Origin of the sequence: Rubripirellula amarantea, from assembly GCF_007859865.1 — a bacterium.
Lineage (GTDB): Bacteria > Planctomycetota > Planctomycetia > Pirellulales > Pirellulaceae > Rubripirellula > Rubripirellula amarantea.
Map to the genome: position 1 here is coordinate 634,387 of NZ_SJPI01000001.1, position 57,671 is coordinate 692,057.

The 57,671-nt window shown below is 53.4% G+C and carries 39 protein-coding genes (2 of these 39 only partly in view); 26 read left to right on the forward strand and 13 right to left on the reverse strand.

The window, feature by feature from the left end; genetic code table 11:
* Positions 1–568: the 5' portion of a carboxylating nicotinate-nucleotide diphosphorylase gene (gene nadC / locus Pla22_RS02375; protein WP_146513170.1), read on the reverse strand. It extends 365 nt beyond the left edge of the window; only the first 568 of its 933 coding nucleotides appear in the window; the start codon lies at positions 566–568; its stop codon lies off the left edge, out of view.
* A 121-nt stretch (positions 569–689) separates the two neighbouring features.
* Between nadC and Pla22_RS02380 the strand changes: the two genes are divergently transcribed.
* The 3 genes from Pla22_RS02380 to Pla22_RS25930 all read left to right on the forward strand — a co-directional run bounded on the left by Pla22_RS02380 (position 690) and on the right by Pla22_RS25930 (position 7,573).
* Positions 690–1,082: a ComEA family DNA-binding protein gene (locus Pla22_RS02380; RefSeq protein ID WP_146513171.1), complete on the forward strand. Its 393-nt coding sequence runs from the start codon at positions 690–692 to the stop codon at positions 1,080–1,082.
* Between the two features lie 157 nt (positions 1,083–1,239).
* The gene (uvrB, locus tag Pla22_RS02385; protein ID WP_146513172.1) at positions 1,240–3,351 is read left to right on the forward strand and encodes an excinuclease ABC subunit UvrB; all 2,112 of its coding nucleotides are present in this window, start codon (positions 1,240–1,242) and stop codon (positions 3,349–3,351) included.
* Positions 3,352–6,520: 3,169 nt separating this feature from the next.
* Entirely contained in the window at positions 6,521–7,573 is a 1,053-nt protein-coding gene (locus Pla22_RS25930; protein WP_390620254.1) for a dockerin type I domain-containing protein, read from the forward strand.
* A 312-nt stretch (positions 7,574–7,885) separates the two neighbouring features.
* On the opposite strand, the gene Pla22_RS02395 is transcribed toward Pla22_RS25930, so the two are convergent.
* The gene (locus Pla22_RS02395) at positions 7,886–9,313 is read right to left on the reverse strand and encodes an MFS transporter (RefSeq protein WP_146513174.1); all 1,428 of its coding nucleotides are present in this window, start codon (positions 9,311–9,313) and stop codon (positions 7,886–7,888) included.
* 101 nt (positions 9,314–9,414) lie between these two features.
* Positions 9,415–10,041, reverse strand: a complete 627-nt coding sequence (locus tag Pla22_RS02400) for a DUF456 domain-containing protein (protein WP_146513175.1) — start codon at positions 10,039–10,041, stop codon at positions 9,415–9,417.
* 311 nt (positions 10,042–10,352) lie between these two features.
* Here Pla22_RS02400 and Pla22_RS02405 point away from each other — a divergent pair, with 311 nt between their 5' ends.
* A complete protein-coding gene (locus tag Pla22_RS02405; RefSeq protein ID WP_146513176.1) occupies positions 10,353–10,958 on the forward strand; it encodes an HNH endonuclease in 606 nt (201 codons plus the stop codon).
* A 176-nt stretch (positions 10,959–11,134) separates the two neighbouring features.
* Here Pla22_RS02405 and Pla22_RS02410 read toward each other — a convergent pair whose 3' ends face one another.
* Positions 11,135–11,419: a 4Fe-4S dicluster domain-containing protein gene (locus Pla22_RS02410; protein ID WP_146513177.1), complete on the reverse strand. Its 285-nt coding sequence runs from the start codon at positions 11,417–11,419 to the stop codon at positions 11,135–11,137.
* 349 nt (positions 11,420–11,768) lie between these two features.
* On the opposite strand from Pla22_RS02410, the gene Pla22_RS02415 reads away from it, so the two are divergent.
* Together Pla22_RS02415 and Pla22_RS02420 are read left to right on the forward strand one after the other, a co-directional pair.
* Positions 11,769–12,956, forward strand: a complete 1,188-nt coding sequence (locus tag Pla22_RS02415) for a class I SAM-dependent rRNA methyltransferase (protein ID WP_146513178.1) — start codon at positions 11,769–11,771, stop codon at positions 12,954–12,956.
* A gap of 144 nt (positions 12,957–13,100) precedes the next feature.
* Positions 13,101–13,766 (forward strand): FHA domain-containing protein, encoded by a 666-nt coding sequence (locus Pla22_RS02420; protein WP_146513179.1) that lies wholly within the window; start codon positions 13,101–13,103, stop codon positions 13,764–13,766.
* Between the two features lie 121 nt (positions 13,767–13,887).
* On the opposite strand, the gene xerD is transcribed toward Pla22_RS02420, so the two are convergent.
* Positions 13,888–14,841 (reverse strand): site-specific tyrosine recombinase XerD, encoded by a 954-nt coding sequence (xerD, locus tag Pla22_RS02425; RefSeq protein ID WP_146513180.1) that lies wholly within the window; start codon positions 14,839–14,841, stop codon positions 13,888–13,890.
* 200 nt (positions 14,842–15,041) lie between these two features.
* On the opposite strand from xerD, the gene galE reads away from it, so the two are divergent.
* Positions 15,042–16,025, forward strand: a complete 984-nt coding sequence (gene galE / locus Pla22_RS02430) for a UDP-glucose 4-epimerase GalE (protein ID WP_146513181.1) — start codon at positions 15,042–15,044, stop codon at positions 16,023–16,025.
* Between the two features lie 78 nt (positions 16,026–16,103).
* Here galE and Pla22_RS02435 read toward each other — a convergent pair whose 3' ends face one another.
* Complete coding sequence (locus Pla22_RS02435) at positions 16,104–17,000, reverse strand: bifunctional 5,10-methylenetetrahydrofolate dehydrogenase/5,10-methenyltetrahydrofolate cyclohydrolase (RefSeq protein ID WP_146513182.1); 897 nt, start codon at positions 16,998–17,000, stop codon at positions 16,104–16,106.
* Positions 17,001–17,175: 175 nt separating this feature from the next.
* On the opposite strand from Pla22_RS02435, the gene Pla22_RS02440 reads away from it, so the two are divergent.
* A complete protein-coding gene (locus Pla22_RS02440; RefSeq protein WP_146513183.1) occupies positions 17,176–18,915 on the forward strand; it encodes an NADPH-dependent assimilatory sulfite reductase hemoprotein subunit in 1,740 nt (579 codons plus the stop codon).
* A 154-nt stretch (positions 18,916–19,069) separates the two neighbouring features.
* On the opposite strand, the gene Pla22_RS02445 is transcribed toward Pla22_RS02440, so the two are convergent.
* Positions 19,070–19,267 carry a putative motility protein gene (locus Pla22_RS02445; protein WP_146513184.1) on the reverse strand — a complete coding sequence of 66 codons (198 nt, stop codon included), beginning with the start codon at positions 19,265–19,267 and terminating at the stop codon, positions 19,070–19,072.
* Positions 19,268–19,673: 406 nt separating this feature from the next.
* On the opposite strand from Pla22_RS02445, the gene Pla22_RS02450 reads away from it, so the two are divergent.
* The 3 genes from Pla22_RS02450 (at position 19,674) to Pla22_RS02460 (ending at position 29,590) form a co-directional block, all read left to right on the forward strand.
* A complete protein-coding gene (locus Pla22_RS02450) occupies positions 19,674–21,074 on the forward strand; it encodes a sulfatase-like hydrolase/transferase (protein WP_165440488.1) in 1,401 nt (466 codons plus the stop codon).
* 300 nt (positions 21,075–21,374) lie between these two features.
* A complete protein-coding gene (locus tag Pla22_RS02455) occupies positions 21,375–22,442 on the forward strand; it encodes a TIGR03032 family protein (protein ID WP_146513186.1) in 1,068 nt (355 codons plus the stop codon).
* Between the two features lie 155 nt (positions 22,443–22,597).
* Entirely contained in the window at positions 22,598–29,590 is a 6,993-nt protein-coding gene (locus Pla22_RS02460; protein ID WP_146513187.1) for a PKD domain-containing protein, read from the forward strand.
* A gap of 234 nt (positions 29,591–29,824) precedes the next feature.
* Here the strand turns inward: Pla22_RS02460 and Pla22_RS02465 are convergent, their stop codons facing one another.
* Entirely contained in the window at positions 29,825–30,889 is a 1,065-nt protein-coding gene (locus Pla22_RS02465) for a beta-ketoacyl-ACP synthase III (protein ID WP_242631752.1), read from the reverse strand.
* 131 nt (positions 30,890–31,020) lie between these two features.
* On the opposite strand from Pla22_RS02465, the gene Pla22_RS02470 reads away from it, so the two are divergent.
* Positions 31,021–32,097: a S26 family signal peptidase gene (locus Pla22_RS02470; RefSeq protein WP_146513188.1), complete on the forward strand. Its 1,077-nt coding sequence runs from the start codon at positions 31,021–31,023 to the stop codon at positions 32,095–32,097.
* Here the strand turns inward: Pla22_RS02470 and Pla22_RS02475 are convergent.
* Positions 32,078–33,574, reverse strand: coding sequence for a CoA-acylating methylmalonate-semialdehyde dehydrogenase (locus Pla22_RS02475; protein ID WP_146515185.1), 1,497 nt, complete (start codon positions 33,572–33,574; stop codon positions 32,078–32,080). The genes Pla22_RS02470 and Pla22_RS02475 overlap by 20 nt on opposite strands.
* A 112-nt stretch (positions 33,575–33,686) precedes the next feature.
* Between Pla22_RS02475 and Pla22_RS02480 the strand changes: the two genes are divergently transcribed.
* The 9 genes from Pla22_RS02480 to Pla22_RS02520 all read left to right on the forward strand — a co-directional run bounded on the left by Pla22_RS02480 (position 33,687) and on the right by Pla22_RS02520 (position 45,233).
* Complete coding sequence (locus Pla22_RS02480) at positions 33,687–34,559, forward strand: nitrilase-related carbon-nitrogen hydrolase (protein WP_146513189.1); 873 nt, start codon at positions 33,687–33,689, stop codon at positions 34,557–34,559.
* Between the two features lie 13 nt (positions 34,560–34,572).
* On the forward strand, positions 34,573–36,033 hold the full coding sequence (locus Pla22_RS02485; protein ID WP_146513190.1) for a uracil-xanthine permease family protein: 1,461 nt from the start codon (positions 34,573–34,575) through the stop codon (positions 36,031–36,033).
* On the forward strand, positions 36,033–37,406 hold the full coding sequence (locus tag Pla22_RS02490) for an aspartate aminotransferase family protein (RefSeq protein ID WP_146513191.1): 1,374 nt from the start codon (positions 36,033–36,035) through the stop codon (positions 37,404–37,406). Before Pla22_RS02485 ends, Pla22_RS02490 begins: the two co-directional genes overlap by 1 nt.
* A gap of 4 nt (positions 37,407–37,410) precedes the next feature.
* Positions 37,411–38,547 carry an NAD-dependent dihydropyrimidine dehydrogenase subunit PreA gene (gene preA, locus Pla22_RS02495; RefSeq protein WP_146513192.1) on the forward strand — a complete coding sequence of 379 codons (1,137 nt, stop codon included), beginning with the start codon at positions 37,411–37,413 and terminating at the stop codon, positions 38,545–38,547.
* 3 nt (positions 38,548–38,550) lie between these two features.
* Entirely contained in the window at positions 38,551–39,939 is a 1,389-nt protein-coding gene (hydA, locus tag Pla22_RS02500; protein ID WP_146513193.1) for a dihydropyrimidinase, read from the forward strand.
* Between the two features lie 41 nt (positions 39,940–39,980).
* Positions 39,981–40,616 carry a phosphoesterase gene (locus Pla22_RS02505; protein ID WP_146513194.1) on the forward strand — a complete coding sequence of 212 codons (636 nt, stop codon included), beginning with the start codon at positions 39,981–39,983 and terminating at the stop codon, positions 40,614–40,616.
* Positions 40,617–40,629: 13 nt separating this feature from the next.
* The gene (locus Pla22_RS02510; protein ID WP_146513195.1) at positions 40,630–41,781 is read left to right on the forward strand and encodes a cysteine desulfurase family protein; all 1,152 of its coding nucleotides are present in this window, start codon (positions 40,630–40,632) and stop codon (positions 41,779–41,781) included.
* Between the two features lie 194 nt (positions 41,782–41,975).
* Positions 41,976–44,087 (forward strand): hypothetical protein, encoded by a 2,112-nt coding sequence (locus Pla22_RS02515; RefSeq protein WP_146513196.1) that lies wholly within the window; start codon positions 41,976–41,978, stop codon positions 44,085–44,087.
* A 513-nt stretch (positions 44,088–44,600) separates the two neighbouring features.
* Positions 44,601–45,233: a response regulator gene (locus Pla22_RS02520; RefSeq protein ID WP_146513197.1), complete on the forward strand. Its 633-nt coding sequence runs from the start codon at positions 44,601–44,603 to the stop codon at positions 45,231–45,233.
* Between the two features lie 232 nt (positions 45,234–45,465).
* Here the strand turns inward: Pla22_RS02520 and Pla22_RS02525 are convergent, their stop codons facing one another.
* Positions 45,466–47,262 carry a 30S ribosomal protein S1 gene (locus Pla22_RS02525; RefSeq protein ID WP_146513198.1) on the reverse strand — a complete coding sequence of 599 codons (1,797 nt, stop codon included), beginning with the start codon at positions 47,260–47,262 and terminating at the stop codon, positions 45,466–45,468.
* A 590-nt stretch (positions 47,263–47,852) separates the two neighbouring features.
* Between Pla22_RS02525 and rpiB the strand changes: the two genes are divergently transcribed.
* A complete protein-coding gene (rpiB, locus tag Pla22_RS02530; protein WP_146513199.1) occupies positions 47,853–48,347 on the forward strand; it encodes a ribose 5-phosphate isomerase B in 495 nt (164 codons plus the stop codon).
* 161 nt (positions 48,348–48,508) lie between these two features.
* On the opposite strand, the gene Pla22_RS02535 is transcribed toward rpiB, so the two are convergent.
* Entirely contained in the window at positions 48,509–49,738 is a 1,230-nt protein-coding gene (locus Pla22_RS02535; RefSeq protein WP_146513200.1) for a chorismate synthase, read from the reverse strand.
* 239 nt (positions 49,739–49,977) lie between these two features.
* On the opposite strand from Pla22_RS02535, the gene Pla22_RS02540 reads away from it, so the two are divergent.
* The gene (locus Pla22_RS02540; protein WP_146513201.1) at positions 49,978–50,997 is read left to right on the forward strand and encodes an acyl-CoA desaturase; all 1,020 of its coding nucleotides are present in this window, start codon (positions 49,978–49,980) and stop codon (positions 50,995–50,997) included.
* 68 nt (positions 50,998–51,065) lie between these two features.
* On the opposite strand, the gene Pla22_RS02545 is transcribed toward Pla22_RS02540, so the two are convergent.
* Positions 51,066–52,931, reverse strand: a complete 1,866-nt coding sequence (locus Pla22_RS02545) for a sulfatase-like hydrolase/transferase (protein WP_146513202.1) — start codon at positions 52,929–52,931, stop codon at positions 51,066–51,068.
* A 223-nt stretch (positions 52,932–53,154) separates the two neighbouring features.
* On the reverse strand, positions 53,155–53,565 hold the full coding sequence (locus Pla22_RS02550; protein ID WP_165440489.1) for a hypothetical protein: 411 nt from the start codon (positions 53,563–53,565) through the stop codon (positions 53,155–53,157).
* Between the two features lie 767 nt (positions 53,566–54,332).
* Here Pla22_RS02550 and Pla22_RS02555 point away from each other — a divergent pair.
* The 3 genes from Pla22_RS02555 to Pla22_RS02565 all read left to right on the forward strand — a co-directional run.
* Positions 54,333–55,487, forward strand: coding sequence for a hypothetical protein (locus tag Pla22_RS02555; protein ID WP_146513204.1), 1,155 nt, complete (start codon positions 54,333–54,335; stop codon positions 55,485–55,487).
* A 353-nt stretch (positions 55,488–55,840) separates the two neighbouring features.
* Entirely contained in the window at positions 55,841–56,473 is a 633-nt protein-coding gene (locus tag Pla22_RS02560) for a DUF1573 domain-containing protein (protein ID WP_165440490.1), read from the forward strand.
* 39 nt (positions 56,474–56,512) lie between these two features.
* Positions 56,513–57,671: the 5' portion of an ArnT family glycosyltransferase gene (locus Pla22_RS02565; RefSeq protein WP_165440491.1), read on the forward strand. Its footprint extends 527 nt past the window's final position; 1,159 of the gene's 1,686 nt are visible here — the first part of the coding sequence; it begins with the start codon at positions 56,513–56,515; its stop codon lies beyond the right edge, outside the window.

Genomic DNA, 57,671 nt, shown 5'->3' on the forward strand with positions numbered 1-57,671 from the left:
GACCGTCCGCATTACCGGCCAAAGCCAAGTGATTGTCCTTGATCAAGAAACCATCATGCAGCCCGCTTCGGTGATTGTGCCCACCTCCACAACGCACGGCATACTTCTCGATCAGCCGCCACCCGGGAGTCGTTTTCCGAGTGTCGTACAAGCGAGACTTCGATCCTTTGATCGCGTCGACGTACCGCTGCGTCAGCGTCGCGATGCCGCACAATCGGCAAAGAATGTTTAAAATCGTTCGCTCGGCGGTCAACAAATCACGAACGTTTCCCGTGATGCTAGCAATCGCTTGACCAGGTGTGAGTACATCGCCATCACGAATGTGCGAAACGACTTCCAAATCAGCATCGAATTCATCAACGATGATGGAAACGAGATCGTTCCCCGCGCAAACCCCTGATTTTCGCGGAACAATTTGACAACCACCACGACGATCGGCATCGATCAAGCACACCGTGGTCCAGTCAACTTGATCACGTAAATCTTCGTTGATCGACAAACGAACGATCGCTCGCAGGTCATCTTCCAACTGGGGATTGATTTCCACGGGTGCGTAATCTTTGGTCATCTGAGAGCGGGCTCCATTGGACAACGGGCAACAATAAGCTGATAATCTAGCGGCATGCGATCGGGAGCTCGTGAGAGTCCTCGTCAGGCAACAATTCACACCGGAAAGGTTGACGACCAGCATGACGGAGCGAACATCGAGCGTCGAGCCTCCTTTAGTCCGCCACAACGTCCGCGTGGCAATGAGCAGCCTTGCGATGGTCGCAGTGCTGGGCTGCTTGGCAGTATTGCCGTCGAAGCCGAGCGAACCCCAGCGTCGTAAATCGACGGTCGCCACTCTGGAGATCGATGTCAACTTGGCTTCCGAGATCGAGCTATCTCTGGCTCCGGGCGTAGGCCCCGTCCTGGCTAAACGAATCGTTGCCAATCGGGAACGCGAAGGAGCCTTTCCGACGTTGCAATCGCTTTGCCGTGTCCACGGTGTCGGCCCGAAAACGCTTGACCAGATTGCAACTATCTGTGTCGTCGATCCGCCTCAAGAACCAATGCCCGACCACATTGCCGATCGTCGCTAGCGGTTCACGGATGGAACGCGTTTAGCTTACTTTCGGCAAAATGCCGCTGTATTGCAGCGATGTCGTCCCATGTCCTTACTAGGGATTCGTTGAACTAGCCAGCAACGCTAGGATTGAAGGACCGAGGTTCCCTTCCTTTGCCCGATTCAATCTGTTCATGACTGACCCATTACCATTGGCTGACTTCGACCTCCATTGCCCGTTTCAACCCGGCGGAGACCAACCTGCCGCGATTGAGGCGTTGACGCGAGGTTTCAAATCGGGACGCGAAAGTCAGGTTTTGTTGGGGGCGACGGGTACCGGCAAGACGTTTACGATGGCGAACGTGATCGCCAATCTGCGTCGGCCCGCATTGGTCCTTAGCCATAACAAGACATTGGCCGCTCAACTCTATGGTGAGTTCAAAGAGTTCTTTCCCAACAATGCCGTCCACTATTTTGTTAGCTACTACGACTACTACCAACCCGAAGCCTACATTCCACAGCGCGATGTCTACATCGAGAAAGACTCGTCGATCAATGAGGAAATTGATCGGCTTCGCTTGGCCACCACAAGCTCGCTCGTAAGTCGTCGCGACGTCGTCATCATCGCCTCGGTCAGTAGTATCTACGGACTAGGATCGCCGAAGGATTACAAAGAGCAAACGGTGGCTCTTCATCGCGGAGAGCAAACGCGGCGCGATCATTTGCTTTTGAAGCTGGTCGACATTCTTTACGAACGCAACGATATCAACTTCGAGCGAGGTAAATTCCGCGTCCGGGGAGACTCGATTGAACTATGGCCTAGCTACGAAGAATTTGCCTATCGGATTGAAATGTGGGGCGACGAGATCGAGCAAATTTCGTTGATTAAACCTGTATCAGGCGAAACGATCAAAACCACCGATCACCTTTATATCTATCCGGCTCGCCACTTTGTGATGCCAGAGAATCGAATCCAAGCGGCGATACGAGTCATCAAAGAAGAGCTCCATCAACAACTCGAAATCTTTCAGTCCCAGGGCAAACTGCTCGAAGCACAACGACTCTCCGCTCGCACTCGATTCGACCTCGAGATGATGGCCGAGGTAGGCCATTGTCCTGGCATCGAAAACTACAGCCGACCTTTGTCCGGAAAACCTCCGGGTTCGTCCCCCGACACCCTTTACGAATTCTTCCCGAAGGACTTCGTCACTTTCGTCGACGAAAGCCACGTCACCGTGCCGCAAGTTCGAGCGATGTATGCTGGCGACCGCAGTCGTAAAGAGACTCTTGTCTCGCATGGTTTCCGCTTACCAAGCGCGCTTGATAATCGGCCTTTGAAGTTTGAAGAATGGGAAAAGCGAACAGGGCAAATTTGCTTCGTCAGCGCTACGCCGAGCGACTACGAACTGGAACGAACCAGTGGCGAGGTCGTTGAACAGATCATTCGACCGACCGGCTTGCTGGATCCTGAAGTCGACGTGGTTTCGGCACGTGGCCAGGTGAATCATTTGCTTCAAGAGATTCGTATCCGTGCCGAAAAGAACGAACGGGTATTGGTAACGGCGCTAACCAAACGTTTGGCGGAAGATTTATCGACGTTCTTCCAAGAGCAAAACGTGCGATGTCGATGGTTACACAGCGAGCTCAACGCCTTCGAACGCGTGGAATTGCTGCAGGAACTTCGCGCCGGGACGTTCGATTGTCTTGTGGGAGTGAACCTGCTGAGAGAAGGCCTCGACTTGCCCGAAGTTTCGCTCGTTGCGATCCTGGATGCTGACAAGGAGGGTTTTCTGCGTAGTGAAACCAGTCTGATTCAAACCATCGGCCGGGCGGCTCGAAATGCCAATTCCAAGGTCATTCTGTATGCCGACAAGGTCACTCATTCGATGAAGATGGCGATCGATGAAACAGAACGCCGAAGGGCAATTCAACAGCGATACAACGAAGAACATGGAATCACACCGGAGACGATCATCAAATCGATTCGATCTGGCATCGAAGCCGACGCTTCAAAGCATCGCACGGCAGCCGCGGCGGCCAAGGGCGAGGCCGACGGAACCTATATCACCATCGAATATGTCGATGCTCTTGAGCGAGAAATGCTGTCCGCAGCCGAGGCGTTGGAGTTTGAACGAGCTGCATCCCTTCGCGATCGCGTGCTGCAACTCCGCGACAACATCGGCAAGCCGCTGGCCGAAGTGGAAATGACCGCTCCGAAAAGTTCTGGGCAACCGGGACGTCAAAAGCGGGGACGCAAGGGAGTGAAGTCCGGTCGATCAAAAGTACCCAGACCCAAGTCGGGATAGTCGCCATGCACTCCGTGCTCGTAACGTCGTTCGGAATTTTCGTTGCGAGCAGCGCTCGCAGACCAATAGGCTTTCAGTCCAGCGTAGACTGAAGCGACTTGCCGAGAGTCCGGGCATACTGGAGCGACGTATCAGGGGAAGGTCACAACTAAAAATGTCCTACGCGAAGCGTTGTTACTGTCGAAACATTGAAGTTGAAACTCCGAGTAACATCAATGCCACCGTACGCTCAAACTTCAGTCATTCAACCGCCTGCCAGACGCATAATGCAGCATGTTTTCCTCACTTTAGGGGATTCCTTGTTCTTTGAACAAGTAAACTGAATTGGCACCTCCGAATAGAACTCTCCGCGATCCACCACGCCTGCGCTATGAAGCCGAAGAACCGCACATTGCGGCGACCATTTTCGTTCGAGCCCCTCGAATCCCGTCATTTGTTGGCAGGTGCAGATTTTGAAGTCGCCTCGATGCTTGCCGATGCCCATGGGTTCTCGAACCCGGCTGGGGAGTTCGCTGATCTCGGCGCGAGACAAGTTTTCGCTCATGTAGATCTGCGGTTTGGCGAAGAACTTTGGGCGAGTGCGAGCGAGTCTGGCCCGGCGACGATGATCACTGACTTGTTGCCTGGCCCCGATAGTTCTGACATTAACTCCCTTGTCAGCCTCGGCAACAACTCTTATTTCACTGCCAGAACAACCAATGAAAATGGAAGCATTGAGCGAAGACTTTTTCGTTCCGACGGGACTCGCGAAGGCACGCAGGTCATATTCGACCGACCCGTTGGTTCCCAAGACTTGGCTGTCTTCCAAGATCAGATTCTGTTTACCGTTCCGAACGCTTTTCCAAACCCTCCTTCAATCTGGATCTCGGATGGAACCCGAGATGGGGCACGACAATTGACGCTCGCGAACGGATCCTTGGACGGGCAAAAAAACGGAACTCCGTTCGTGGTTGCAGAGGATAGATTTTACTTCTCCAACCGATCGAGTAACGACGACATCCTGTTCACGTCCGATGGAACACCTGAAGGCACGTCCGCTTTGGCGTTACCCGAGGGGTGGACGACGCCCTATGAACAGATTGAAACCGCGATGAAGCTTGGAGATGACCATCTACTTTTCGTACATCGTGGCTGTTGCGACTACGACATCGTAAAAGTGAATTCCGATGGCACAACGGTAGCATTCTCTCACTCATTGAATCTAGAACTCAGCTCGCGGTTTCGTTACTACCAACAGGTCGGTGGCAACCTATTCTTTTTCGACTCTGCGTCGAATCTATGGCAAACCAACGGAACCCTTGCAGGAACTCGCAAGCTAACCGGGAGCAGCGTGCTGCCTGAAAACACCACAGTGGACTGGACTTCGCTGTACTCCTCGGGCGAACAACTTGTCTTTCAACTTCGGCGAGATTTCACTCCCCGAATCGCAAGCCTAAATGTAAGAACGGGAGAACTGTTTGAGTTCGAGGACGCCAGTTTGACGATCGGCGCGACAACAACACTCAATGGAAAGTTCTATTATTCAACCGGTTTAGCGATCATCGTACTCGATTTTGAAACCGGTAAATGGACTGAGGTTGTTCGGACGGAAGCGTCTGAAGGTGTCTCGGAACTGTTCACCTTTCACGACCAAATTCTCTACCTCTCTAAAACGATAGTCTACGAACACTGGTTTGAAACTATCGGCGAACCAGTAACGCTCGTCAAAATTCTTGACCATGATGGTTCGTCGCGGACTTTAGGACAAATCCCGCGAACTCCGGACGACATACTGCGAATCCGAGTCGCCAACAATGGACAAACACTGATCGCCACGCGAGGCGCGTTCAATGTCGCTGAAGTATTCCGGTTAAATTCTCCGCATGCTCAGCTAAGTCGAGTCGCGGAAACCCAGAGCGATTCTTTCTTGGCCGAAGCAGATCGCCGTCGTTACAACTTTACGCTTCTGGATGACAAAACCTTCGCCTTTACCAGTGGGCCGAGTTCCTCGCGACAGCGAAGTGTATGGATCTCTGATGGGACCGAACTGGGAACGCGAATGGTTTTCTCACTCGACCAGATGCCCAGTGGCACGCGACCCAATTCAGGGGCCTCCATTGATGATGTCTATGCGATCAACGGCAAGGTGGTGTTCTCGACCAATTTGTTGGATGAGGACTCCACCTATTCGTACAGCAGATGGCTGTGGGTGGCCGACGGAAAAAATACACCTCGTGCGATATATCGTCCCGGTGATGGATACGGATACCTTTTCGATATTCTAGGAAGCGTCAATGATCGCTTAGTGTTTGTGACGCAAAGCATAGTTGATCCTCGACGGCAGACCGTTTGGGCCACGAATGCTAAAACCCATGGCATCGAATCGCTATTGGAGGACGTAGAGGTCGCCTCTCGCATCGACTCGCTCGACGTACAGGAGGACCGATCAGTCGTTGCAGATGAACGATTGTTCTTTCGAGTCGCTCAGAAGAGGCCCTTAGTTAACACTCAAATTCGTGACACGGCTAACGACGCATTAGAAGACGATCGTTTGTGGTTTCAATCCGATGACCCGAGTCTCTACGAAACTGATGGCACCGGCCTGGGAACACGAAAAGTCGCCAAGCCATTTGATCTCTGCTCGGAGTTCTGCCGCCCAGATGTCGAGGTACAAGCTGGCGTTGCCCGGATTCACTTTGAGTCTAAACCAAGCCTAGCGATGCTACCTGGATCGATCGATTTTGTTTCCATTCCAGATCAGATTGGCGTAAACTTCGAGTTCGTCGGACGGTTGGGGGATTCTTTTATCGCGACCGATCACACTCAACTCGTAGCCTGGAATGCCGTTCAAGATTCTGTCGAGCTGCTTTATGCATCGGACAGCTATATTAGCGGCATGTTGGTTTCGGGAGAAAAACTATTCTTCATAGACCACCACGGCGAACGCCAACTCTATGTCTCCGATGGCACCACCGACGGAACTGCGGTATCCGAATTTTCGATTCCAAGCGGGCAGCTCGCCATTGGCATCCATGCTGCGGGAGCAAGTCAGGTTGTGGTCCAATTCGATGATGAAGTATGGATCACTGATGGTAAGCTTCTGAATTCCGAGTTGCTCGGTGTCGTTAAAAGGGCACCTCCATTCATTTATGACAATGGATTTGACACTCGTGTCTTCGCTTCCGACGTGATGTATCGAGGCGTCTTGCTTCCTCGCGGTGTCTCGCGATACCAAACGGACGATTCGACTTCTCTTGTGAGCCTAAGTGGCGACGAATCCGGCGTTGAGTTGCAAACCGACAATGAGATTGCCTCCGTTTGGACCGACTCGGTGGCGGAACTGGTCACAGGAGAGCAAGTTGACCTTGTGTCGATCGACATCGACGCGCTAGCCAAGAGCCCCACCCGGCTGTTGAATCTTGAGTTGGGCCCCGATGCAACACTGCGACTCCACAACGGCAATGGAACTACTGTAGTCGTCTCGAATCAGAAGGATCGCCTGTTTCTTCAGTTCGCTGGTATCGAGATCGATGTCAAGTTTACAGGTCGTCTAAACCTGATCGACGAACTGGGAACGTCTAGACGTCGAATCTTGGCAGCAATTGGCGATGACGAATTGCGATTCTCATTCTATGAAAATCAACATGTTCTTTCGCTCAGTCATGATGACACGACCGTTCGCATCACCTTACCAGAACCGGCTGACTTCACCGACAATGAGCTGCGGATCGATTTGCTTGCTGGTACCGATGAAGTCTTGATCGACGACACGTTTCGCCTGGCAAATCTCAGTCAATCACTCAGTATTGAAATTCATGACGACATCAACGGCAGCGACCAAGTCGCGTTGACGCTTCCCACCGAATACCGCATCAGCAAGTATGGAGGCACTCTGTATTTCAGCGATCCTTCGAGTCAACGACTAAGCTTGCGACTTTCGATCGCGAACAATGAATATCAAAATCCGCAGAATCGTTTTGACGTTAATCTCGATGGCGAAGTCTCAAGCCTCGACGCCCTCAACATTGTCAACGCACTTGCCCATCAATCGTTTGGCTTCACGATCGCGTCATCTTCGACAATGCCAGATGTTTCTGGCGATGGAAAGCTATCAGCGATAGATGCATTGCAGGTGATCAATCGGATTCGGCAAGAGAGAATCACGCTGCCTATCGATGATGAGATTTTTGGGGAAGACGAGGATTTTCATCCACATCAGGACCAAATTACAACTTTGTTCTAGCGACTATAGGATCGCCTATGATTGCTTCATAATCGCCCGCGTCTAGGTTGAGAATTGATTGGTCAAAGGAGAATGACAGTCTTCGATTGCTCCTCAACCGAAACGTCTCCAACTCAACGACGATCGACAATTCTTATCCTTTTCGCATTCGTATCGCCGAAAATCAATAGCGTGCGAGTGGGCTTCTCCGAGAATCTCGGGAAACGCTTCGCGTAGGACGATAGCCGCAGGTGCTTCAGAAACGCCGAAACCGGACGCAGCTTGCGCCGCCGGCTCATAGATTCCGGTAGCCGCAGTTTGTTGCAACTCGTTCTACGCCGCGCGACCTTTGCGTTTGAGTTCTTTTTTGAGGCGTCGGCGTTCGGCTTTGCTCATCGAATCCCAGTCGATGTCGTCCCCGCCTTCTGAGTCGTCGTTGGCGGACTCGTTCTTAGCCGGTTTGAAATCGGGTGCGTCCTCGGATGATTCGTCGTCAGACTGCGATTTTCGATTGAGGAAACCTCCCAATCCGAAGCGGCGTTTCTTGGCAGGGGCTTCGTCAGACTCTTTTGTATCAGACTCTTCTTCGACTGCTGCGGCTTGATTCAGTGCTTCCGTTTCTGACTCTTCCGAGGCTGCTTTGTTTCGGCCACGCAGTCCGAGACCGAACCGACGTTTGCGAGCTGGCTCTGGTTCGTCTTCCTGCTCAGCTTCGGGTGTCGAGTCCTCGACTGGTTCTTCAGCTACGACGTCAGCCTTCTTTTCGCGACGCCACCAGCGAGACTTGGGTTCCGACTCGTCCAGGGCCTCGGGTTCATCATCTGGTTCAACTTCGTCGCCCTCGAGTGCATCCTCGTCACGACGCAGGACGTTGAAACGCAACCCAGAAAGTCGTTCCTTGAGGGTCGGACTGTCTTCAATTTCACAAACCTCACGGTACAGCAAACGCAGATACCGTCCGAGCGAAAGCACCAACGCTGTCGATCCGATGAGGGGTGCAGAGGCGACTAGCGACCAGCGAAACGGGGAGTTAGTTTCGATGATGTTCCAGCCGGCGGCTTCCGGAACTGCAAAGACGGCGACCGCTGCCAACATCGCAACCAGCGACCATCGCGAACGATAAATCTCGGCAACCAATCGTAGTGCAAGAACTGCGGCTCCGACGGAAACGACGAGACGAACCCAATCGGCACCCGAGAGTGCGACTCGCTTGCCGAATATCAAATCCAGACAAGCTCCCAACCACTCGGTTAATGATAAAGCGGTTCCCACGCTACAGATCGCCGTCGCGAGCAAGACCGTTCGCCACAAACGATAGCGCCCGAGGTAGTCGTCGAGACGGTAGCGGCGCAGTTGATACGTCAGCAACGAAATGCCAGCGGCGGCGGCAAACAGAATGCTCTGATACCAATTGCCAAAGCTATCGGTTCGATCGAGACGGAAGACTCGTGAGATATCAGGAGCGTAGACCAATTTGGGCCAGGTAACCGCTAGGTAGTTGAGCAGGCAAAGCAGTAGCGTCATGCCAGCGATGCTTGATGCAACGATCGAAAAGGTACGGTTATGAACCGGCACTAACGAAAACCAACGCCCATTGATGCGACGTTGAACTCGTTCGCCGTACGCCGCGGTCGGCCGCCTTGCTTCACGAAGTCGCTCAACCTCACGCCGGCTTGCCGCCGTGGAGGTTTCGCCTTCGGCTTGTTGAGCCGAATAGAGGACTCGTCGCCGACGATCAATCGTTCGTCGTCCTATCGCCATGAATACCGCTTGATTTGCACTGGGCCAAAATGAGAGGGATGGCTGGCGACCTTAGGAAAACTAATTCACACACGTCAATCGAAGTCGGCATTGATAGCAAACTAAAACAGCACTCCCACTACTGTGATGACGATGATCGCAAGTCCCGCCATGATTTTCCCCAGTGCACCGAAGGTGCGGCCCCAAAACGCGGCGTGTCCGATTGTCCAGCTTTCACGCCAACTCCGACCATCGGACCATTCACCGTACATCGCCCCCGCGGTGGCTCCGAGTCCGCCGAAAAGTATTGCCGCGATCACAGGTCCAATCACGGGCACGGGAATACCGACGAAGGCACCGCCAATTGCACCCACCATTGAGCCAATCATCGCGAATAGGGTCGACCGCCGGGAAGCGCCGGCCTTCTGGGCGCCCAAGGCTCCAGCAACGAGTTCGATGACTTCCCCCAGCATCGCGAAACCAAAGGCGACGCCGGTGGCGACAAAACCGATTTGCGCACGACCTTCGTCCGGCCCCAGCCATGCATAGAGTGCAATCAGGGCTACAGCGATCCAATTACCAGGCAGCGAAATCAGATTCAGGCCCCAACTGACCGTGCAAAGCAGCACCAAGGCGATCGCAAGCGATACCGTTCCGGTGGGCCCCAACCACGAAAACCACTCACCCCAATCTGGCCAAGAGATCGCAGCTGCGACCGCGTCTGCACCGGATGGGCAATCAAACTTCATCAAAGATTCTCACGGTCGGAAAGGTCAGGGAGGCGCGTTTTTTTGAGGTCGACGGTGAACCTCAGGAAGGCTGCCGGGTGTCGAGACACGCATCAAAGCGGTGCATTTCTTAGGCCAAGGATATCGTTACCCACCACTACGGATTCATCATCGGCCACAAAATCCAGATTGCCTAGTTCCGGACCCCGGTTGCCGGTCCAGGGCGGTTTCAAAGTGGCGTCACAGATATTGCCAATTCCGGTTAGAATGGATGTGCCCGCGATCTTATTTGAAGTCTATTGTCCAAAGAAGTCTGAGGGATCAACACAACCATGTCGCAGAGTGTTCTGGATACGAATGTGCTTGTGCTCAATCGCTTTTACATGGCGATTCGAGTGGTGAATGTTCGACGAGCGTTCACGTTGCTTTACCGCGATTGCGCTGAGGTCATCGGCAGCAGCGACGGCTCCTACGTGAGCTATGATTTCGAAAGCTGGTGCGAACTAAGCCAATTGACCTCGATGGAAAAGCAACCCGGCGAGGAGTACATCCAGGCGGTCAGCTTTGAATTGCAGGTGCCTCGCATTTTGCGATTAACTCGATTCGATCGCATGCCAGCCCAGACGTTGCGATTCAACCGCAAGAACTTGTTTGCTCGCGACGATCACACGTGCCAGTACTGTGGTAAGAACGAACCGACAAACAAGCTGAGTCTTGACCATGTGATTCCACGGTCGCACGGCGGACCGACGACTTGGGAAAACATCGTATGTTGTTGCCTGCGATGCAATTCGCGAAAGGGCGGTCGAACTCCCAAGCAAGCCAACATGGCGTTGTTGACCAAGCCCATCAAACCGCGATTCAATCCCACGATGATCGCCTCGGTGGACGACCCGCGTTATGAATGTTGGAAGACATTCCTACCTGCCGCTGGCTAGGTAGCAAAATTCATCTAACCCAAGCTCATTCGAAACGGCTTCGGTTTGAGTCTGAATAGATGGATAGAAATCTTGAATCGGTAGAAACGGAAAAAGGCCGGTGGAGCATATGCTTCACCGGCCCTTCGCTTCATTTGGTTTCTTAGCTGTTCGCTAGAAGCTGATTCCTAAGCGGTCTAGTTATCCGCGAGTGGCTCTTTCTTTTCGGTGATGACTTCGCATTCACCCGATTCCGATTTCTCAGCGTTGAGTTGCATGTAACTCTTCCATTCCTCAGGCAGATTGTCCTCGTGGAAAATCGCTTCGACAGGGCACTCTGGAACGCAGGCTTCGCAATCGATGCACTCTTCCGGATGGATATAGAGCATCTGGTCGCCTTCGTAGAAGCACTCTACGGGACAAACAACAACGCAATCAGTGTATTTGCAACCCGAGCAGGGTTCGGCGACGACGTGGGTCATGGTGAGGACCTTTCTGTACGGACTTCGGGAATGAAGTCAGGCTTCTTGTTGATGGTGTTAGACCTTGGTCAGTTTATCGACCTGTCTAGGTATGTTCTGAACTAGATTCTTATCGGGTTTGGCACCCGAATCGTGTTCCACCCGCTATTACTTTACGCTTCGCAGGTTAGGCCAATCAAAAAACTTAGCGTGTTTGGCGAGGTTTTCCATCCCAGCGGGATATGGCGAATGGCCAAAATGCGTCATTTTGTTGTTTGCCCACCTAATTCAACCTCTTTGCATCGGCTTTCGCGTGTCTTCCAGCGCCCCCAACTCGCCTGACTCCTCGTCTATTGAATCGTCAGACCCCATGATTCGTCCCGTTTTGCGGCTCAAACCGGGCCGTCAATTCCCGTTCTTGTCGCGTCACCCTTGGGTTCATGCTCACGCTTTGGCCGACGAAGGACGGAATTTGAACTGCGGTGACGTCGTTGACCTGATTGATCACGACGGAAATTGGGTGGCACGTGGCGTGATTAACCCCCAATCACGATTACGGGTTCGCCTTTACGGATACGACCAATCCACTGAAATAGGGCCTGATTTGTGGCGAGATCGCTTAGACCGAGCCATCGCGCGACGTCGAATCAGCGGTCCCATGAACCCGGAAGGCGCCGAGCGATTGGTGTTTAGTGAATCGGACCTGATCAGCGGCTTGATCGTTGATCGCTACGCCGATTGCCTGGGTGTGCAGTTCACTGCAGGCGGATTGCTGAAATGGAAAGATGAGATTCTCGAGCACCTCAAGACCACCCTGGGTGCTCGCGGCATCGTGGTTCGAGTTGACGAAAAAACGGCGAAGCACGAAGGCATTGATCCGCTTGAAGCCAGTCATGGCAGCGATGACTTAACCGGAACTGTCGAATACGTCCAAAACGGGTTGCGGCTGACCGTCGACCTCAGTGGCGGCCAAAAAACAGGCGGTTATCTCGACCAAAGAATCAATCAGGAAATTGCTGCGGGTTACATGCGAGGTCGTCGCGTCCTTGATATGTGCTGCTATCAGGGTGGCTTCGGCTTACCCGCCGCAGCTAAAGGTGCAGCATCGGTTTTGGGAGTCGACACAAGCGCCTCGGCACTTGCCGCCGCCGCCCAAACGGCCCAGCAGAACTCGATTGAGAACGTAACATTTGAACAGGGTGACTGCTTCGATTGGCTCAAGGACGCCGTTGAGAATGGTCAGCAATTTGATGCGGTGATTTTGGATCCGCCTCGATTTGCCGGATCTCGACACCAAGTAGACTCGGCGATGCGTGCGTATCGTCGCATCAACGCCAGCGCCATCGACTTACTCCCACCGGGCGGCATTTTGGTGACGTGCAGTTGCAGTGGTCGTGTATCACGATCGGACTTTTTGAACATGCTAATGGACGTTGGACGCCGCAGACGCCGAGACTTAGTCATGCTGGAAAACAGAGGACCAGCACCAGACCACCCGGTAGCGATATCGTGCCCTGAAAGTGATTACCTCAAGTGCGTGATCGCTGAAGTTCAGTAAACGTTCGACTTAACAAATCCCTGACGACTCAGTTGCACTTTAGACCGAACAATCGCTGACTCTTGTGGCAACGGAGTCTATACTGAGCGGCGAACGCTCGTCTCTTGTTGCTCATCTTGACTACTCGACACTTTGGAGTGCCCTATGGCGGGCGTGACCCTCAAACTACTTCACGGTGCTGACCGCGGTAAAATTTACGAAGACCTTGAGCCACCATTCACAGTGGGTCGGGAAGAAGGCAATGACATCCAGCTTAACGATGAACGCGTTAGCCGATGTCACTTCAAGGTCCAACGTGACAACGACCGACTAGTCCTAACCGACTTGGACAGCACCAATGGCACTAAGGTCAATGGAGTTGAGTGCCAACTTAAAATTCTGCGACACGGCGATTTGATCGCGGTAGGTCGCAGCTTGATGCTTGTGGGTAGCGAATCACAAATTGCCGCTAGGTTAGCGGCGATGGGAACAGAAAATCCCACGATCAGCCGAGAGATGTCATCCTCGGAAAGTTCGATTGCAATTGAGATTAGCCAAGAGCCCAAGAGCCCCATTCCCGCCGAAGTGATTCAACTTCATGAGGTGCCATCAATTCCGGATGATCTATCACCGGGACAAAAGGCGCAGCTTTGCGAGATCCTCGACTACTTGCAATCACGCCTGCATCGTTTGATCGAATCCGCTCGAACGGAAGAGAACAATCAAGAGGTCGTGCTGAAACTTTCGGCATGGCAACGCATGCTCGACACACAATCACGTCTGGCCGCCATGACACGTCAGATTGCCGATCCCGATTGGCCTAACGAATAGAAAGATACGCGTTAGGTGTCATGCAACGGGTACTTAGCGTCAAGCACCAAGTGCTAGGTCGAAGCAAGTTTTAGGACCAATCAGGTTTGTCATAGCTTCGATCCAGTTGCTGAAACCTACCTCAGGCTCGTGGGTGAAATTGCGTGTGAACCTTTTTCAGCCGTGAGTGTTCCACGTGCGTGTAGATTTGCGTGGTTTGAATACTTGCGTGTCCGAGCATCTCTTGCACGAGACGCAAGTCAGCGCCACCGGCCAGCAAGTGCGTGGCAAAACTATGACGCAGGCTGTGTGGACTAATCTTGTCATCGATACCAACCCGAGCAGCGTACATCTTCACCAATCGCCAAAGCTGAACCCGATCAATCGGTCGCCCGCTTCGCGACAAGAACAACTCTTCGGGCGGATGAGGACTCTTGGCTGCCAGTTCGCCTCGCAAGTCTTCGAGATATCGCTGTATCGCGACAATCGCACGACCGCCTAGGGGCACCATGCGTTGCTTGCCGCCTTTGCCTTCACATCTGAGGTGCTTTTGCGGCATCGAGAGATCTCTCACTCGCAACGTGCAAACCTCCGATGCACGGCACCCGGTCGCGTACAAGACTTCCAGCATTGCAACGTCACGCTGCCAATACTTGTCGTACTTCTTGGGCGACGACAAAAAGTCATTCACTTGGCGAGTGGTTAACACGCCGGGCATTCGCTGCCACATTTTCTGAGTGGCGATCAAGTCGGCCGGATTGTCGGTGACGATGCCTTCGAGTTGCAGGAACTTAAAAAACGTGCGAACCGCTACGACGTTCCGAGAGATCGACGAGGGAGCCAAGTTTTCTTCTTGTAACGTCCCGACATAGGACGAAAGATCTTGAACTTTCAGATCGGCAAGCGATCGCTGATCCACCCACGCCACGAATCGTCGCATGTCATTGCCGTAGGCCGCGATCGTGTTTGCGGCCAAGTGGCATTCGCCTCTCAAGTAGGCCAGATATTCCGTACAAAGCGTCTGCGTAGCCCGGCCGGAAGTTGCCGCTGGGCCAGCCGTCGCCAACTGCTGCAGCTTCGTAACGCGTTTGGCCATGGATAGCACCGGTAGTTGTAAGGAAGCGAACCTCAACCGCTTGATTGAGGAAGCTTTGATCGCCGTAGCGGCCGAGGAAGGCTCAAGAGGCACCCCGATTTAGAACGCCCCTTTATCCCCATCGGCATTTCCGACTACGCTTTCCTAGTACGAGCGATCAAGTTCGGGTCATCCCAGTCACTCCATTTCGATCAATTGCCATGAATGTTTTGGTTGTCGGCGGCGCCGGCTATATCGGTTCCCACGCTGTTCGCCTCCTCACCGATGCTGGACATAACGTCACCGTGTACGACAACCTTTCAAGGGGTCATGCCGCCGCGGTTCCCGAAGGCATGCTCGTTGTGGGCGAACTCGCCGATCAGGCAAAGTTGGTCCAGGTGCTGAAGGAAAAAGAAATCGAAGCGGTCATGCACTTCGCCGCCTTCGCTCTCGTGAACGAATCCGTCAACGATCCATCGCTGTACTATCGCAACAATGTCATCGCCACCATCGAGTTGCTCGACGCGATGATGGAAGCCGACGTCAAGAAGTTCGTTTTCAGCAGCACGACGGCGACCTATGGAGAGCCGGACACGATTCCGATTCCCGAAACAACTCCGCAGAAGCCCATCAACCCTTATGGCTTTACGAAACTAGTCGTCGAACAAGCGCTTGCTGATTACGCCCATGCGTACGGACTCGGTTACGCAGCACTGCGCTACTTCAATGCTGCCGGTGCCCGCCCCGATGGAACGATTGGCGAAGACCATGCTCCCGAATCCCACTTGATTCCTATTGTGTTGCAGGTCGCGTTAGGTCAACGCGATCACATCACGGTCTTCGGCGACGACTATCCAACACCCGACGGAACCTGCATTCGTGATTACATCCACATAGATGACCTAGGCGCCGCTCACTTGTTGGCGATGGAAAAGCTTGAACCTGGCAAGGGCATTTGCGTGAACCTGGGCACCGGGCGCGGAACCAGTGTTCGCGAGATCATTGATGCTTGCCGCGAAGTTACCGGCCACGAGATTCCAGAGGTAATGGGCAAACGACGCGAAGGCGATCCACCAGAACTGATCGCCGATGCTACGCTTGCCAAAGAAATGCTCGGTTGGGTGCCGAAGTACAACGATCCCAAATCGATCATTGAAACGGCTTGGAAATGGCACAAGGCTCATCCGCACGGCTACGCAAAGTAACCAAGCGCATAAGTTGAGCAGCAGACAAGTAAAGCAGTAACAACGCAGCAAAGCGTGGTGTGACCGCCGGCCTTACTACTACTGCTGCTGCAGTTTCGCCGCCATCAAGGTGTTGTGAAGCAACATCGCAATCGTCAGCGGCCCGACTCCCCCCGGCACAGGCGTGATCGCCGATGCTTTATCTTTCGCTGCGTCAAACGCCACGTCGCCGACTAGCTTATCGCCAACGCGGTTGATCCCCACATCGATCACCACCGCACCATTGGCGATCATGTCAGCGGTGATCATCTCCGGCACACCCACCGCAGCAATCAACACGTCTGCAGTTTGGCAAACTTCGGCTAGGTTCGCTGTGCGACTGTGAGCGATGGTAACGGTGGCATTTGCGACGTCTTCACCACAGGAACCGGTGCGCTGCGCCAACATCATGGCCATTGGCTTGCCAACGATATCACTACGGCCAACAACGACGACATGCTTTCCCGCGACGCTAAGCCCGGTGCGATGAAGCAATTGGACAATTCCGTGCGGAGTGCAGGGTAAAAACCGAGGCCTTCCCTGCATCAGCAGCCCCACATTGACGGGCGAAAAAGCGTCGACGTCCTTCATCGGATCGACCGTATCCAAGATCGCTCGCTCGTCGAACCCGCTTCCACCGTTGCCCTTTTTGGGCAGCGGTAGTTGGACAAGAATGCCATGGACAGCGGGGTCTTGATTGAGCGATTCAATTACCTCGACAAGTTCTGCCTGGGTGGTTTCGGCGGGTAGGCGAAGGGTCCGCCCGTCGATCCCAGCTTTCTCGCAAGCTCGACTTTTGTTTCGCACGTATACTTGGCTAGCGGGATCCTCACCCACCAAAACGGCGGTCAAACAAGGTTTCGGTCCACCTCCCGCGACAAATTCGGCGACCTGGGCTGCGACATCTTGTCGGATTTCCAGACCAATTTGTTTCCCGTCTAAAATCTTGGCTGACATTAGTTTTCTTAATCTTTCTGGTCGAGGAAACGGATCAGGTATTCAAGCGTTTTGATCGCCATAGTGACGATGGCAGGGGATCGCTATAGTTACCCAAAGAACGCATTTTGCGGAAGTCACTGAAGTAAGCCCGCCTGAATTGCGGAAACCATAATCACACAGGATTCGCGTCTCGATGTCTACCGACGCCCCCAAGCTTAGCGCCGTTGAAAAAATCAAAGAAGAAAGCAAGTTCCTTGCCGGGACCATTCCCGAGGAAATCGCTGCTGGTACCGACCACTTTAACGATGAGAATCTGCAACTGCTCAAGTTCCATGGCAGTTACCAACAAGATGACCGCGATCGTCGGATCGAAGCCAAGAAAGCTGGTATCGGAAAATACTACTCGATGATGCTGCGGTTGCGGATTCCGGGCGGACGAATTTCGTCGGACCAGTTTCTGAAGATGCTCGACATGTGCGACGAGCTCGGCAACTCGACGATGAAGATCACGACGCGTCAAACGATTCAGCTACACGGCATTCTGAAGCAAAATCTGCGTCCAACCATCAAGCGCATCAACGACATGGCTCTATCGACGCTTGCCGCTTGCGGTGACGTCAACCGGAACATCATGTGTTGCCCAGCCAAGCGGAATGATTCCGTTCACGCCGAACTCGAACGGTTGACAGATGAATTGACCGAAGCGATGGCACCGAAGACTCCTGCTTATCATCAATTGTGGTTGTCCGAAACGGACGCCGATGGCAATGTCATCAGTGATGAAAAGTACATGGTGTCCGATGGCACCCCTGCGGAAGTCATCGAACCACTGTACGGCGCGACGTACTTGCCGCGTAAGTTCAAGATGGGCCTAGCGCTTCCCGAAGACAATTGCATCGATATCTACACGCAAGACATCGGCCTGCTCGCCGTCGTCCAAGATGGAAAGATTGTCGGCTACAACGTGTTGGTCGGCGGTGGCATGGGCACTACTCCCGCCAAGAAAGACTCGTTCCCAGCACTAGCCAAACGGATGGCATTCGCGACTCCCGAACAAGTTGTCGGCGTTTGCCAAGCGGTCCTGAAAGTGCAACGCGACAATGGCAACCGCGAAGATCGCAAACTCGCTCGGATGAAGTACCTAGTTGCTAACTGGGGCATCGAGAAGTTCCGAGCCGAAGTCGAAAAGTACTTTGGCGAACCTTTGGCCGATTGCACCGATGACGATGTGCACGGCTTCGATGACCACATGGGATGGCAAGAGCAGGGCGATGGCAAATGGTCCTATGGACTGAACATCGAAAATGGTCGGCTATATGACGATGACAAAATTCAGTTTAAGGCTGGATTGCGATCAATCTGCCATCGCTTTAAGACAGAGATCCGCATGACGGGTCATCAAAGTGTCATCTTTACCGACATTGAAGATTCCGACAAAGACGAACTGATTGGACTGATTAAAGCAGCGGGCATTCCCACCACCGAAGTCACCAGCACGGTCCGACGTTGGTCGATGGCCTGTGTCGCCCTGCCAACGTGTGGACTCGCGATCACCGAATCGGAACGTCGCTTGCCGTCCATCATCGACAAGCTTGAAGAACCACTCGCAAAGCTTGGACTTAGTGGCGAACGCTTCACCATCCGAATGACGGGATGCCCCAACGGTTGCGCTCGTCCCTACAATGCCGATTTGGCGCTCGTTGGAAAAGCGAAGAACAAGTACACCGTGTTCGCGGGCGGTGGTTGGCTCGGTAACCGGCTCGCTTATGTCTACAAGGACTTGGTCCCCGACGACATTGTGGTGGACGAGATGATCGGCATTTTCTCGGCCTTCAAATCGCATCGCCAAGACGGTGAATCCGTCGGTGACTTTTGCGCCCGAGTAGGGCAAGAAGATTTAGAAGTGCTAGCCGCAGCAGCACCGCGTCCCTAATGCGTCAATGACCAATTGGGCTAACGTTCACGAATGTGGTCGAAGCACTAGAACAACGCCAAACTAGAACAACGCCAAACTAGAACAACGCCAAACTAGAACAACGCCAAACTAGAACAACGCCAAACTAGAACAATGCTTAACTAGCACAACGCTAAACCTGAACGTCCAAGTATCCTTGAGCAATCTGCTTTTGAGCTTGGACGGTGGTTTCAAGCATTTGATTGATGGCGTCGCCGGTTTGCCGTTGAGCGTCAAGCTGTTTGCCCATGACAGCGATATCGATCTTCTGATACACCGCTGCCGTCTGGGCATTGAGTGCTAGCTGAACGGGTGCTGGGATCGCGGACATACGAAACGGATCTCTTTGGAAAGGGTGTACCTTTCAAGCATTCGGTACGCTGACCAGGATTGCCAAGCAATTATCACTATTGGGGGGCGAAACCCTTGGTCCCACTCAATTTCGATACGGTTGGGCAGACTTTAACGGCAAGTTCGGGCAACCCGCCTCACTTAGTTTTCCGACAGCTCACGGCAACTCCATGGTTTTCTAAGCATCCATCGCCGTGGCGTTCATGGGAAGGAACTTAAGAATCGACAATCAGGGCAAACCAATTCTGCGGTAAACTTCTGCTTGCTTGCCGACTTGATCAAGTATGTTCAGATGCTGGTTTGAACGGCGTTATCAAGCAACGATCTTGTCCGCAAACCTCGCCGACAATGTCTCTCAACCTACCGCAAACCGATCGAATGAGGACATGAAATTACTCTTCGCAACGATGGTTCTATGCTTAACGTCGTTTGCTCTACATGCCGACGAACCTGCCAACATCGTACTGATTATTGCCGACGATCTTGGCTATGGTGAGACCGGCATGATGGCCAACCAAGAAATCCCAACACCGCACATCGATGCTCTTGCTGCCCGTGGCGTTCGTTGCACGGCGGGTTACGTCACGTCGTCGTACTGCAGTCCGTCTCGCGCAGGCATCATGACGGGGCGATACCAATCACGGTTTGGGTACGACCGCAATCCTGTTGGCAAGCAGAACTTGGACGATTCGGCAGGGCTTCCGAATGACCAAACAACTTTCGTTCGCTTGCTGGCAGATGCCGGTTACAAAACAGGATTAGTTGGCAAGTGGCACCTCGGATCGACTCAATCCAAGCGTCCAACGTCGAGAGGGTTTGGCTCGTTTTACGGATTCCTACATGAAGGTCACTTCTACGTTCCTGGACCACCATTTGAAAAAGTGTGGACTATGGTTCGCGATAAGACTCTCAAACCCGGGGAACGAGTTCGTAAGGACATGATCGTTCGTGGGAACTATGCACCGATCAGCGAGCCAGATTACAACGCCGACAATCCCGTTTATCGCGAGACCGAAACGCTTGAGCAATTTGATTACCTCACCGATGCGATCACTGACGAAGCCCTGTCTTTCATCGAAGAACATCACGACAAACCTTTTTGCTTGACGGTGGCATACAACGCCGTTCACAGTCCGATGCAAGCGAAAGCGAGTGATGTGCAAACGGTAGATCACATCAGCGATATTCAGCGTCGAATTTTTGCAGGAATGTTAGTTGCGTTGGATCGAGGCGTTGGTCGAGTTAGTGATGCGATTGAAACGCTTTCGCTCACCCGCAAAACGCTGGTGGTTTTTGTGAGCGACAACGGAGGACCTACCCAGGAACTGACTAGCAGCAACGCACCATTGCGAGGCGGCAAAGGATCGCTCTACGAAGGTGGCATTCGCGTCCCGATGTTGTGGTCCATGCCGGGTCGAATCGCCGAAGGAAAAACCGAAGATCGCCCCGTGCTAAGTCTCGACATTGCTGCAACGGCCTTGGATCTTGCTGGTATAGAGCCTGTCGAAGGAGCAGACGGTCAAAGCATCTTTTCTTGGATCAACGACGCGACGAAACCATCACCTCATCAAACGATATTTTGGCGGATGCCCCGAGACAAACTGGCACTACGTCACCAAGATTGGAAAATCGTGCGACTAAGCGCGGGCGACAGTGTCCAGCTCTACCACCTCGGCACTGACCTCTCGGAAACGAAGGATCTGGCTAGCCAAGAACCTGCAATGCTATCGAAATTGATTGATCGTTGGGAATCGATCAATGCTCAGATGGCACCCGAAACCGACTGATTCTGGTATCCAGAAACAGTCAAAAACCCAACAAGCTTGAGCGAAACCGCGTTTCCAAAGTCTCAGCAAACCTGACTTTGCGGGCTGCTGCAATCCCCACCCATTTCGCCCACAGCTCTTTAGCGAACGATTCTAGCCAATCGCTTTACCTTAACCCGTTCGGGTGGTAGACTGCCTAGCCCCCCCCCCCATAGAAATGCCATCCTGCCTAGTACCTATGGGCTACCTGTGAGTGCTTCACTGCACCGGTAGCAAAGTCGACCAGTGGGATCGACCGCCAAGGAGCTCTGACATCTAGTTATGCCCGATCTGCAATCGCGTGAACTTGAGATTCGCTATGAAGCATCGGATCAGTTCGTGCCCATTCTGCAGCATCTCAATGCGACGCTATTAGTTTCGACCTACAAGCTAGGTCGGGTCGCGGTTTTGCAGCCGGGCGTGTCGTCATCAGGCAACGGAAAGCTGTCGGTCCAATTTCGGGCGTTCCCGCAAGCGATGGGCATCGCGGTGAGTCCCGATCGTTTGGCCATCGGAACGAGCCGCAGTGTTTGGCAGTTCGAACGTCCCCGAGGCGTTGCTATTCCGGATCGGGATGGTCGGCTATCCAAAGTCGCTTACTTACCCCGCCGGCAACATATCACTGGCAACATCAGCATTCACGAAATGGCTTGGCAAGTTGATGAACTGTGGGCCGTCAACACACTGTTCTCTTGCCTTTGCACGTTTGACGATTCGCACAACTTTGTGCCGCGTTGGAAACCAACTTTCATTTCTCACTTGCGTCCCGAAGACCGTTGTCACCTCAATGGCTTAGCAATGGGTCCGAGCGGTCCGACTTATGTGTCCGCGTTAGGACAAGGTGACCGCCAAGGCAGTTGGCGTGACGACAAACTGAACGGTGGTTGCCTGTTAGACGTTGCATCAAGTGAAGTTGTGTTGGCTGGTTTGGCAATGCCACATTCACCTCGGATACATGACGGACATTTGTGGTACCTGCATTCGGGCCATGGCGAACTTAATCGCGTCGATCTGCAATCCGGTCAAAGCGAAACGATCGATCGCGTTCCGGGCTACACGCGAGGCCTATCGTTTGCCGGACAATTCGCCTTCGTGGGCATGTCTCAAATTCGCGAGACCAACGTGTTTGGTGGTTTACCGATCGGCCAAAACCTAGACGCACTTCGTTGCGGGGTAGCGGTTGTGGACTTGGTGTCGGGCCGCAGCGTTGCATGGTTCCAATTCAAATGCGACGTCGAAGAAGTCTTTGCCGTCGAAGTCGTCCCCAACTCCACACCGCTTGTCCTGCACAGTCCCACATTGGAAGACGACGACAAAGAAGTTTGGGTCGTTCCTCCCTTGCCTTCCTAATCAAGAACACAACACTGGTGTTCTTCACCGCCAGCCGCAGTGAAGCCTGCCGAGCGATGCTTTAACAAGCTACGACGTTTCCAATCTCCAGTTTCCAGTTTCCAGTTTCCAGTTTCCAGTCTTCCGCCCCAGACCTCTTGCCTAGAATCGCCCTCATGTCGAAACGCAACTCTGCTACGAATACTTCCAAACGCAGCACCGCTCGCCGCGTGAACCAGAACCGACGACGAAAAGGTCGTTTCGAACGACTGGAAGATCGCCGCTTGATGGCAGCGGACTTAATCCGCGATTTGTACGACGTTAACAGTGCTCCCGCACCGAACGAAGGTATCGCGGTTGGAAATGTGGCCTACTTCGCCAACGAAGATTTGTACGGAAGTGAATTGTGGAAGAGCGATGGAACCGTTGCGGGGACCCAACGGGTCATGGATATATGGGAAGGCTCGCAGAGTTCATACCCCAAAAAGTTTGTAGCGTTCGATGACGGTGCTGCGTTTTTAGCAAGAAGCTACAACGATCTCTTGGAATTTAGTCTCTCGTCAGTGTGGATGACTGACGGAACCGAAGATGGGACCAAACTATTGGCAGAGGGAATCTCGACCTATCAGGCTCCGGTCGATGTTGACGGAAAACTGTTCTTTTCGGGCTACGACTATGCGGAAAGTGATGGATGGGGAATATTCCAATTTGATCCAGCGACGGGAGTCACCTCGGAAGTGTTGTCGGGACTAGAAAGCGACCCACTCAATGGCAACGTCCAAGCCGTGGGCGGAAAGTTGTTCTTCACCCATGATGATGAAGGGGGTGGTGAGGAGTTGTGGGTCAGTGATGGAACCGAAAGTGGAACCAAGCTTCTTAAAGAAATTCAAGACAACGCAACTGCCTACAACTATGGCTACGGAAGTTACCCAGGCGATTTCACCCCTTCTGACGGTTTGCTTTTCTTCACGGCAACCCAGAATTCGACCGGCCAAGAATTGTGGGTTAGTGATGGCACCGAGGTCGGTACTTTCATGTTGAAGGATATCCACACGGGTATCAGTCCTAATTATCCCACAGAGGCTTCTATCGGCAATTCTTCTGTGCCTCACTCCCTAACTGCGGTCGACGGCACCTTGTTCTTCATTGCCGAAGATGGCACTGGAAACCGCCTCTGGAAAACCGAGGGGACTGCGGAAACGACGATCAAGCTGAGCGATGTGGACGATGTGGCCTACCTTACCGAAGCCGGCGGCACGTTGTTCTTCTCCGCCTACCATGAAGAGACCGGCACCGAGTTGTGGTCGAGCGATGGAACGGTAGATGGCACCGCTCTCTTGAAAGACATTTACGAATCACCGTCGGGCGAATATGGATACTTTTACTCCAGTTACCCCGAAACCCTTGCCGAATACAACGGCCAACTACTTTTCATTGTGGCTAACGAGGCTGGCGACAAAGTGCTGTATCGGAGCGACGGCACCTCGGAAGGCACCGTGCCGGTCATCGCCACAGATAGCCGTTTTCATCAGCAGCGTTCGATCGTCGGTAACGCGGCGGGCTATCAATTTTTCACACTTAGCCAATCAAGCGAAGAACTTTGGCGAACCGACGGCACGACCAGCGGAACGGTACTGGTCCAGAGCAACGTTGGTGGAGATTACGACGCATTAGGAAATACCTTCTTAGCGGATGACTTCCTGTTCTTCACCCAACCTAATTTAAGCGACCTTCTTGTGACCGAAGGTGGGGAGGACGACTCGATCGCTGTGACCAGCAACTACAAAAGCAACAATTCCGGAACCCGCTATTCCTTCGAAGCTCTCGGTCAATGGGTGACGTTCACAGACGATGGCATCTGGATTTCCGACGGAACATCGGCGGGAACCGTTAAACTCGCCGATCACGACAACAACTTAGGCTATGGTGTGAACGGCTCACATTTTGCGTTCGGTGCAGATCTAGGGAATGGATCATTTGTTTTTGCAGGGGCCCCTTACTCCGCAGATGGCATGTACATAGGTGCCGAACCTTGGATCAGCGACGGCACGCCTGAGAACACTAACTTGCTTGTCGATATCCCTGGTAATTATAGCGGGTCACATCCATTTGATTTCCAAAGAGCTGGCGACGACGTCTACTTTACGACGTATGGCGAACACTTCGGATACGATCTATGGAAAACTGACGGTACTGAATTGGGAACCGAGCTGGTAACCAATCCCAGCGGTGCTCCTCATTTTACTTACCCCGGTCGAAAGACTGCCGTTGGGGACCGCCTGTACTTCGTGGCGCAAGGTGGCGGCTACTCTACCCCTCACCTTTGGACCATCGGCCCGGACGGGGGCAACGCGGAACAAGTTCTAGACGTTTTGACTGGCGAGCCCATTTTGGATCCAGGCAATTTCATCGATTTCAACGGCAAGCTAGCACTTACTGACTACGTCTCCTATTGGACGTCACTCCAGCCGACACCATGGATCGTTGATGAAGCCGCGGCAACTCAACTGTCAACAACGAGCGTGCAAGATGACTTCGAACTATTTGAGGGCGAACTGTACTTCGCATCCAACAAAGATGAAATTTGGAAGACCAACGGAGAAGTGGAAGGCACTGTCCGAGTTGTAAACCTTACCGAATCCATCGATGGCTACGACTACTACTACAGCAAGCCGGGCGAATTGACCGCGGTCGGCGATCAATTGTTCTTCACCGCGATTGACGACGCGGAAAACTACAACGACCAAGTATCACTTTGGGCACTCCGTGATGGTGTCGCTTCCACAATCATGGAATTTGAACTTGCCAGTAACTATGAACTGTTCGACTTGACGGCTTACCAAGACAAGCTGATTTTCTTTGCAAATGACGGAGTTCATGGAATTGAACCATGGATCAGTGATGGTACGGCACAAGGCACCGAATTATTCAAAGACATTCACCCGATTCTAGGCTCAGGATCCGTTAGAAAACTGCAATCTGATTCTCTTGTCATCGACGAGCAACTGTTCTTCGTTGCCGATGATGGAATCACCGGAGATGAGCCATGGCGAATCACATTGCCAATCGTCGAAGTTGACGCCCCGTTGTTCGAAGGCGACGAAGCAGACGTCGTCACTGCGACAGGCCGCATTCGATTTGCGGAAACCATTGAAGCCGACTTTGGTAACGTGGTCGATAACGGCGACGAAACTTGGACATGGACCGGTAGTTTGCCTGATGGTCCTGCGAACCAAACAGTGACGTTAACGGCGACCGATAGCGACGATTTCATTACGACAGCAACGTTCGAACTTATCGTGAATAATGTCGAACCCATTGTCGTACTCGGCAACGATTTTACTGTTGCTGAAGGAACTGAGTTCGAACTGGACATCACTAACTTAGTGGACCCTGGGCTAGACACCGTCACCAGTTGGACCGTCGACTGGGGTGATGGGTCAAGCGACCAATATACTGAAGCTGGAATTGTCAGTCACATTTACACGGACGGAATGACCACCGCGAACATTTCGGTCAGCGTTGAAGACGAAGACGGATCGTTTGAGGATGCAGGCTCATCAACCGTTACGATCGAGAATGTGCCGCCCACGATCGTATTATCCGGCGAAGCTTCCATCGATGAAGGACGCCCTTACACGTTGACCCTTGGCGACATTACTGATCCGGGCGACGACGTGGTTGTGAAGTGGACCGTTGACTGGGGCGACGGTACTACCGACGTTTACACCGAAGGCGGCGACGTTGAACACGTTTACGCCGACGGCGATTCATCCATGCTGATATCGGTAACTCTTGAGGACGAAGATGGCATTTTCCCGATGGCAGAAACATTGAATGTCGATGTCATCAATGTTAAACCGACGATTGAATTGTCGGGTGATTTTGAAGTGAACGAGGGGGCGACGTATTCACTGACTCTCGGCGAAATTACCGATCCGGGTGAAGACACTGTGACCGAGTGGATCGTGGATTGGGGCGACGGCACTACTGACACTTACACTAGTGGTGGAGTAGTGGATCACGTCTATTCCGACGGGGATTCTTTCCCGACCATCTTTGTGACGTTGCTCGACGACGACGGTACTCATCAGGACGTTGCATCGATTGATGTGTCTGTCTTGAATGTGGCTCCCAGCATTTCGATCAGTGGTGCATCGAGCGTCATCGAAGGTGGCACGTACACGCTGACGTTTGTCGGAGTCGCTGATCCGGGCGACGATCTGGTAGATACTTGGTTTGTCGATTGGGGCGACGGCAACACAGAAAGCTTTAGCTTCGGTCCCAATGGTGGAACTGCTGAACATGTCTATGCCGACGGTGACAGCGCATCCACCATTTCCGTTGGTGTTGAAGACGAAGACGGTCTCTATTCGGACCTTGAAGTCATCGAAGTCTCTGTAATCAACGAAGCCCCCACTACGGAAATCACGGGTGATTCGACAGTCAACGAAGGAGCCACTTATTCACTTACTCTCGGTGACATCGTGGATGCGGGAGATGACACCGTTTATCGCTGGACCGTGAACTGGGGGGACGGCAATACGGACACTTACAGCCAAAACGGCCTGGTCCAGCACACCTACGCAGACGGCGATATCACAGCCACGATCTTGGTAACGATCGAAGATGAAGACGGCGTCTATGTTGATGTTGCTTCCAAAGTCGTTGAAGTTCTCAACGTAGCACCGCAAATTGCGTTCAGCGGGCCGGACAGCGTAGCCGAAGGCGTTACCTACACGCTCAATCTTGGTGCAATCACGGATCCAGGTGTCGATACAGTTTTCTCGTGGACCGTGAATTGGGGCGATGGAACATCCGACACTTACACCGAGGGTGGCGATGTTCAGCACACCTACACTGATGACACCCCTTCCGCATTGATCACCGTTGGGCTCGAAGACGAGGACGGCATTCACGAAGCGGCCAACACAATCACGGTGGAAGTTACGAATACGGCTCCAAGCATCGAACTAACTGGCGATGCAACCGTGCTGGAAGGCTCAACCTATTCGCTGGCTCTGAGCGAGATAATTGACCTTGGCGATGATACGGTGTCTTTAGTCACGGTGAATTGGGGGGACGGGAAGTCCGACACTTACGATTCGCTCGAACTACCGACCGCGGTTGACCACGTCTTTCAAGACAATGCACCGGTGTACAACATCACCGTTGAGTTGACCGATGAGGATGGCGATCATACGTCGCCTCAAACCTTGGCTGTTGAAGTGATCAACGCGCCACCGACGATTGACTTAGGTGGCGACATCACACTGAGCGGAGTCGGCGAGGTTAATTTTAGCCGCAAGGAATTGGCGGTAACCGATCCGGGTCTATTGGACACGCACACCGTGACCGTCGACTACGGCGATGGCAGCGACTTAGAGACATTCGCTTTGGATTCCAGTCGAGAATTCCAACTCAACCACATTTACCGATATCCCGGTGTCTACACATTATCCGTTTCAGTTGATGATCAAGATGGCGGCATCGCAACCGACCAAATCCAGGTCACTGCCGACGTTCAATTGGGATTCGCCCTCGGCGATACCGGTCGGGGAATTGCGGTTGCCGATAACGCAACTGGTGTCGGCTACATCATGTACAGTGCCGAGATCGTGCAAGAACGTTTCACTGCGGCACCACCGCGTCTCGCTGCCCAACAACTCGTAGCGGTCCGTAACGTTGGTGGCCAATGGCAATATAACGACAACAACGCGTGGTTTGACTTTGAAGCAGTCGACGGCGATCGTTTGCTAGCCTCGGTCGATTTTGATTCCGACACGATAGCGACGCTGCACGGGTCGCTAGGTATGGTTGCCGGGATTGCCAGCGGGTACACATCGGGCGATCTCGACGTATTTGCCAATCAGTACAACGGTAAATATGGTCTTGGCGAATTCACGGTTTCCGGAAGTCACTTTGTGATCGGTGGTTCGGGTCAAACAAGCGGACTAGGGGAACTTGGTGGCGGCATTGCGGTGAAAGAGGATGCTAGTGGCACCGGATACCTGATGTATAGCAAGCAGAGCGTGCATGATCGCTTTGTCGATCATGCACCTCGACCAGCCAACGCCGACCACGTGATTGCTGTTCAGTATGCCGATGGCCAATGGTCCTACAACAATGACCTCGGATGGTTCAGCTTCGATCCTGCGGGCACCGACCGCTTGTTAGCGGCTGTTGATTTCGACAACGACACAGCGACCTCATTAGAAAATAGTGCGGCAGTAATCGAGGGGATCATTGCTGGTTACCCTATCGGCGATCTCACTTTCACGGCGAACGAGTTCCGTGGTGTTGCGAATGTCGGCGAGTTTTCCGTTTCGGGTACGTTCTTCGAAAACCGCTATCCGGGTCTCTACGACATTGGTGATTTGAAGTTTGGCGTCACCGCTCAGGATAACGGGACTGGAACAGGCTACTTGATGTACACGGCGGAGGACGTGCAGTCGCGTTTTGCCGCCAACCGCCCATCATACGCACACAGTTCGAACTTGATTATGGTTCGGTTCCACGCCGGTGCATGGCAATACGACAACAACACCGCCTGGGTAGAATTTACTCCGACGACGACGGATCGTTTGCTCGCCGACGTTGATTTTGACAACGACACGATCGTTGGTTTGATGATCGGATCTGATGGCGAACTTGCTCCCGTTGAAGGCATTTCGGTCGGTTACGTCGATAGCGACTTAGCCTTCTTTGCCAACCAGTACAAAGGTCGAATCAATCCAGGAGATTTCGAAGTCAGCGGGACGTTCTTTACCACGGGCACGGTGTTCGAATCGTGGTCTGACGAAAGCATGAGTAATCCTGATTCGTCACATCCAAGCCCCTTGCTGATGTCCTCCCGATTGGATGTCACTGGCGAAGGCAACGTGACTGCGTTGGACGCTCTGCAAATCGTGAATCATGTGGGAATGCAAACAGGCGAAAGCGAATCTGTTTTGCCATTGCAACTTGCCGACCGAGTCGATCGACTCGACGTCAACGGCGATGACAAGGTCAGCGCCCTAGACGCATTGTTAGTGATCAACGCGTTAGCACGACAAGAGTTTACGCCTGCACCACTGGACAATGGCCTGGGTAATGGCCTCGATGCTGACGAAGTCGACGAAGCATTTGCTGATGCGCTTAGCGATTGGCAAGAACCAAGCTTGTTCTAGACGTTGCTTTCGGCGAATAGCGAAGCTTTGGCTGGACGGTATGAATGCTGCGAGTTTCGCGATTGAGTGATTGAAATATTACTCAGTCGCGAAGCGGTGGCTCAATACCGCCAGAGATCAAACTGGGGCACAGATTGAAGTTGGTTGCTACTGCAAGCAGCGTCTTGTCGCTTCAGTTGGCCGGAGGCATGGTTGCAGGCTACCAACAACGCCAGGATGTTCCGCGAGCGACAACTACCAACGCATCACGGCAGTGCCCCAAGACAATCCCGCACCGAAGCCGCAAAGCAGAACCAAGTCGCCGGAACTGATTTTTCCATCACGCACGGCTTCGTCGAGCGCAAGTGGAATGCTGGCACCGGACGTGTTGCCGTAGCGGTCCAAGTTCACAAAGACGCGGTCTGCAGGCACGTTCAAGTCGGAAACGGCTGAATCAATGATTCGCTGGTTCGCTTGGTGCATCACCACTAACGCCAAATCAGTGGGACAGACGTTAGCAGCAGCAAGCACGTCCTTAGCGCTTTCGTCGAACACTCGCACCGCCCACTTAAACACACTTCGGCCATCCATCGTGAGGTACTGATGCCCCTCGTTGTAAGTCTCTGGCGTAGTGTGCATGCGTGTGCCGCCGGCGGGAATGCACAACATTTCACCGCCACAACCTTCGCTGCCGAGTTGGTAAGCGAGGATCTCGCCCCCGTCGGTTGTGTCCGGAGTCAGCAAGACGGCTCCCGCTCCATCACCGAACAAGGGATAGGTCTTCTTGTCTTCAGGGTTTACCGTGCGGCTCATTAAGTCCGCACCAACGACAAGTACACATTGGTTGTTACCCGCGGCAATGAATTGAGCCGCGGTGATCATGGCGTACATGAATCCGGCACACGCGGCGTTGACATCCATAGCCGGTGCCACTGCACCAAGTCGGCGTTGCAGATGACAAGCCGTCGATGGGGTGGGGTGATCAGGGGTGATCGTCGCGACGATGATCAAATCAATTTGGTCTGCGGTCACACCGGCCGATTCCATGCAACGGGTCGCCGCTTCGTAACAAAGGTCGCTGGTCGCTTGGGTCGGATCAGCGTGGTGACGCTGCTTGATTCCCGTGCGTCGGATGATCCAATCGCTATCGCATCCAAGTTCGGCCAGGTCTTCGTTCGATACAACGTTACTTGGCACGTACGACCCGGTCGACGCGATTCGCACCGACTTGACTTTCCCCATCCGGCCTCGAGTCGAAAGCGGAGACGTTTGATCGTTAGAAGCGGGGTCTACCGTCGCGTAAGAATTGGATTCAGCCATGCGTGGGGCGGTGTTGAATTGAGTCAGGTAAGATAAGAACGAGGTGCCGTCACCACTGTGTTGAAAGAGCCCGAAAGTATAGCCGGATTCGATTTTCGTTGTTAGATCACACTCCCCGACGCCGATTACTGATGTCTGCGATTGCAGTGCTGGGCATTGCCGCACCGCTGTGGGTGATGTTTGATTCAAGGCAGCCCGATCGTCCCACCGCCGATTTCGCCGTTTCGGGATTCTCGATGGCCCCCACCTTGCTGGGGCCAGCGGAAATCCTGAAATGCCCGCAATGTGCCTACTCTGGCCCGTTCCCCATCCATGTCTCTGATATCTCGAGCGGTCCCGGTGCTATTGGCCAGGACGGTCATCAAGCTACGGGACCTTGCCCCCAATGCGCAGCCAAACTCCAACGCACCGGCCAGATTCGCCCCGCAGACCGACTGATTCGAACCGACCAGCAGGCCCCCATCCGTCGCGGCGATCTGGTAGCGATCTCGCGAGCTAGCCAGGAACACGTCAAACGCATCGTCGCCGTCCCGGGCGATGTGATTGACCTTAATGGAGATCAGCTCACCACCAATGGCGAACCCATCCAAAAACTGCTTTGGCGAGATGACCTTGTCACGGCAAAGCCGACCGTTTTGGTATACCAAGATACCGACCAGTTCAGTTCGAGATGGCAACGGCAAGACGACTGGTTCATCTATCACCACGTTAATCCGTACCGAGGTGGAACCCCTAGCCCTGTCATGGATGACTATGCGGTCAACCTCAACATCGCTCGTCGTCTAGAACCGGCAACAGATCTTTACGTGACCGATACGCGTGACGGCCAATTGCTGCGGGATGCAGAGGTAAGAATATGGAAACCGGATGCGGGCGAACTATCAAAGCCTCTCGTTGGCCCGACGCATCCCATTGCTATCCGCTGGTACCATTCAAACGACCCAACCAATGAAGTTGATAACCGGCTATGTCAAATCGAGGTTCGACGATTGATCGTGTACCGCCTTGGTCCGCGAGACGACCGATCAAAGTACCCGATGCATCTGGGTGACAACGAATACTTTGTCCTGGGCGACAATGTTCCTATCTCCGTGGACTCACGCGAATGGGGCACCGTGTCAGCAAAACAAATCCTGGGACGTGTTTCACTAGTCAGATCACCAGTCGGCTTGTCGAGCAACGCGACTGCTAGGTCGACGACCCCGTAGGTCCGACTGAGTTCCATACCGGGTCGACGTGCGATTCGTCTTTGGATTCAAACCACCGTGTCAGCGTCATCTTCTGACGCGTATAGAAGTGGACTCCTTCGGTGCCCTGAATGTGCAAGTCGCCAAAGAACGATTGATTCCATCCCGTGAACGGAAGCCAAGCCATTGGCGCCGGCACGCCCACATTCACACCGATCATTCCTGCATTGAAATGGCGTTTAAACTCGCGTGCCGCATGTCCACTTTGAGTGAAGATAGATGCACCATTGCCGTAAGGGCACGCCTTACCAACTGCAATCGCGTGCTCAAGTGAATCGGCCCGCACGACCGATAGCAGCGGACCAAACACCTCTTCTTTCCAAAGTGGCATATCGATCGTGACCTGATCAACAACGCTCGGGCCAAGCAAAAATGAATCACCGGCTTCAACGCTTCGACCATCTAACACTACCGACGCGCCGCTTGTCTTGGCAATGTCGAGATAGCTAGCGACTCGATCACGATGCTCGCGACTAATCACTGGCCCCATCTCGGCGGCATCATTTCCATCGGTGACATCAACATTGATCGAACCAGCATGATCAACCAAACCTTCGATTAGCGAGTCACCGACACGGCCCACCGCGACGGCAACACTGCCAGCCATGCATCGTTGACCGGCACATCCAAAGGCGGATGCGGCTAACGCCTTGACGCTTTGATCAAGGTCAGCGTCGGGCATGATGATCAGGTGATTCTTGGCACCACCTGCTGCTTGAACTCGCTTGCCATGAGATGACCCAACTTCGTAAACGTACTTCGCAATCTTCGTCGAACCGACAAACGAAACGGCAGCAACGTCGTCATGCGTCAACAAAGCATCGACAACCTCTTTGCCACCGTGCACTAAGTTCATCACGCCATCGGGCAATCCAGCTTCAGCCAAGAGTTCGACCAACCGAATCGCTGATAGAGGAACCTTTTCACTCGGTTTGAGAATGAACGTGTTGCCGCAAGTGATCGCGATAGGAAACATCCAAAGCGGAACCATGTTGGGGAAGTTATAGGGCGTGATTCCCACACAAACGCCAACCGGATGTCGGTTCGTTTCGCCATCGACGCCACGTGCAATCTGAGGAAACGTTTGTCCGCCGATCAATGCGGGAACACTGCACGCGAACTCAACCATCTCGAGACCACGTTGTACTTCCGCTCGCGCCTCTGCATGAGTTTTGCCATGCTCGCGAGTGAGTAAACGGGCCAACGCATCGAATTCTTTTTCCATGAGTTGGCGGTACGCGAACATCACCCGAGCGCGTTCAACAACGGGTGTTTCCGCCCATGTGGGGAGAGCTTCACTCGCAGCATGGACTGCATCATCGACATCTTGCGGCGAACCCACAGGAGTTCTTCCAATTATCTGACCCGTGGAGGGATTCATCACCGCCGTTGTCTGCTCACAATTGCTGCTAGGCGTCCATTGACCACGAATGAACATGTTTAACGCTGTGTTTTGACTAGCCAAGGTTGTCTCCCGATTATGTTTGCTTGTTACATTGGTACCATCGTAATTCCAAAAACCGAATGTAACCCATCACAGGAGCAAGTCGATGCCGCGAATGGTTCGAGGAGCATTGATTCAGGCAACGTTGTGCGAAAGTGCAACATCACCGCCCGAAAAAATCAAACAGGCTATGATCGATAAGCATGTTGACATGATCGAGCAGGCCGCCGGTCAGGGCGCTCAAGTTTGTTGCTTACAAGAACTATTCTATGGCCCCTACTTCTGTGCGGAACAGGACACGAAGTGGTACTCGCTTGTCGAACGGATTCCTGATGGGCCGACCACCAAGCTGATGATGGAACTGGCGAAGAAGCACAAGATGGTGATGGTCGTTCCAATCTACGAAGAAGACATCACCGGTGTGTACTACAATACTGCTGCCGTGATTGACGCCGATGGATCTTACTTGGGTAAGTTTCGCAAGATCCATATTCCTCATTGCAATCCGGGCTTCTGGGAAAAATTCTATTTCCGTCCCGGCAACCTTGGCTATCCCATCTTTGATACTGCGATTGGAAAAGTGGGTGTCTACATCTGTTATGACCGACACTTCCCTGATGGCGCGAGATGCCTGGGACTTGGCGGTGCCGAAATCGTTTTCAATCCTAGCGCCACCGTCGCGGGTTTAAGCGAATACTTGTGGAAACTTGAACAACCTGCTCATGCAGTCGCGAACCAGTACTTCGTAGGCGCGATCAATCGCCCTGGAAGTGAATCGCCTTGGAACATTGGCGAATTCTATGGTCAAAGCTATTTCTGTGATCCTCGGGGGCAGTTCATTGCCCAAAGTGAAAAGCGAATCGACGATGACATTGTGATCGCCGACATGGACTTCGACATGATTCGAGAAGTCCGAAACACTTGGCAGTTTTTCCGCGACCGCCGTCCGGAAACATACGGGGCCATCACCGAACTCTGAACGAAAGACTACTTTGTCCACACCATCATCTCAGCAGATTTTGTACGGCCTGGATGACCGACCACCAATCGGCAAAGCGATCGTTCTGGCCTTGCAGCATGTGTTGACGATGTTCGGCTCTACCGTAGCGGTGCCGTTGATGCTGGGACCGGCTATGGGTATGAACACCTCTCAAATCGCTGTCTTAATATCGAGTGTCATGCTCTGCAGCGGCGTGGCCACCTTGATTCAATCCACCTTTGGATCGCGACTCCCGATCATTCAAGGCGTCAGCTTTTCTTTCCTAGCGGCGTTCTTCATGATCATTGCCGCGATCCATCCGGAAGGCGATGAAACAGTAGCCGCTGGTGCAGCGATGCCCTACATCGCGGGCGCCGTGATGATCGGTGCCGTCTTGGAAATGATCGTCGGCTTCAGCGGTGCGATGGGCTACATTCGCAAAGTTCTTTCGCCCGTCGTTGTGGGGCCAGTCATCATGTTGATTGGGCTGGCTTTGTACGAAGCGGGTGCTCCGATTGCATCGTCGCATTGGCCGATCGCCATTTTGACCATTTTCTTGATTGCTTTGTTTTCGTTTGTGCTATCGCGCAACCGAATGATCTTTCGGATGTTTCCCATGCTGTTGGCGATCTTAGGATCCGTCTCGGTTTGCGGGTTACTGACGTGGGTCGGCGTCTTCGGACCTGAGCATCCCGCGCGTCCAAACTTGGAAGCCTTTCACGAGGCGGAATGGATTCGTCTAACAAGTGTGGTCTTTCCTTGGGGCTTGCCGAAATTCGATATGGGTTTCATCGTCGCGGTGATGGCGGGCTACTTAGCCTCGATGATCGAAAGTTTTGGTGACTACCACGCGTGTAAACAAATGGCCGGCGCAGGTGATCCCACGGCGAAAGAAATTTCACGCGGCATTGGGTGCGAGGGAATCGGGTGTGCGCTCACCGGCGTATTTGGTGGATTCAGTTCGACCTCGTACTCAGAGAATGTTGGCTTGATCGGCCTCACCAAAGTTGGCTCTCGGTTCGTGGTTCAGATCGGTGCTGTGATTTTGATTTTGCTGGGACTCTTCGGCAAGTTTGGTGCGTTGGCCGCAGCGATCCCAACGCCAGTGGTCGGTGGTCTCTATTGTGCGATGTTTGGCTTGATCTCGGCGGTCGGGATACGTCAATTTGCAAAAGCAGACCTTTCGAGTGATCGAAACTTGTTCGTTGGCGGATTTGCGTTATTCATGGGAATCAGTGTCCAGCACTATTTCAAGAATGGCGGCGTTGAGGCAGCGCAGGCGACGTTCCCAGGCGGTGTCAGCGACGTGATCAGCGCGATCGGGCAAACGGGAATGGCGGTGGCTGCAATCCTGGGAATTGCCCTAGACAACTTTATTCCCGGCACCAAAGCCGAACGCGGCATCGAAGAAGTCGATCGCGAAGATTGCAATTTAGATTCTGAAAAACTTGTATCCGTTTCCGGAGATGCTTAATGAGTTCCGCCCAGTTGCCCCAGTTGCCGATCTGCGATCACACACCCAGACCCTATGAGGGGCCGACCAGGGACGAAGTGCTGGCGATGCGGCACCAATTCGTGAACCCTGGTGTGCTGACCTATTATCGCGATCCTCTCATGATCGTCGAAGGCAACATGCAATACCTGTGGGACGAAACGGGAAAGCGATACCTCGATGGATTTGCCGGCATCGTCACTGTCAGCGTTGGCCATTGCCATCCGCACGTTGCATCGGCGATCCGCGCCCAAGCAGGAACGCTGCAGCACACAACCACGATTTACCTACACCCAACCATCGCTCAATTTGCCGCTAAACTTGCTTCAAAAATGCCAACGAATGAGATTGGTGAAAAGCTGGACAAAACGTACTTCACCAATTCTGGCAGCGAGGCGAATGAAGTTGCGATATTGATGTCGCGTGAGTTCACGGGCAATCATGACGTGATTGGTTTGCGAAACGGTTACCACGGTGGCACTTCGCTGACGATGGGCCTAACGTCGCATGGAACATGGAAATTCCCCGCCAATCAGTCCGCCGGTATCACGCACACGCATGCGGGCTATTGTTACCGATGCCCTTATGGACTGGAGTACCCAAGCTGCAATTTGAAATGCGCCCATGACATCAAAAGTGTGATCGAGTACCAAACCAACGGCAACATAGCGTGCTTCATTGGCGAACCCATTCAGGGAGTCGGCGGTGCGGTTGTCCCACCTCCGGAATACTTCAAAATCGTCTATGACATCGTGCGTCAACATGGCGGACTTTGCATTGCCGACGAAGTACAAGGAGGTTTCGGGCGAACTGGGAAGCACTATTGGTCTCACCAAAACTGGGGTGTCAAACCAGACCTGATTACGATGGCCAAAGGAATTGGCAATGGAGCGCCCTTAGGCGGCGTGACCACCACCACGCCGATCAGTCAAACGATGACCAAACGGATTCACTTCAACACCTATGGCGGCAACCCGATATCGATGGCGTCGGGATTGGCGACAATGGAAGTGATCGATGCCGAAGGCATTCAAGAAAACGCTTTGAACGTTGGTGAACATCTAAAAAACGGCTTATTGGAACTTCAAGAAAAGCATCCGTTGATTGGTGACGTTCGCGGGATGGGTTTAATGATAGGTGTTGAACTAGTGACTGACCGAGAGTCGAAGAACCCTGCGAAACAGGAGGCGGCTGACTTAATGGAAATGACTAAACAACGAGGCCTGATTCTTGGCAAAGGTGGTTTGCACGCCAACACGATGCGAATCAAGCCTCCGATGTGCATCACCAAAGACGATGCCGATTTTATGCTGGTAACGATTGACGAGTGCCTCGAACTGATAGAAAGTCGCTAGAGATATGCCAACGCTTGAAACTACTGTCAACGGAATCAAATTCCCTAACCCCTTTGTGATTGGATCGGGGCCTCCCGGTACGAATGCTCGAGTCATATGCCGGTCATTTTCGGACGGTTGGGGCGGCTCGTCAGCAAAGACGGTATCGCTCGATGCGTCCAAGGTCATCAACGTGGCACCTCGCTATGGACGGCTGAAAGACGCCAACGGCGAACCCTATGGCTGGGAAAACATCGAACTGATCTCGACCATGTCCTTTGACCAATGGCTCGATGAGTTCAAGGAAGTCAAAGACAAGTATCCCGATCACGTCCTGATCGCGTCGATCATGGAAGAATACAACAAGGACGCTTGGTACGAGATCATCGAACGTTGCGAAGGCGCCGGCGTTGATATGTTCGAGTGCAACTTTTCGTGCCCCCACGGTTTGCCCGAACGAAAAATGGGGGCAGCGATGGGCCAAGACTACGACATCCTTGCCGAAGTATGCGGCTGGGTTGCGGACGCGGCAACAATTCCCGTGTGGGCTAAGATGACGCCTAATGTGACTCATATCGAAGATCCGTCACGAGCGGCACTCAACGCGGGCATTCATGGTATTTCGGCAATCAACACGATCCGCAGCGTGATCGGAGTGGACTTGGAAACGTTGCGACCGATGCCAACCGTTGAAGGCTATAGCACGCCGGGCGGTTACTCGTGCAAAGCAGTCAAGCCGATTGCACTTCGCATGACGATGGAAATCGCTGTCTTGATCCGTGATCATTATCCCGGCGCAACGCTTTCAGGAATCGGTGGGATTGAAACAGGTGAAGACGCCGCCGAGTTTATCTTGCTTGGTGCGGACACCGTTCAGGTTTGCACGGGAGTCATGAAGCATGGCTACAAACTTGTCCAAACCATGTCCGAACAATTACTGGCGTTTATGGAAAAGCATGGCTTCGAAACCATTGATGATTTCAAGGGCAAAGCATTGCCATACTTCACCAGTCACAGCGATTTGGTCGCACGTCAGGCCAAAGCGAAAGCCGACGCCGCAGCAGCGAAGGAAGCCGCCAAAGCCAAGAAAGGCATTACCCAGGACGAAGCATGGGATGGCGATGAGTTCGTGAAGCAAAGCGATGAACTGGCAGGAAACTAGGCAATGAAATTACTAATTAAGAATGGTCGGATCATCACGGCGGACCAAGACTACGTGGCCGACATTCTGGTCGAGAACGAAATCGTCTCACAGATCGCAACGTCGATTGATACCGATGCTGATGAAACGATCGACGCTTCGGGGAAGTACGTATTCCCCGGATTCATCGACCCACACGTGCACATCTACTTGCCGTTCATGGGCACGTACGCCAAAGACACGTACGATTCGGGAAGTCGAGCAGCCTTAGTTGGTGGAACCACCACGTTGATCGAAATGTGTTGCCCGGCTCGCAATGAAGATCCCATAGAAGCATACGAACTTTGGAAAAGCAAAGCGGAAGGCCTATCCGCTTGTGACTTTTCGTTTCACATGGGAGTGACGATCTTTGATGAAACCACTCCCGACAAACTGAAGCAGATTGTCGACGACGGAATCACATCGTTCAAAGTTTTCTTGGCATACAAAGGTGCCTTTGGTGTCACGGATGAAGAGCTGTTCCACACTTGCAAATTGGCAAGCGAACTCGGCGTGGTCGTTACGGCGCATTGCGAGAACGCTGACCTTGTGAGCCAACGGCAAGCTGAATTGATTGCTGAGGGCAAACTCGGCCCTGAGTACCACGAACCATCGCGTCCGGTCACCGTGGAAGCGTCAGGCGTTCATCACTTTTGCACGTTCTTGGAAATGACCGGCGCGAGCGGTTATATCGTCCATACGTCTTGTCGTGACGCAGTCGAAGCCGCGATGCCGTTTCGTGATCGCGGAGTCGACGTCACTTTGGAAACGGTGATTCCCTACTTGGTGCTCGACAACACCTATGCGGAACTTCCTAACTTCGAAGGTGCCAAGTACGTGATGAGTCCGCCAATTCGCGATAAAACTCACCAGGCATTTTTGTGGAACGCGATCGCATCAGGAACCATCTCAACGGTTGCTACTGATCACGCACCATTTGATTTTGCAGGGCAGAAAGAAATGGGGCGGCCACCCGAGTCGAATTTCACCAAAATTCCTAACGGGATTCCTTCGGTCGAACATCGCGCCACCTTGCTTTACACCGCAGGGGTGTCCACAGGCCGCCTCAGTTTGCGACGGTTTGTTGAGTTGGTTTCGACGAACGCCGCCAAGCAGTTTGGGATGTTCCCTCAGAAAGGCACTATCCAGCTAGGGGCTCACGCAGACCTCGTGATTTGGGACCCTAGCTATCGAGGAACCATTTCGGCAAGCTCCCACGTGATGGATACCGATTACGACGGCTTTGAAGGTTTCGAAATCACTGGTCGTCCCGAAGTGGTGACTTGTCGAGGCCAAGTTTCCGTGCGCGACGGCAAGTTTGTGGGAAGCCTCGGACACGGAAAGCTCGTTCAGCGGTCTACAAAGGCAGAGTGATCCCGGTAAGATGCGTCATTCGCAGCTCACTCGTTTCGCACATGCCGGAGACCCAAGCGTTGACCACAACGACCACCGAAGAACACATTCTCGTGATTCCCGAATCGTTCATCGCTTCGATCGGCACGATTGAGGGCTTTGAAAAGGACGTCGATCGTTTCTTAAAGCCGATCTTGCAGAGCGATCAATTGTCGTTTCAACCGCGTGGTCCCATGGAAGTGGACCCGACTTACAAACAGTTGATCCCGTATGTGTTGATGGAATACACCGACGACGCCGGCGAAGTGCACCTGTTTACGTACACGCGTGGCGGTGGCGGTGGTGAATCTCGACTCCATGCCAAACGCAGCGTAGGTATCGGCGGGCACATTAGCCGCGAAGATGCCGACGGGGCAGGGGAGTTGTACGAAACGGGAATGCGACGAGAGTTGGAAGAAGAAGTACAACTGACGTCCCAGTACAGCGAAGAACGTGTGGGATTAATCTATGACCCATCCAATGATGTCGGCAAAGTTCACCTGGGCGTTGTTCATATTTTCAAGCTTAGCGAACCCCGTGTGCAGAGCAATGAAGATGACCTAACCGATGGCGGGTTCGTTAGCTTGGCAACGCTTCGCCAAGAGAGCGATCGGCTTGAAACGTGGAGCCAACTCGCCATCGAGGCTCTGTATTCTTGATTCGTCTTTACTCATGATTTACCTCGACCATCACGCGACAACGCCATGTGATGCTCGCGTTGTCGAAACAATGTTGCCTTGGATGACCGAAAAGTTCGGGAATCCTCATAGCGATCATGCGATGGGACGCGAAGCAAGCGAGGCGATCGAACAAGCCTTACAGACGATCGCGGATGTCATTGAGGCTCCGGTAGATTCGCTCATTGTGACCAGCGGCGCGACGGAGTCCAACAACTTGGCGATCCGCGGCGCATGCCTGCACCCGCGTCAAAAAAAACGACACATCGTTTCCGTCGCAACTGAACATCCCGCAGTGCTCGATGTGCTTGAAGACATGCGGCGAGACGGTTTTCGGGTCACGCTTGTTTCCGTCGGCGCCGACGGGACCGTTGACCTGGATCACATTGCCCGAGTGATCGATGATGACACGGCAATGGTATCGGTGATGTGGGCCAACAACGAAATTGGCACGATCAACCCAATCGAGCTCATCGCGGAACTTTGCCATGACCGAGGAGTGTTGCTGCATAGCGATGCAACCCAAACGCTCGGGCGGATTCCGGTTAACGTTATCGGTTCGGATGTGGACCTCACCAGCTTTTCGGCTCACAAGGCTTACGGCCCTAAGGGTATTGGAATTTTAGTCGCGGGCAACGGAAATCGCCGTGTGCGATTGCGGCCACAGATCGTAGGTGGCGGACAACAACACAACTTGCGTAGCGGGACGCTCAACCCGGCCGCGATCATTGGCATGGCGAAGGCATTTCAGCTTTGCAAAGAAGAACTCGCTGCGTCGACCGATCGCATCAATGCTCTCAGAGCTCAGCTTTGGAACAAGCTTTCGCAGAAGATCACTGGCTTGACACTCAACGGTCCTGCTTTGGATTCCTCGCTCCGGTTGCCGGGAAACCTGAATTTCTCAGTTCCGGGAATTGAGGGTGAAACGTGGTTGGTCGCGACGGACGACGTTGCGTTCAGCACCGGCTCAGCTTGCAGCAACACTAAGGCGGAACCGAGCCATGTGCTGCGTGCGATCGGATTGAACGAATCGCTAGCAAGGCAGAGTGTTCGTTTCGGGATTGGACGCCACAATACTGAAGATGAAATTTCGCTCGCCGTTGATCGCTTGGTGATGTCGTACGAGGAGATTTCACCGGGCCGCTAGCCCCCGCATTTCCCCCAAACACCCAAAGCTCCGTTTCCCGCTGCCAATTACCCACTGAATCTCTCTTTACCCCACGTCGGGGTTGGGGTTAACCTTTGGCCATCAAAACCCCAAGAATCCGTGGTGTGGCGTTGGCCATCACGACCGAGGTCAACGGACTTGGTTTATCCCTAGGAAACTCGAAGGATTGAGCGATGGGCGGAGTCCCAATGCTGCTGATGATGATTGCCGCAGCCGGCGTCACATACGGATGGCAGCCAGACAAAAGCGGCGATCAAGCAACCGCGGTCGAGTACATTGTGCAAGTTACTCCACATGAACTTGCGCAAATCGAACAGATCGGCGAGATCAGCAGCGTGATCGATCCCGAGGTGCGCGGTTATGTTTCCCGCGTGGTCATCCGTGTGGGCACAGGCACACCGCCTTGGACTCTTCCTAAAGCTTTGGCTGAAGATCGAGTGGCACTGCTCAAACCCGATCCGCAAGCCGGAAGCGGATTCAGCATGCCTTCCTCGCTGCAACAATCCGCCAATAACGCTGCCGCAAACACAACCAACGCACTCCGTGGAGCCGTCGATCAAGCCGGCCGAGACATCGCGGCCCAAGGCCAGCAATCCGCGAACAATTTGCTCGATCGAATTCGCGGCACCGGTCAAAACGCCGACGATCGTGCCGTTATCTCGCCGCCATCGACTCGGTCGACCAATTCAGCAGCCACGAACAATAGTCCTTTCGCAGCCCCCGCGCTTCCGGGATCAACAGACCTTCAAAACAACTACGCGCAAGCCCGAAGCGGAGGTCCATCCACCGACCCCACCACTTCTCGCGACAACGCGTGGGATCGTTATGGCGCAAATCCGAATCTAGCGGGCACGTCCCAACCCAGAACTACCGCTCAGTCCAACACGCGTTTAGCTGCCGGTCCCACAACCGCCGACCGCAATGCTCAATCTGCTGCTAGTCGAAACACACAATCGCGCAGCGCGACCGGACTTGGACCAAGTGACACGTTCGGCCGGATGCCATCAGGCCTGAGCGATCCGACAACTCGCGATTACAGCCGAAACCAAGCTCAATCGGCCTCCGTCGACGATCGCTCACGCACCGGCTACGAAGACCTCGATAGCCGTAGTGGCTTGGGCGACCAAGGCATCTACACCCAGATCGGACAAACTCAACAGGACTTTGCCGGCGGTAGAACGAACACCCAATACAACGGTTTCGACACCGCAGCTTCCCAAAATCGAGACCTGATACCGGCAAACCGAAGTAGTCAAACCGCAACCAGTAATTCAGGTCAATCTCAGTACAGCGTCCCATCCTTCGCGGATCGCACGCAAAGCAGCAGCCGACTTCAGGCCCGCAATCCGAACCTCACCAATGCTGAAATCGCTGCCGGCGGCTGGGACTTCGACGCGTACAATCGCCTGATCGATAGAAACGGCAACGTTATCCCTGAAGCGGCATCGCAGCTTGCCAATCAAGCAACCGGCTCGAACCTTGGCAACACGACCGCCACCGACGCTTGGCTCCGTGAAGCGCAAGCCGCACAAAGCAACGCCAACCGAACAAGCAGCAACCCGTACCTGAGATATGACGATCCACGCCGTGTCGACACCAGCACGAACCTCGCCGGCGATGCGACATCGAACTACAATCCATCGCTTCAAAATCCGCCGAGTCAAAATTCGGGAAATCTGAACTGGCCAAACACCGCTTCTAATCCATTGTCCAATCGTGATATGACGACGGCAGCTTTGGGCGGTAACGGTAGCCCCAACCTTGGTTATCCCAATCAAGCCGCGTCGATGAATGCAAACTCATCGCTGAACGGTAACGGTCCGTTGATGACCAACTATGCCAATGGTCAAAATCAACCTGCCGCGAATGACTACCGTTATCCCAATACGCAAACCAGGGATCCAAGTGGTTACAGCCCCAATGGTTATGGCACAGCTAACGGCTACCCATCGGCGGGGGGCTATCCGAGCCAAAGTTTCGACAACAGCGCGGCGATCATTGCAGCACGTCAGCCGTCACCGCAAGACAGCGTTCGATCCACGAGTCCCCCCAGCGTTGACCCGGTCTCGATGTCTGATTTGGGTACCTCTTCCGCGACCAGAACTCGTCAACCGATTGAGCGTCCTAAGCAGGTTGCAGCTCAACCGCTTTTCAACGGTTTGTTGCTAGTATCATTTGTGGCCAATATCTATCTGCTGTTTTGGCTCAAACGAATTCGGTTGCAGTTCCGAGACTTGGTGGCCGCTAAACGAGTCGCCAACTCGGCCTCTGTTTCGGCTTCTTAGCAGGCAAACCATAGCGTTAGCGGTTTACCGCATCGAAGCCCTGGTCGAGAACCCTTGCTTGGATTGTCGCAAGCCTTCCTTGCCAGCGTTACAGATGTACACCCGAGCGGGGGAGCCCTAGCGGTCAACGCCGCATAATTATGCATTGCGTGCTGCAAAATATTTAAAGCAATGCTAGCAGGTACACCCTAGCCAACCGTGTAAGATAAGATTACCCCATCTAGGGTGATTTTAGAAATTTTGCGTGGCGCCGTCTCACTCATTCGCCCTAGTATGTTTGAGGGGCGATTGGCTTCTTTAAAACTTAAAAAAACAGAGCCAATTTGGATTTTCCGAGGCGGCTTAGATGGTTAGACTACGCTCCCTATTTGAGGGGTGGCCTTACAGGACGCACCCTCGTGTGAGGGTGACATTAAACGCATGGTAGCGAATCGCTCTCCACGTCGGCCAGAAGATGGTGATTCTTCCTATCCGACAAGAGTTGCACCTTTTCTTTCCCGACTGGAAATACGAATGACAAAGAAACTACTAATTGTGGATGATCACGAAATCATCCGATTGGGCCTCAACTTGATGCTCAAGGACACCGACATCGAGATCGCCGCTGAAGCGACGTCCGCAGCCGAAGCGCTGGCGGCAGTCGAAAAGTCGGTACCCGACGTCGTGCTGATGGACATTCGGATGGAAGGTGGAGACGGGCTAAACGCTCTGGGCCGCTTGAAACTCGATCATCCTGATTTACCGATCGTGCTGTTCTCGGCCTACGACAACCCAACGTACATCGCTCGCGCGGTCGCTTTGGGAGCTTCCGGGTACGTGCTTAAGTCTGCTCCGCGTGAACGTTTGATTGACGCCCTTAACACGGCAGCATCGGGCGAATCAGCTTGGACACGTGAAGAGCTTCGACGCGTCACAGGTGCCCTGGCAACACCACGGTTGAGCCAGGACATCGAAGTTCCACTTACCCAACGCGAAAGCGAAGTCCTTCGTCAAATGGCTTTGGGCCTGACGAACAAGGAAATCGCCAAGATGCTTGGAATCAGCTACGAAACAGTGAAGGAACATGTCCAACACATCCTTCGCAAGATCGGCGTTAGCGATCGTACTCAAGCCGCAGTTTGGGCGGTCCGCAAGAAGCTTGTTTAAGCAGAACGCGTGAGTTAAGCAGAATGCATTGGTCTAGGCAGAACGCCAAGACCCTCACTTCTAACACGAAAAAACCCTTCATCTGATGATCAGATGAAGGGTTTTTCTTTTGTCGTAAGTAAGCAGGCCGTCAAATAGATTGCTAAGTAGACCGCAAGTCGCCAGTCGCCAGCGGTAAGCTGGCCAAAAGGCCGGTTTGCACCGGCCTTTTTCCATGACGGAATTCGCTTGCTTATTCGCCGGTTGGGAAAAGCGGGCCTTCGCCGCTTCCAAGTCCGCCCTTAAGATCGCCGTCTTCGACGTTCGGCATGCCTGCACTGGCTTCGGCTGCTTCAGCAGCGGCGGCTGCACGCTCTTGCTCTTCGCCCCAACCGACTCGCTTAAGCGACAAGCCAATCTTGCGTTCGTCGGTATCAACGCGAAGCACTTTGACTTCGATGTCTTGGCCGACCTTGACCACTTCTTCGGGGTCTTCAACCTTGTGCTCGGCCAATTCGCTGATGTGCAACAGACCTTCCAAGCCATCTTCGAGACCGATGAAGACACCAAAGTTGGTGATCTTGGTGACCTTACCTTTGACCAATTGGCCGGGCAGGTAGTTATCGGGAATGTCGCCATCCCATGGGTCGTTATCAAGCTGCTTGAGCCCAAGAGCGATCCGACGACGACTTTCGTCGACGCTGAGGATACGACATTCGATTTCCTGGCCCTTTTCCAGCATTTCGCTCGGATGGCCAATCTTGCGAGTCCAAGACATATCCGAAACGTGCAACAGGCCGTCGATTCCCTCTTCCAATTCGATGAAAGCACCGTAGTTGGTGAGGTTTCGAACCTTGCCTTTGACGTCTTGGCCTTCGGGGTAACGCTCGATGACTTCGTCCCAAGGATTCTTTTGGGTCTGCTTCATGCCGAGCGAAAGCTGTTGGCCTTCGGGATCGACACCCAGAATTCGGACTTCGATGGCATCGCCAATGTTGACCAATTCGCTCGGGTGATTGACTCGCTTGGTCCATGACATTTCTGAAATGTGGACCAGACCTTCGATACCGGGCTCGAGTTTGACGAACGCACCATAGGACATGACGTTGACGACTTCGCCCTTGTGATCGCTTTCGACCGGGTACTTGGTTTCGATGTTTTCCCAAGGATTGCGGTCCTTTTGCTTCAAACCGAGAGCAATCTTTTGCTTTTCGCGGTCGATGTGCAGAACCTTGACGTCGATTTCTTGGTCGATCGAAACCATTTCGGTTGGGTGACCGATACGTTCCCAGGCCATGTCGGTGATGTGCAGCAAACCGTCGATTCCGCCCAGGTCCACGAACGCACCGAAATCGGCGATGTTCTTGACGATACCCTTGCGAATTTGGCCGGTTTCCAGCTCTTTCATCAAGTATGCGCGGTCTTCTTCGCGTTGACGTTCGATCAACGAACGACGGCTGATCACGATGTTTCGACGAGTATCGTCGATCTTCAGCACTTCGGCTTGGATCACGCGACCAATGAAATCGCCGATGTCGCCGGGACGGCGAATATCGACTTGGCTGCCGGGCAAGAAGACGGGAACACCGATGTTGACCAGCAATCCGCCTTTGATTTTGCGAGTGACCGTGCCGGTGACGACTTGGCCTTCGCTGATTTCGCTGATAATGCGTTCCCACTCGATGATCGACTCAGCCTTCTTCTTGCTGAGCGAGATCATGCCGTAGGGGTCATCGGCGGCGCCGAGTTCGTCTTCCATTTCCTCGATGAGGACTTTGACGATACCGCCAACAACGGGCTGTTCTTCTTCAGGGCCCCACTCGGTGACCGAGACGGTGCCTTCACTCTTGAAACCGACGTCGATCAGCACCCATTCGTCGTTTACTTCGACGATCTTTCCGTCAACGATTTCGCCTTGAGCGTAATCCTGCTCTTCTTGCTGCAGGTACTCGATCAGCCACTCTTCGGCTTGTTCATCCGGGGCCAAAACGGCCAATTCGTTGGAAAGGTCGTCGTCGTCGAGGTTGCGAATGAGGTTGCGATTTACCATGTTTTTGATTCAATCCAGGTGCAAACGGTTTGACGAAGCTCGGCACCGGTGGCGTGTACGCGAGGCCAAAAGCCGTTAGCAAAAGGGGGTTAGAGGGGTTTCTTGGAAAGCCACCGAAAATTTTGATCTTCTGACGTCAGTCACCGCTGATCTTGCGAACTGCGCAGGAGTGACCCGCGCATGGTCGCGTAACCTATCAAAGCCAAAAATTCGTCACAACAGCTAACCTCGGGGTTTGTCGCGGTTTCACGGCAATACCTTGCTTAAACTGGCTACCCGAGGCCCGGCATCTGGTAGCCAAACGCCCAATCGACGATGATCGGGTACACCAGCGGTTTATCAGCACCGGTGCCAGCGGATTATCCGCACGGGAAATGGAACACCGGATAAGCCAACGAGTCACCACGCGGCCTTCACCGGTCGCTCGACATCTCTGGCCGCTGAACAAAGGCTTCTGCACCACACCCAGGTCTTGTTCCCTTCGATCCAGTTCCCTTCGATCCAGGCCTCGTTCCCGCCAGGCCACGTTCCCTCCGCTATTTTCGTTTTCTGTTCATCCACTCGTTCTTGCCACACGCCAACTGGCCACCATGTCGAACTCAGCCACTCCGTCGTTTCCGCTTCGCGTTGCCCTGGGCGGCGACCATGCCGGCTTTCCGCTTAAATCCGCCATCGTCGAGCGTTATGGATCGCTGCTGACGAGCCTGACGGATTGCGGCACCCACAACACTGAAAGTTGCGACTATCCAGACTTCGCGATTTCGGTCAGCCGCGAGATCATCGAAGGCCGAGCCGACAAGGGCATCGTGGTTTGTGGCAGCGGTGTCGGTGTCAGCGTGGCAGCCAACAAGATCCCTGGCATCCGTGCTGCGATCTGCCACGACACCTACTCGGCTCATCAGGGCGTCGAGCACGACGATATGAACGTGCTATGCATCGGAGGCCGAATCATTGGCAGTGAACTGGCGTTCGAAATCATCGACGCGTTCTTGAAAGCCAAGTATGAACCCGGTGAACGTCACGCTCGAAGGCTCGACAAAGTCCTTCAAATTGAAGCGAAGGGTCTAGGGATCCTAAACGCTTAACGTACTTGCCCGTCTAGGTATCCGGACGCAACGAAAGAAGCCTTGCCTGGCAAAATCTTCCCAGGCCAAAGTTCTACCAGGCCCAAAGTTCTACCGAGCCATAGTCCTACCAGGCCAAAGCCTTACGGACTTGACTGGGACCAATACCGCAAGCCGCTCGATTACCACAGCTTGTGCGAATCGACATCAATGCATCGGGCTTGATGCGATAAAACGGCGTTAGCCAACTCGATCGCCATGCGTGATTCCAAGGTCACGCCCGCTCGTACTCCGACGCAAGGATCATGTCGGCCTTTTTCAAGTTCGAAATCGATCTCTTCCAGGTTCTTTCGCACGGACTTTTGAGGCAAATTGATCGTCGAAGTGGGCTTAAACCCGACCCGCATCACGATTGGCGTTCCTGTCGTGATGCCACCGATCATGCCGCCATGCGTGTTGCCCTGGTATCCGTCGCTGCGAATGGGATCGTTGTTTTGACTGCCCGTTCGCTCGATCACATCGGTTCCAGATCCAACTTCACACGACTGCACAGCGTTGAGTCCGCCGAGTGAACCCATCAATCGCACTTTCAAGCTTTGATAAAGCGGGTCTCCGGCGAGTGCTGGCACATTCACCGCGACCACTTCCACCGCCGCACCGATCGAATCACCACGTTTACGAGTTTCTTTGATCAACTCGGCGGCTTCATTGGCGAACTTAGCATCGAGCGTCGCGATTTCATTTTCGCTCAATGATGCTTGCCACTTTGCGATCGCGTCGGCGGAAACGTTGCCGGTACCGACTTCCGCCGCCAGCGACTTGCCCGCCTTCAACGGTCCCACTTGGTAAATCGAAGACAAAAACACAGTCCCAAACTTATCAAACAGCATCGCACGGGCCACTCCGCCCCCGATCACATCGCTGATCGTTGATCGGTAGCTGCTTCGACCACCACCACGGACATCGACAAACCCTTTGGATTGATGGAACTTAACCAGGTCGGTATGGCCGGGCCGAACTTCACCTTGATCGCCGATTAGCTGCGTGTAGTCGCCGGACTTCTTAGACGTCGACAACACCATCGCCGCAATCGGTTCACCTGTGGAGAAGCCTTCGTCGTAGCCTTCGGTAGAATACTCGGCACCATCGACTTGAACGCTGATTTGATTGCCGGCAAGAAGTTTCTGTGAGTCCTGTTGAAACAGCCCTGACAGGAATACGACCTTGTCCTTTTCATTGCGGGGCGTGCCGTGCTTATTGCCGCCCGGCCGACGTCGATCGAGCAGGCTTTGGATGTCAGATCGGCGAATATAGATTCCTGGCGGGCATCCAAAAACGATCGTTGTTACCGCTGGACCGTGAGATTCACCGGCACCAGCCACGCTAAAGAAAGGTCCGCCGAGAGTTTCCATGGATCCATCGCACTACGAGAATGTTCAAAGAACCCAGCATAATCCGCGATGCCGACGGCGCAGAGGCCTGCATAAATCGCCTGACCGCTTCGATTTCTAACGGGTACACCTCCGGTGCTGGAATTATTAGCTGGCTTGGAAAATTTGCGGGCCGTCAGCTTCGCTGCTCGTGTTAAGGTGTGGCTGAAAATTTGAACACATTGTTCGTTTTCCCAGGACCTTTTACTCGATGGACCGCGATGTCGACCGTCACCGAACCTGCTGAAAATGCCGATTCCACAGTCGTTGAACTCCTCAAAGACTCGTCTGAAACTAAACAAGCAAGTTCCCCCAGTTCCCAAGCACGCCCCGCTGGTGCGACCCAAAAGCGGGTCCGCTGGGACTACATGATCGTGTTCGGTGCGGTTCACGCAGCGGCGCTTTTGATTTTTGTCCCGTACTTCTTTAGCTGGCCGGGCGTAATCGCGTTCTGCATCAGCATTGTGCTTTTCGGTATCCTTGGGATCCCCATCGCCTTTCACCGAATGCTGGCACACAAGAGCTTCAAATCGCCCAAGTGGTTCGAGCGAACGCTGGTAACGCTTGCCATGTGTACCGCACAAGAAACGCCCGCGCGATGGGTCGCGTGGCATCGAAAGCATCACAGCCACAGCGATGAAGTCGAAGATCCACATTCGCCGCGAGTGAGCTTTTTGTGGTCGCACTTGGATTGGTTGCTGCATGAAAACACCAGTTCGATGTCTACGTTTACGCTTTACCACAAGTACGCCAAGGACATCTTGGACGATCCTTACTACCGCTGGCTCGAAAAGTTGCCGCAAGCCGCAGGCATCATTTTCTTCGTTCACTCGCTCGTCTACCTGAGCCTTGCTGCGATTGGTTCAGTGATCGCGTTCGGCCTGACCGCGGAAGCAGTTCAGATGACGGCCAGCATTTTCGTTTGGGGCGTGATCGCGCGAACGGTCTACGTTTGGCACATCACGTGGGCGGTCAACTCGGTGACTCATTTGATCGGCTACCGCACTTACGAAACGACCGACGACAGCAAAAATTGTTGGCAAGTCGCGTTGCTGACCTTTGGCGAAGGCTGGCACAACAACCACCACGCTGACCCGGCCGCTGCATCCGTCCAGCATCGTTGGTGGGAAGTGGACCTGAACTATTACATCATCAAGACGTTCGCTCTCTTCGGCCTAGCCTACGACATCATCCCACCGAGGCATGTGCGTAAAGCTCGCTCACTAGCCAAAAGCAAGTAAGCGATTTCAGCCCAAGCAGCAGGCCGACGTCTATCCAGCACTAGCGTCGCGGCCGGCTCGTTGCAGCGTCAAGGTTGGGCCATGTGATCGAGCAAACGGCCAACGTAACCCCCAACTCGTTCCGGTGGGTCAAAGCTGCGAGGCAACTCCGCCAACCGAGCTTTGACGGATTCACTTTTTGGCACTCTCATGTCGATCACGTTTAACGCCGCGGTCGCAACATAGTGGCCGTAGTCTTTAACGTTCGCGAGTTCAAGCAAACGATCACTGGCTTGCTGGTGCATTTCTTTCTGTCCGCTGCTGAGAATTCCATCGCAGGCTGCGACAGCAACGCTCGGCGAGTCATCTTGCATGAGCGGCAGCAAGCTGGCAGTTTCGCCCTTCAACGCGAGGCCTCGAGCACCCCAAAAACGAAAGACGGGTTGTTCATCACTCGCAAGCTCTAAAAGTGAATTGGCACTAAGATCGCCGCTGGTCGCATCCCAAGCGGCATTCACAAGTCGCGTGAAATCAATTTGTCCGCTCAGGGCGAACTCTCGAGGCGATGTTTTGTCCGCGACTCGGTGCATTTCTGCTTCGGGAAACAAGCCCATGTCGGCCGTGGAAACCATCCAGTCCTTCAACGCGGACCGAAGTTCATCTAGCTTCGCTTTCTGATTCGGATCGGCCGCGATATTGTCCACCTCGTCGGGATCGGATTGCAAATCAAACAACTCCTCATACGGTTTGTTTTGCCAAAACTTAGCTTGCGATTCATTCAGTTCTCCCGCGTCAAACATCGCTTTCCAAACCGAGGTGGTCGGTGTCTCGAACATGAAGTCAACATGCTTCAGATATGGGCGATCCGGATAGAAGTGTCGCATGTAGACGTACCGACCATTGGTCACGCTACGCACCAAATCGATCCGTTCATCCATTCGACCTCGATAGCCAAACAAGTAGTCCTTTTCTGGTTTGGCCTTGGCTCCTGCGAACGCGACACCTTGCATATTGGTGGGTGCTTCGAGCCCGGCTAGCGAACAAAGTGTCGGTGCAAAATCGACGAATGCGACCTTCCGCGACGTCACACCACCGTTGGAATAGTCGGCGGGTGCGAGCGAGCGGAACGCTTCGGGAACATGTACCAACAACGGTACTCGCAGACCTGAATCGAAAGGCCAGCGTTTGCTGCGCGGCATGCCGCTGCCGTGATCACCGTAGTAAAACACGATCGTTGAATCTGCTAAGCCGGCCTCTTCAAGCTCGCGAAGTGCCTTGCCTACTTCACGGTCCATCGCTGTCATCTTGTCGTAGTACTGCGCCCAATCGTGCCGGACTTCTGGCGTATCGGGATGATAAGCGGGCAACGGCGCTTTGGCGGGATCATGGACTAATGTGTGAGGGCGAACTCGGATCTTGCTTTCGTGCGTGATGGTGAAGTTGAAGATATGAAAGAACGGTGTTTCTTTAGTGGGACGACTCTTGTAGTGAGCTTTCTTGCCGGACTCATGCCAACCCGCTTCTTGCGACGTGAAGTTGTAGTCCGTCTTGGTGTGATTGGTGCAGTAGTAACCGGCCTCACGAAGCAGTTGCGGATACAACTTCATGTCGCTGGGCAGCGTTACCCCGCTTCGCATGTGATGCCCGCCCAAGCTGGTTGCATACATGCCGGAGATCAGCGTGGTACGCGCTGGCGCACAAACCGGTGCGTTAGACCAACATGTTTGATAACGCAACGACTTGGTGGCCAAAGCATCAATGTTCGGGGTATCCGCATAGGAATCACCGTAGCAACCAAGTTGCGGGCCATTGTCCTCGCTGACCAACCATAGAATGTTTGGTTGCCCAGTCTTGTTGGAGGAAACTACCTGGGTTTCGTCGGCACTACTAATGCCGCTCGATACGATGCCAAACGCGAGTAGCAACGCAACGGAGAATAGGTTTCGAAGATTCATGGGGGGGGACAACGGAAAGGGCAGGATGGACACGGAAGGGGCAGGGTGGACGCAGAACCGAGTTGTTCTGACGTACCATCCTAACCACTCCCGCAAGTCGGTGGGCCGCGACGCAACAACCATCCGACCACCATCATTCCCAACTCAAACGCCGTCACCTCTGGAGTAGCGAGGGCTAGGGCGAACCGAACCAACTTATATCCTAAGCTGGCTCTAGCGATCGTCACCTTGGCTTGACCCCAGAGGCATGCGATTTTTTTGCGGCAACGATGCCTCGACCGTGATCGGCACCACCAGCCAGTTTTGCAAGCGACTCGATCATCGCTTCGTGTCGATTCGCGGCGGCTCGCTCGTGCTTTTCACGCTGCGAAATTTCACGCCGCGTCATCTCTTCTTCTCGGACTCGCAAGAAGTAGCCTCGCAGTAAGATCGTGCCGCCAATCACAAGGCTGGCGAGAAAAACCAATCCACCTTGCGTGTACAACGCGTTCTCAAGTCGGCCTTCCCACGAGTCCTCCGATGGCCAATGCAACATGATCTCACGCATGACCAAGTGACCATGCGACAAGACCATCGTCGACGCCATCGTGATCGCGCACCAAAGGGTCGTGATCATTCTTTGCTTCGGACTCATCTTTCACCTCCCCGATTCATTTCGGTTCCATTACAGACAACGAGTCGCGAAACGGGTTCGCAAGAGAGCACGCCGTGCGTTACTCAAACTGGCAATAAATTTGAATCGGACTTTTCTATTCACCACGCTGGATAACACCTTGGTCTCGGGCAAATCCGCCGACCTCACAATTTGCTGAAAATTTGATCTTTCTCGTTGAAAAAAAAATCGCCCCTTACAGTCGTTTAATACTGCGAAGGGTCCCGCAAGCACCGGAGCGTCGTTTCACGTTCGTATTGGAGGATGGGTTGTCACGAAATGTTTCAATGCTATTTCCCTTATCGGCGTTTTTGTTTGCCTGTCTATCGGGCTGCTATCAGCAACCACCCACACTCTGAGAGATCGGGGGCTTGGATCAAATTTGCTGACCAAGCTAGGCGGTTTCGGTCCCGAGAAAGGATGTTCCGGTGAAGGCAATAATCCTTGTCCGCCAAAGAACTTCAATCTCGCGCCGGGAACCCCGTGCAACGCAATTGAGAACCCCGTGCAACGGAACTGGGAACCCCATGCAATGGAAATGGAGTGTTCGATAGGTGCTTCAATGGCCCAGAGGACAAGACTTGAGATCCGTTCATTGACTTGGGAAGACTCTGGAAAGCAGCCGGAGTCCGAAATGGCGGGAACGATAAGAATTGAAATATGTCCGGGCTTACCCCCTTTTGATATGTTGACGTAACCGAGGGTTAGCCTTCACTGACTTTAAATGGAAGATTACGAGTACAGTCATCATGTGCTGGATTGCTAAGTATCGTTCCACATTCCTAGCGAGTCTTTGGTTCACCTGGTGCGTCTTTACCAGTACACCCGGGGTGGGCATTGCGAGTGATTTGCCGGATGCCGATGAGATCAACCGGGAGAGTTGGGCTCGCGATTATTTCTACGGGAAAAAGTTCCGGTACGAGGTAAAGATCACCGATCACGCAGATACCGAGCAGTCGAGTCTGTACGCTGGTCTTGATGAGATCGCTTATCAAGGAACTCGGGAACTCGTGATCGGGCGTCCAAACAGACCTGGTGGATTCGCTCCCATTCGCGTCATCCATTTCCAAAAGAATCAAGGTGAGCCGCATACCGACGAAGATCCGCTGATGACCTATTTCAACGGATCTGATGGCAAAGAGTCCAGAATTTTCGAGAGGCGACTGTTAACCAATTTTGCCGGGCAGGGGAATGGCTTGTCCTACGGTCGGGTGCATGTGGCATTTGCCATTTACGTTCTCTCAGATGACCCCTTTTTGAATGCGTTGACACCGGCGGTGTCCAAGTTTGTGGGAATCGAAAGCAGTGAATCCAGGCCATCGGTAAAGGACGATTTCTCAATTACTTTGGTCAAGCATGTCGCTGACCGGGATGCGATGGAATTCACTCCTAAGCTTGCCGAGCTTACGAACCTTGCCGAGCGTACCGAGAGGGCGAACATGCAGTACGTGGTCAGTTCTTGGCCCGAATACTTGACCCTTGAAAGTTGGGACCGCAATATCAATCCCCCAAACACGAGAGCAACGGGATTGTCGGTAACGGAACTCAAAACACATGGCGACCATCGTTACCCAGAGAAGGGAAAACGCGTTACCCACTTTCAGTCGCAGGAGTTTCGATTGCTTGAGATTACTGATCTGAGCGATTCTGAACTTGCTTCCTTTGAATGGTTTCCGCCATGGCCCACGGGTACAAGCATCTTTGTTGAAGCGGAATTAAAGAGGAAGGAGATTCCTTTTACTTCCGAAGAGCGAAAGAAAATTCGAGCGAGGTCGGTCGAAAACACGCAATCAAAAGTCGAGGCAGCAAAGGTCCCTTACTTCTGGATGAATGTTGTCCTGGTAACCATCATCATTGCGCTGTTTCTGCTGCGTTCTTGGCGACAGGAACAAGCGCATGCTTAGTTCGCACGGAGACCTGATTCATAGCAGCGATCTTACTTTGCTAGATTCGCAAACCAATGAACGACTCAAATTTGCAAACGATGATTTGATCGAACTTCCAATCATGGCAATCTCCCCTGAATCTCTCCAGCCTTCGTTTGCAAAGTTTGTATTTTCGTTTTTTACGCATTTGATACAGTCCAGTTGGATCACACTGGCGGGGCTGTTGACCCTCGTTTGCATTACTTTCTCCAAGCGAAAGCGATCGGGGCTTTCGAATGCCTAACGTGAATTATCCCCGGTTATGGATTAGTTTACTGACTGTCGTTGCGGTGCTTGATTGCGGTTGCAAGCCAAACAATAGACAAGCAGGATTGAAGTTTTCAGAACCCGAATACCATTTTGGAACCATCCAGTCCGGCGAAGACGAAACGCGAACGGTCGAACTTCGCAACCCTGGTAGCACGGCTATGCGAGTCGACCGTGTGGTGGGCAGTTGCAATTGCTTCGAGATTGATCAAGCTCCCATCGAGCTAGAGGCAAATTCAAGCTGCGCGATTGAGTTACGATTCAGCAGCGTGATTGGTGGCCCGAACGCTTACAAAGTACGGGCAATTGCCAATGACCACACGCTTTGCGAAACGATCGTTCGCTTTGAGGGCAGAAGGGAGCTGACGTTAATTCCTCCGAGGGCTTTTGTAGGCACATTGCGTGTGGGTCCTCAAACATCCGATGTGCTAATCCCTGTCGCTTTCCGCGTTCGTAACGAACACAATTTGCCCCTGACGGCCATCAAGCTCCAATCGCTCCTAACCGATTCCCCGCTGAGGGTGACGTTGGATGATTCGGACTTTGTGGATTCAGGTTCATTTCTCTTGAACGTTCGAGGAAGCCGCGAAACTAAGCAACGCGGATTTCATCATCAACCGGTACGGTTGGACATCGCACACGGTGATGGTTCGAAGACCATCGAAGTGATCATCATTGCAGACCTGCACAATGAATGAACCCAACACTCGCGCTGGCCAACCTGGTTTTCAACGTTGGTGGTTTGTTTTTTGTCGTTCACCATTTGCATCATTCAGGTAACTTTCTTGGCGGTCTCGGCGTATCGGTGCTCGCCGGTGCGAGACGAGTTTGGCCATTTCTATGCGGGGCTGCAGTACTGGAAGTACCAAGACATTGAAACGTTCAACGTCAACCCGCCGTTGATCCGAGCATTGGGAACTTTGCCTGCCTTCATGCTTTGGAAAGACGTGCCAGTCATCGATCGGAATCACGAAGCCGCTGATAGCGATATTGAACTCTACGTATCGACGCATGTTGTCCGAACTCGGCACGAATTCGATGACGGTCACCGCTTATATGCGAAGCATCCCGGTCAATTTCGACACCATCTATTTTTGGGGCGGCTTTTAGTCAGCATGTTCACCTTGCTGGGCACGCTGACGTTACTGTATTGGGGAACGATTTGTTTTGGTAAATCGGGCGGACTGGCTGCGGCGACCATATGGGCATTTCAGCCACAGATCATCGCTCATGGATCGCTGATCACCAACGATGTTCCCGTTGCGGCCGGGATGCTGTTGGCGTGTTGCGGATTTGCGGCTTGGTGTCGGCAACCGTCTTGGACCAAGTCCCTCTGCGGCGGACTGTTTCTCGGGATTGCCACGTCCTGCAAGTTCACAGCTTTGTTGTTGTGGCCTGTTTTTTTGCTGTTCACCGTTTTTGTGATCGCAAAAAATTGGCAACACGCCTTCATGTTAATCTTGCAGTCTAGTTTAGCGGTAGTCGTTGCACTCTTGACCGTTGCAGTCCCATACCGGTTTGCGGACGTGGGTAAACCGTTGGGAGAAATTCGCTTCTTGTCCGATCAAGTGGTCGGCACCGCGTGGGACGAAACTCAGCCACGATATCAAGATCGTTGGTTCGCCAGAGTGCCGTCGCCGGTGCCGATGGAATTTATCGTGGGGATGGATCGCCAGCAGTTTGACTTTGACATGGGCTTGTCGGGTTACGCTGCGGGCACTCTATCACAGCATGGCTGGTGGTGGTTCTATATTTACGCGATGCTGGTCAAGTTGCCATCGGGGACGTGGTTAGCCATGATCGCGAGTCTTGTTTGTGTCTACATGCAAAACAACCGAACTCTATCCGTGATCGCGACAGTTGATGTTGCATTGGCGGCAGTGATGGCGTTCGCGA

Coding starts and splice junctions, on each gene's coding strand:
- galE (WP_146513181.1), top strand. CDS start 15,042: ATGAATGTTTTGGTTGTCGGCGGCGCCGGCTATATCGGTTCCCACGCT.
- hydA (WP_146513193.1), top strand. CDS start 38,551: ATGAAATTACTAATTAAGAATGGTCGGATCATCACGGCGGACCAAGAC.
- Pla22_RS02535 (WP_146513200.1), bottom strand. CDS start 49,738: ATGGAAACTCTCGGCGGACCTTTCTTTAGCGTGGCTGGTGCCGGTGAA.
- Pla22_RS02480 (WP_146513189.1), top strand. CDS start 33,687: ATGCCGCGAATGGTTCGAGGAGCATTGATTCAGGCAACGTTGTGCGAA.
- Pla22_RS02405 (WP_146513176.1), top strand. CDS start 10,353: ATGTCGCAGAGTGTTCTGGATACGAATGTGCTTGTGCTCAATCGCTTT.
- Pla22_RS02555 (WP_146513204.1), top strand. CDS start 54,333: ATGTGCTGGATTGCTAAGTATCGTTCCACATTCCTAGCGAGTCTTTGG.
- Pla22_RS02550 (WP_165440489.1), bottom strand. CDS start 53,565: ATGAGTCCGAAGCAAAGAATGATCACGACCCTTTGGTGCGCGATCACG.
- Pla22_RS02380 (WP_146513171.1), top strand. CDS start 690: ATGACGGAGCGAACATCGAGCGTCGAGCCTCCTTTAGTCCGCCACAAC.
- Pla22_RS02435 (WP_146513182.1), bottom strand. CDS start 17,000: ATGTCAGCCAAGATTTTAGACGGGAAACAAATTGGTCTGGAAATCCGA.
- Pla22_RS02490 (WP_146513191.1), top strand. CDS start 36,033: ATGAGTTCCGCCCAGTTGCCCCAGTTGCCGATCTGCGATCACACACCC.
- Pla22_RS02420 (WP_146513179.1), top strand. CDS start 13,101: ATGGCGGGCGTGACCCTCAAACTACTTCACGGTGCTGACCGCGGTAAA.
- Pla22_RS02465 (WP_242631752.1), bottom strand. CDS start 30,889: ATGGCTGAATCCAATTCTTACGCGACGGTAGACCCCGCTTCTAACGAT.
- Pla22_RS02475 (WP_146515185.1), bottom strand. CDS start 33,574: ATGTTCATTCGTGGTCAATGGACGCCTAGCAGCAATTGTGAGCAGACA.
- Pla22_RS02545 (WP_146513202.1), bottom strand. CDS start 52,931: ATGAATCTTCGAAACCTATTCTCCGTTGCGTTGCTACTCGCGTTTGGC.
- Pla22_RS02395 (WP_146513174.1), bottom strand. CDS start 9,313: ATGGCGATAGGACGACGAACGATTGATCGTCGGCGACGAGTCCTCTAT.
- Pla22_RS02415 (WP_146513178.1), top strand. CDS start 11,769: ATGATTCGTCCCGTTTTGCGGCTCAAACCGGGCCGTCAATTCCCGTTC.
- Pla22_RS02470 (WP_146513188.1), top strand. CDS start 31,021: ATGTCTGCGATTGCAGTGCTGGGCATTGCCGCACCGCTGTGGGTGATG.
- Pla22_RS25930 (WP_390620254.1), top strand. CDS start 6,521: ATGTATCGAGGCGTCTTGCTTCCTCGCGGTGTCTCGCGATACCAAACG.
- Pla22_RS02520 (WP_146513197.1), top strand. CDS start 44,601: ATGACAAAGAAACTACTAATTGTGGATGATCACGAAATCATCCGATTG.
- Pla22_RS02515 (WP_146513196.1), top strand. CDS start 41,976: ATGGGCGGAGTCCCAATGCTGCTGATGATGATTGCCGCAGCCGGCGTC.
- Pla22_RS02445 (WP_146513184.1), bottom strand. CDS start 19,267: ATGTCCGCGATCCCAGCACCCGTTCAGCTAGCACTCAATGCCCAGACG.
- Pla22_RS02455 (WP_146513186.1), top strand. CDS start 21,375: ATGCCCGATCTGCAATCGCGTGAACTTGAGATTCGCTATGAAGCATCG.
- preA (WP_146513192.1), top strand. CDS start 37,411: ATGCCAACGCTTGAAACTACTGTCAACGGAATCAAATTCCCTAACCCC.
- rpiB (WP_146513199.1), top strand. CDS start 47,853: ATGTCGAACTCAGCCACTCCGTCGTTTCCGCTTCGCGTTGCCCTGGGC.
- Pla22_RS02440 (WP_146513183.1), top strand. CDS start 17,176: ATGTCTACCGACGCCCCCAAGCTTAGCGCCGTTGAAAAAATCAAAGAA.
- xerD (WP_146513180.1), bottom strand. CDS start 14,841: ATGGCCAAACGCGTTACGAAGCTGCAGCAGTTGGCGACGGCTGGCCCA.
- Pla22_RS02505 (WP_146513194.1), top strand. CDS start 39,981: ATGCCGGAGACCCAAGCGTTGACCACAACGACCACCGAAGAACACATT.
- Pla22_RS02540 (WP_146513201.1), top strand. CDS start 49,978: ATGTCGACCGTCACCGAACCTGCTGAAAATGCCGATTCCACAGTCGTT.
- uvrB (WP_146513172.1), top strand. CDS start 1,240: ATGACTGACCCATTACCATTGGCTGACTTCGACCTCCATTGCCCGTTT.
- Pla22_RS02460 (WP_146513187.1), top strand. CDS start 22,598: ATGTCGAAACGCAACTCTGCTACGAATACTTCCAAACGCAGCACCGCT.
- Pla22_RS02510 (WP_146513195.1), top strand. CDS start 40,630: ATGATTTACCTCGACCATCACGCGACAACGCCATGTGATGCTCGCGTT.
- Pla22_RS02410 (WP_146513177.1), bottom strand. CDS start 11,419: ATGACCCACGTCGTCGCCGAACCCTGCTCGGGTTGCAAATACACTGAT.
- Pla22_RS02525 (WP_146513198.1), bottom strand. CDS start 47,262: ATGGTAAATCGCAACCTCATTCGCAACCTCGACGACGACGACCTTTCC.
- Pla22_RS02400 (WP_146513175.1), bottom strand. CDS start 10,041: ATGAAGTTTGATTGCCCATCCGGTGCAGACGCGGTCGCAGCTGCGATC.
- Pla22_RS02450 (WP_165440488.1), top strand. CDS start 19,674: ATGAAATTACTCTTCGCAACGATGGTTCTATGCTTAACGTCGTTTGCT.